The 53,747-nt window shown below is 71.7% G+C and carries 58 protein-coding genes and 4 tRNA genes (2 of these 62 running past the window's edge); 24 read left to right on the top strand and 38 right to left on the bottom strand.

The window, feature by feature from the left end:
• The 3 genes in view from ACQPWU_RS37055 to rbsK are tightly spaced (each overlapping or abutting the next) and all read left to right on the top strand, a layout consistent with a single transcriptional unit that may run on beyond the window.
• Positions 1-238 carry the end of an ADP-ribosylglycohydrolase family protein gene (locus ACQPWU_RS37055; RefSeq protein ID WP_433430065.1) on the top strand. 902 nt of this gene lie to the left of the window's left edge, so the window shows 238 of its 1,140 coding nt (coding positions 903-1,140); its start codon lies off the left edge, out of view; its stop codon occupies positions 236-238.
• Positions 235-1,623 (top strand): ADP-ribosylglycohydrolase family protein, encoded by a 1,389-nt coding sequence (locus ACQPWU_RS37050; protein WP_433430063.1) that lies wholly within the window; start codon positions 235-237, stop codon positions 1,621-1,623. Before ACQPWU_RS37055 ends, ACQPWU_RS37050 begins: the two co-directional genes overlap by 4 nt.
• Positions 1,620-2,504 (top strand): ribokinase, encoded by an 885-nt coding sequence (rbsK, locus tag ACQPWU_RS37045; RefSeq protein WP_433430061.1) that lies wholly within the window; start codon positions 1,620-1,622, stop codon positions 2,502-2,504. The genes ACQPWU_RS37050 and rbsK overlap by 4 nt, the downstream gene beginning before the upstream one ends.
• Before the next feature lie 2 nt (positions 2,505-2,506).
• Here rbsK and ACQPWU_RS37040 read toward each other — a convergent pair whose 3' ends face one another.
• Together ACQPWU_RS37040 and ACQPWU_RS37035 are read right to left on the bottom strand one after the other, a co-directional pair.
• A complete protein-coding gene (locus ACQPWU_RS37040; protein WP_433430060.1) occupies positions 2,507-3,067 on the bottom strand; it encodes a dihydrofolate reductase family protein in 561 nt (186 codons plus the stop codon).
• A gap of 55 nt (positions 3,068-3,122) precedes the next feature.
• Positions 3,123-3,647, bottom strand: coding sequence for an NUDIX hydrolase (locus tag ACQPWU_RS37035; protein ID WP_433430059.1), 525 nt, complete (start codon positions 3,645-3,647; stop codon positions 3,123-3,125).
• A gap of 43 nt (positions 3,648-3,690) precedes the next feature.
• Here ACQPWU_RS37035 and ACQPWU_RS37030 point away from each other — a divergent pair, with 43 nt between their 5' ends.
• Positions 3,691-3,900 carry a hypothetical protein gene (locus ACQPWU_RS37030; protein WP_433430058.1) on the top strand — a complete coding sequence of 70 codons (210 nt, stop codon included), beginning with the start codon at positions 3,691-3,693 and terminating at the stop codon, positions 3,898-3,900.
• A 21-nt stretch (positions 3,901-3,921) separates the two neighbouring features.
• Here the strand turns inward: ACQPWU_RS37030 and ACQPWU_RS37025 are convergent, their stop codons facing one another.
• Positions 3,922-4,617, bottom strand: coding sequence for a FadR/GntR family transcriptional regulator (locus ACQPWU_RS37025; RefSeq protein WP_433430057.1), 696 nt, complete (start codon positions 4,615-4,617; stop codon positions 3,922-3,924).
• Between the two features lie 209 nt (positions 4,618-4,826).
• Between ACQPWU_RS37025 and leuA the strand changes: the two genes are divergently transcribed.
• Positions 4,827-6,503, top strand: coding sequence for a 2-isopropylmalate synthase (gene leuA, locus ACQPWU_RS37020; protein ID WP_433445381.1), 1,677 nt, complete (start codon positions 4,827-4,829; stop codon positions 6,501-6,503).
• Positions 6,504-6,525: 22 nt separating this feature from the next.
• Complete coding sequence (locus ACQPWU_RS37015) at positions 6,526-7,029, top strand: nucleotidyltransferase domain-containing protein (RefSeq protein WP_433430056.1); 504 nt, start codon at positions 6,526-6,528, stop codon at positions 7,027-7,029.
• On the opposite strand, the gene pyrF is transcribed toward ACQPWU_RS37015, so the two are convergent.
• On the bottom strand, positions 7,020-7,844 hold the full coding sequence (pyrF, locus tag ACQPWU_RS37010; protein ID WP_433430054.1) for an orotidine-5'-phosphate decarboxylase: 825 nt from the start codon (positions 7,842-7,844) through the stop codon (positions 7,020-7,022). The two genes, ACQPWU_RS37015 and pyrF, sit on opposite strands and share 10 nt — an antisense overlap.
• 103 nt (positions 7,845-7,947) lie before the next feature.
• Between pyrF and ACQPWU_RS37005 the strand changes: the two genes are divergently transcribed.
• Positions 7,948-8,421, top strand: coding sequence for a DUF6968 family protein (locus ACQPWU_RS37005; RefSeq protein WP_433430053.1), 474 nt, complete (start codon positions 7,948-7,950; stop codon positions 8,419-8,421).
• A 42-nt stretch (positions 8,422-8,463) separates the two neighbouring features.
• Entirely contained in the window at positions 8,464-9,258 is a 795-nt protein-coding gene (locus ACQPWU_RS37000) for a Cof-type HAD-IIB family hydrolase (RefSeq protein ID WP_433430052.1), read from the top strand.
• Between the two features lie 17 nt (positions 9,259-9,275).
• Here the strand turns inward: ACQPWU_RS37000 and ACQPWU_RS36995 are convergent, their stop codons facing one another.
• Positions 9,276-9,617 carry a winged helix-turn-helix transcriptional regulator gene (locus ACQPWU_RS36995; protein WP_433430050.1) on the bottom strand — a complete coding sequence of 114 codons (342 nt, stop codon included), beginning with the start codon at positions 9,615-9,617 and terminating at the stop codon, positions 9,276-9,278.
• 80 nt (positions 9,618-9,697) lie between these two features.
• Here ACQPWU_RS36995 and ACQPWU_RS36990 point away from each other — a divergent pair, with 80 nt between their 5' ends.
• Both ACQPWU_RS36990 and ACQPWU_RS36985 read left to right on the top strand, forming a co-directional pair.
• Positions 9,698-10,336 carry an NADPH-dependent F420 reductase gene (locus tag ACQPWU_RS36990; protein ID WP_433430049.1) on the top strand — a complete coding sequence of 213 codons (639 nt, stop codon included), beginning with the start codon at positions 9,698-9,700 and terminating at the stop codon, positions 10,334-10,336.
• A 110-nt stretch (positions 10,337-10,446) separates the two neighbouring features.
• The gene (locus ACQPWU_RS36985; protein WP_433430047.1) at positions 10,447-10,818 is read left to right on the top strand and encodes a hypothetical protein; all 372 of its coding nucleotides are present in this window, start codon (positions 10,447-10,449) and stop codon (positions 10,816-10,818) included.
• Positions 10,819-10,897: 79 nt separating this feature from the next.
• Here ACQPWU_RS36985 and ACQPWU_RS36980 read toward each other — a convergent pair whose 3' ends face one another.
• Entirely contained in the window at positions 10,898-11,554 is a 657-nt protein-coding gene (locus ACQPWU_RS36980; protein WP_433430046.1) for an endonuclease V, read from the bottom strand.
• Between the two features lie 82 nt (positions 11,555-11,636).
• Here ACQPWU_RS36980 and ACQPWU_RS36975 point away from each other — a divergent pair, with 82 nt between their 5' ends.
• Together ACQPWU_RS36975 and ACQPWU_RS36970 are read left to right on the top strand one after the other, a co-directional pair.
• Complete coding sequence (locus ACQPWU_RS36975) at positions 11,637-12,890, top strand: alpha/beta hydrolase (RefSeq protein ID WP_433430044.1); 1,254 nt, start codon at positions 11,637-11,639, stop codon at positions 12,888-12,890.
• Between the two features lie 43 nt (positions 12,891-12,933).
• Entirely contained in the window at positions 12,934-13,674 is a 741-nt protein-coding gene (locus tag ACQPWU_RS36970; RefSeq protein ID WP_433430043.1) for a sulfite exporter TauE/SafE family protein, read from the top strand.
• Here ACQPWU_RS36970 and ACQPWU_RS36965 read toward each other — a convergent pair.
• The 5 genes from ACQPWU_RS36965 to ACQPWU_RS36945 are packed head-to-tail and all read right to left on the bottom strand — an operon-like array spanning position 13,643 to position 16,755.
• Positions 13,643-14,377, bottom strand: a complete 735-nt coding sequence (locus tag ACQPWU_RS36965) for a type 1 glutamine amidotransferase (protein ID WP_433430041.1) — start codon at positions 14,375-14,377, stop codon at positions 13,643-13,645. The two genes, ACQPWU_RS36970 and ACQPWU_RS36965, sit on opposite strands and share 32 nt — an antisense overlap.
• Entirely contained in the window at positions 14,370-14,768 is a 399-nt protein-coding gene (locus ACQPWU_RS36960; RefSeq protein ID WP_433430040.1) for a DUF5655 domain-containing protein, read from the bottom strand. Before ACQPWU_RS36960 ends, ACQPWU_RS36965 begins: the two co-directional genes overlap by 8 nt.
• Positions 14,769-14,787: 19 nt before the next feature.
• Positions 14,788-15,615, bottom strand: a complete 828-nt coding sequence (locus ACQPWU_RS36955) for a bifunctional 5,10-methylenetetrahydrofolate dehydrogenase/5,10-methenyltetrahydrofolate cyclohydrolase (protein ID WP_433430039.1) — start codon at positions 15,613-15,615, stop codon at positions 14,788-14,790.
• Entirely contained in the window at positions 15,612-16,217 is a 606-nt protein-coding gene (locus tag ACQPWU_RS36950; protein WP_433430038.1) for a cyclodeaminase/cyclohydrolase family protein, read from the bottom strand. The genes ACQPWU_RS36955 and ACQPWU_RS36950 overlap by 4 nt, the downstream gene beginning before the upstream one ends.
• A gap of 28 nt (positions 16,218-16,245) precedes the next feature.
• Positions 16,246-16,755, bottom strand: coding sequence for a hypothetical protein (locus ACQPWU_RS36945; RefSeq protein WP_433430037.1), 510 nt, complete (start codon positions 16,753-16,755; stop codon positions 16,246-16,248).
• Positions 16,756-16,888: 133 nt separating this feature from the next.
• Between ACQPWU_RS36945 and ACQPWU_RS36940 the strand changes: the two genes are divergently transcribed.
• On the top strand, positions 16,889-17,800 hold the full coding sequence (locus ACQPWU_RS36940) for a superoxide dismutase (protein ID WP_433430036.1): 912 nt from the start codon (positions 16,889-16,891) through the stop codon (positions 17,798-17,800).
• 174 nt (positions 17,801-17,974) lie between these two features.
• On the opposite strand, the gene ACQPWU_RS36935 is transcribed toward ACQPWU_RS36940, so the two are convergent.
• The 4 genes from ACQPWU_RS36935 to ACQPWU_RS36920 all read right to left on the bottom strand — a co-directional run bounded on the left by ACQPWU_RS36935 (position 17,975) and on the right by ACQPWU_RS36920 (position 21,258).
• Entirely contained in the window at positions 17,975-18,739 is a 765-nt protein-coding gene (locus ACQPWU_RS36935; RefSeq protein WP_433430035.1) for a chitosanase, read from the bottom strand.
• An 82-nt stretch (positions 18,740-18,821) separates the two neighbouring features.
• On the bottom strand, positions 18,822-19,421 hold the full coding sequence (locus tag ACQPWU_RS36930; RefSeq protein WP_433430034.1) for an FMN reductase: 600 nt from the start codon (positions 19,419-19,421) through the stop codon (positions 18,822-18,824).
• A 23-nt stretch (positions 19,422-19,444) separates the two neighbouring features.
• Positions 19,445-20,521 carry an LLM class flavin-dependent oxidoreductase gene (locus tag ACQPWU_RS36925; RefSeq protein ID WP_360701145.1) on the bottom strand — a complete coding sequence of 359 codons (1,077 nt, stop codon included), beginning with the start codon at positions 20,519-20,521 and terminating at the stop codon, positions 19,445-19,447.
• A gap of 80 nt (positions 20,522-20,601) precedes the next feature.
• Positions 20,602-21,258: an epimerase gene (locus ACQPWU_RS36920; RefSeq protein ID WP_433430033.1), complete on the bottom strand. Its 657-nt coding sequence runs from the start codon at positions 21,256-21,258 to the stop codon at positions 20,602-20,604.
• A gap of 44 nt (positions 21,259-21,302) precedes the next feature.
• On the opposite strand from ACQPWU_RS36920, the gene pip reads away from it, so the two are divergent.
• Positions 21,303-22,265: a prolyl aminopeptidase gene (pip, locus tag ACQPWU_RS36915; RefSeq protein ID WP_433430031.1), complete on the top strand. Its 963-nt coding sequence runs from the start codon at positions 21,303-21,305 to the stop codon at positions 22,263-22,265.
• Here pip and ACQPWU_RS36910 read toward each other — a convergent pair.
• The 13 genes from ACQPWU_RS36910 to ACQPWU_RS36850 all read right to left on the bottom strand — a co-directional run bounded on the left by ACQPWU_RS36910 (position 22,253) and on the right by ACQPWU_RS36850 (position 32,464).
• On the bottom strand, positions 22,253-22,843 hold the full coding sequence (locus tag ACQPWU_RS36910) for a DUF4291 domain-containing protein (protein ID WP_433430029.1): 591 nt from the start codon (positions 22,841-22,843) through the stop codon (positions 22,253-22,255). The two genes, pip and ACQPWU_RS36910, sit on opposite strands and share 13 nt — an antisense overlap.
• Before the next feature lie 41 nt (positions 22,844-22,884).
• Positions 22,885-23,622 carry an IclR family transcriptional regulator gene (locus ACQPWU_RS36905; RefSeq protein ID WP_433430027.1) on the bottom strand — a complete coding sequence of 246 codons (738 nt, stop codon included), beginning with the start codon at positions 23,620-23,622 and terminating at the stop codon, positions 22,885-22,887.
• Positions 23,623-23,689: 67 nt separating this feature from the next.
• Positions 23,690-24,826, bottom strand: a complete 1,137-nt coding sequence (gene rodA, locus ACQPWU_RS36900) for a rod shape-determining protein RodA (RefSeq protein WP_433430026.1) — start codon at positions 24,824-24,826, stop codon at positions 23,690-23,692.
• Between the two features lie 30 nt (positions 24,827-24,856).
• Positions 24,857-26,797, bottom strand: coding sequence for a penicillin-binding protein 2 (mrdA, locus tag ACQPWU_RS36895; protein ID WP_433430025.1), 1,941 nt, complete (start codon positions 26,795-26,797; stop codon positions 24,857-24,859).
• On the bottom strand, positions 26,790-27,251 hold the full coding sequence (locus ACQPWU_RS36890) for a rod shape-determining protein MreD (protein ID WP_433430023.1): 462 nt from the start codon (positions 27,249-27,251) through the stop codon (positions 26,790-26,792). Before ACQPWU_RS36890 ends, mrdA begins: the two co-directional genes overlap by 8 nt.
• A gap of 3 nt (positions 27,252-27,254) precedes the next feature.
• The gene (mreC, locus tag ACQPWU_RS36885) at positions 27,255-27,968 is read right to left on the bottom strand and encodes a rod shape-determining protein MreC (RefSeq protein ID WP_433430021.1); all 714 of its coding nucleotides are present in this window, start codon (positions 27,966-27,968) and stop codon (positions 27,255-27,257) included.
• Positions 27,965-29,191, bottom strand: a complete 1,227-nt coding sequence (locus tag ACQPWU_RS36880) for a rod shape-determining protein (RefSeq protein ID WP_433430019.1) — start codon at positions 29,189-29,191, stop codon at positions 27,965-27,967. Before ACQPWU_RS36880 ends, mreC begins: the two co-directional genes overlap by 4 nt.
• A 151-nt stretch (positions 29,192-29,342) precedes the next feature.
• Entirely contained in the window at positions 29,343-29,774 is a 432-nt protein-coding gene (locus tag ACQPWU_RS36875) for a nuclear transport factor 2 family protein (RefSeq protein WP_433430017.1), read from the bottom strand.
• Positions 29,775-29,965: 191 nt separating this feature from the next.
• Positions 29,966-30,040, bottom strand: a tRNA-Val gene (locus ACQPWU_RS36870).
• 5 nt (positions 30,041-30,045) lie between these two features.
• Positions 30,046-30,116: transfer RNA gene (locus ACQPWU_RS36865), tRNA-Cys, on the bottom strand.
• Between the two features lie 15 nt (positions 30,117-30,131).
• A tRNA-Gly gene (locus tag ACQPWU_RS36860) sits at positions 30,132-30,203 on the bottom strand.
• A 317-nt stretch (positions 30,204-30,520) separates the two neighbouring features.
• The gene (locus ACQPWU_RS36855) at positions 30,521-31,246 is read right to left on the bottom strand and encodes an SDR family NAD(P)-dependent oxidoreductase (RefSeq protein WP_433430015.1); all 726 of its coding nucleotides are present in this window, start codon (positions 31,244-31,246) and stop codon (positions 30,521-30,523) included.
• Between the two features lie 18 nt (positions 31,247-31,264).
• Positions 31,265-32,464, bottom strand: a complete 1,200-nt coding sequence (locus ACQPWU_RS36850) for a hypothetical protein (RefSeq protein WP_433430013.1) — start codon at positions 32,462-32,464, stop codon at positions 31,265-31,267.
• A 110-nt stretch (positions 32,465-32,574) separates the two neighbouring features.
• On the opposite strand from ACQPWU_RS36850, the gene ACQPWU_RS36845 reads away from it, so the two are divergent.
• From ACQPWU_RS36845 to hutH, 3 genes are read left to right on the top strand one after another with little or no spacing between them, the layout of a single operon-like run.
• Positions 32,575-33,129, top strand: a complete 555-nt coding sequence (locus ACQPWU_RS36845; RefSeq protein ID WP_433430011.1) for a hemerythrin domain-containing protein — start codon at positions 32,575-32,577, stop codon at positions 33,127-33,129.
• Between the two features lie 44 nt (positions 33,130-33,173).
• Entirely contained in the window at positions 33,174-33,881 is a 708-nt protein-coding gene (locus tag ACQPWU_RS36840; protein ID WP_433430009.1) for an ArsR/SmtB family transcription factor, read from the top strand.
• 18 nt (positions 33,882-33,899) lie between these two features.
• On the top strand, positions 33,900-35,450 hold the full coding sequence (hutH, locus tag ACQPWU_RS36835) for a histidine ammonia-lyase (protein ID WP_433430007.1): 1,551 nt from the start codon (positions 33,900-33,902) through the stop codon (positions 35,448-35,450).
• Here the strand turns inward: hutH and ACQPWU_RS36830 are convergent.
• Positions 35,447-36,628 (bottom strand): Rid family hydrolase, encoded by a 1,182-nt coding sequence (locus ACQPWU_RS36830; RefSeq protein ID WP_433430006.1) that lies wholly within the window; start codon positions 36,626-36,628, stop codon positions 35,447-35,449. The two genes, hutH and ACQPWU_RS36830, sit on opposite strands and share 4 nt — an antisense overlap.
• 58 nt (positions 36,629-36,686) lie before the next feature.
• Between ACQPWU_RS36830 and ACQPWU_RS36825 the strand changes: the two genes are divergently transcribed.
• The 4 genes from ACQPWU_RS36825 (at position 36,687) to ACQPWU_RS36810 (ending at position 41,402) form a co-directional block, all read left to right on the top strand.
• On the top strand, positions 36,687-37,604 hold the full coding sequence (locus tag ACQPWU_RS36825) for a LysR family transcriptional regulator (protein WP_433430004.1): 918 nt from the start codon (positions 36,687-36,689) through the stop codon (positions 37,602-37,604).
• A complete protein-coding gene (locus ACQPWU_RS36820) occupies positions 37,571-38,584 on the top strand; it encodes a chorismate-binding protein (RefSeq protein ID WP_433430002.1) in 1,014 nt (337 codons plus the stop codon). The genes ACQPWU_RS36825 and ACQPWU_RS36820 overlap by 34 nt, the downstream gene beginning before the upstream one ends.
• Positions 38,581-39,411 carry an aminotransferase class IV gene (locus tag ACQPWU_RS36815; protein ID WP_433430000.1) on the top strand — a complete coding sequence of 277 codons (831 nt, stop codon included), beginning with the start codon at positions 38,581-38,583 and terminating at the stop codon, positions 39,409-39,411. The genes ACQPWU_RS36820 and ACQPWU_RS36815 overlap by 4 nt, the downstream gene beginning before the upstream one ends.
• 83 nt (positions 39,412-39,494) lie before the next feature.
• Positions 39,495-41,402 (top strand): serine/threonine protein kinase, encoded by a 1,908-nt coding sequence (locus ACQPWU_RS36810; protein WP_433429998.1) that lies wholly within the window; start codon positions 39,495-39,497, stop codon positions 41,400-41,402.
• A 159-nt stretch (positions 41,403-41,561) separates the two neighbouring features.
• Here ACQPWU_RS36810 and ACQPWU_RS36805 read toward each other — a convergent pair whose 3' ends face one another.
• Positions 41,562-42,785, bottom strand: a complete 1,224-nt coding sequence (locus ACQPWU_RS36805) for an LVIVD repeat-containing protein (RefSeq protein WP_433429996.1) — start codon at positions 42,783-42,785, stop codon at positions 41,562-41,564.
• Between the two features lie 233 nt (positions 42,786-43,018).
• Here ACQPWU_RS36805 and ACQPWU_RS36800 point away from each other — a divergent pair, with 233 nt between their 5' ends.
• Complete coding sequence (locus tag ACQPWU_RS36800; protein ID WP_433429994.1) at positions 43,019-43,630, top strand: DUF305 domain-containing protein; 612 nt, start codon at positions 43,019-43,021, stop codon at positions 43,628-43,630.
• A 4-nt stretch (positions 43,631-43,634) separates the two neighbouring features.
• Here the strand turns inward: ACQPWU_RS36800 and ACQPWU_RS36795 are convergent, their stop codons facing one another.
• Positions 43,635-44,051 carry an SsgA family sporulation/cell division regulator gene (locus tag ACQPWU_RS36795; protein WP_185077163.1) on the bottom strand — a complete coding sequence of 139 codons (417 nt, stop codon included), beginning with the start codon at positions 44,049-44,051 and terminating at the stop codon, positions 43,635-43,637.
• Between the two features lie 483 nt (positions 44,052-44,534).
• On the opposite strand from ACQPWU_RS36795, the gene ACQPWU_RS36790 reads away from it, so the two are divergent.
• Positions 44,535-44,606: transfer RNA gene (locus ACQPWU_RS36790), tRNA-Val, on the top strand.
• Positions 44,607-44,663: 57 nt separating this feature from the next.
• Here the strand turns inward: ACQPWU_RS36790 and ACQPWU_RS36785 are convergent.
• The 5 genes from ACQPWU_RS36785 to ACQPWU_RS36765 form a co-directional block, all read right to left on the bottom strand.
• The gene (locus ACQPWU_RS36785; protein WP_433429992.1) at positions 44,664-44,867 is read right to left on the bottom strand and encodes a tyrosine-type recombinase/integrase; all 204 of its coding nucleotides are present in this window, start codon (positions 44,865-44,867) and stop codon (positions 44,664-44,666) included.
• A gap of 481 nt (positions 44,868-45,348) precedes the next feature.
• Positions 45,349-46,092: an SDR family NAD(P)-dependent oxidoreductase gene (locus tag ACQPWU_RS36780; protein WP_433429990.1), complete on the bottom strand. Its 744-nt coding sequence runs from the start codon at positions 46,090-46,092 to the stop codon at positions 45,349-45,351.
• Positions 46,093-46,172: 80 nt separating this feature from the next.
• Positions 46,173-49,379: an ATP-binding protein gene (locus ACQPWU_RS36775; RefSeq protein ID WP_433429989.1), complete on the bottom strand. Its 3,207-nt coding sequence runs from the start codon at positions 49,377-49,379 to the stop codon at positions 46,173-46,175.
• On the bottom strand, positions 49,376-50,653 hold the full coding sequence (locus ACQPWU_RS36770) for an oxygenase MpaB family protein (RefSeq protein ID WP_433429987.1): 1,278 nt from the start codon (positions 50,651-50,653) through the stop codon (positions 49,376-49,378). The genes ACQPWU_RS36775 and ACQPWU_RS36770 overlap by 4 nt, the downstream gene beginning before the upstream one ends.
• Before the next feature lie 23 nt (positions 50,654-50,676).
• Positions 50,677-51,378: a Crp/Fnr family transcriptional regulator gene (locus ACQPWU_RS36765; protein WP_433429986.1), complete on the bottom strand. Its 702-nt coding sequence runs from the start codon at positions 51,376-51,378 to the stop codon at positions 50,677-50,679.
• Positions 51,379-51,560: 182 nt separating this feature from the next.
• On the opposite strand from ACQPWU_RS36765, the gene ACQPWU_RS36760 reads away from it, so the two are divergent.
• On the top strand, positions 51,561-52,133 hold the full coding sequence (locus tag ACQPWU_RS36760) for an RNA polymerase sigma factor (RefSeq protein ID WP_433429984.1): 573 nt from the start codon (positions 51,561-51,563) through the stop codon (positions 52,131-52,133).
• 1 nt (position 52,134) lies between these two features.
• On the opposite strand, the gene ACQPWU_RS36755 is transcribed toward ACQPWU_RS36760, so the two are convergent.
• Positions 52,135-53,385, bottom strand: a complete 1,251-nt coding sequence (locus tag ACQPWU_RS36755; protein ID WP_433429983.1) for a hypothetical protein — start codon at positions 53,383-53,385, stop codon at positions 52,135-52,137.
• A 185-nt stretch (positions 53,386-53,570) separates the two neighbouring features.
• Positions 53,571-53,747, bottom strand: the 3' end of a protein-coding gene (locus ACQPWU_RS36750; protein ID WP_433429981.1) for a hypothetical protein. Its footprint extends 243 nt past the window's final position; 177 of the gene's 420 nt are visible here — the last part of the coding sequence; the start codon falls outside the window, past its right edge; its stop codon occupies positions 53,571-53,573.

Below are 53,747 nucleotides of genomic sequence, written 5' to 3'. Positions count from 1 at the left end.
CGTCAACTACGGGCGCGACGCCGACTCGATCGCCTCCATGGGCGGGGCCATCGCGGGGGCGCTCGGGGGCCTGGCGGCGGTCCCGTCGGAGTGGGTCGGGCAGGTGGGGGCGGCCAGCCGTACGGACCTGGTGGCTCCGGGGCTCGCCATCGCCGAGGTGGCGCGCCGGGTGCACGCCGACGACCTGAAGCGGCGCCGTGGCCACGAGGCCGCCTTCGCCGCCCTGGACCGCGGATGATCCGCCTCACCTGGGTCCAGCCGGAGGACCTGATCGGGCACGAGCTCCGACAGGCCGCCGAGGACGGCCGGGCCTCCGGTCCCGACGGCGAGCGGGTGCGGGCGATCGCGGCCCGGTGGCGTGCGGCCGGCGGCCACGACGCGCCCCCGCGCGCCGGTGCCTCGGAGCCGGGGGCCGCGCGGCTGCGGGGGCCGGCGGAGGGGCTGCTGGACGAGCTGGCCGCGATCCCGTCGCCGCTGGACGAGCCCTCTGACCTGGCCGCCATCATCGCGGCCTGCCCCGCCTGGCCGGGCGTCGGGCGCGCGGCGACCGTCGATGGCGCGCCGACAGCGAGGAGCCGGGCAGGGGGCGTGGATCCGGCGCGGGTGCTCGGGGCGTGGCTCGGGCGGGCGGCCGGGTGTGTGCTGGGCAAGCCCGTGGAGAAGATCCCGCGCGAAGGCATCAGGGAGATCGCCGAGGCCACCGGCAACTGGCCCATCCGCGGCTGGTTCACCGCCAAGGGCCTGCCGGACGACGTGGCCCGCCGCTGGCCGTGGAACCGCCGCAGCGCCGTCAACTCGCTCGCCGAGAACATCGACGGCGTCCCCGAGGACGACGACCTCAACTACCCGCTGCTGGCCCTGTCCGTCCTCGAGCGCCACGGCCGCGACTTCACCACCGAGGACGTCGCCGAGCTCTGGCTGGACGAGCTGCCCGCGGGCCGTACGTTCACCGCCGAGCGCGTGGCGTACCGCAACCTCCTGGACGGCGTCGAGCCCCCGCGCACGGCCACCCACCGCAACCCGTTCAGGGAGTGGATCGGCGCCCTGATCAGGGCAGACGTGTACGGCTGGGCCAACCCGGGCGACCCGGCCACGGCCGCGGAGCACGCCTGGCGCGACGCCCGGCTCACGCACACCGCGAACGGGCTCTACGGGGCGATGTTCGTGGCCGCGATGTGCGCCGCCTCGATGGTCGCCACGGACGTGGCGGAGGTCGTACGGGCGGGCCTCGCCGTGGTGCCGGAGCGCTCGCGCCTGCACGAGGCGGTGCGTCTGGCCGCGGCCGACGCCGCACGCGAGGACGACTTCGAGCGTGTCATCGACCTCCTGCACGAACGCCATGGCACCCTGCACTGGGTGCACACCATCAACAACGCCGCACTCATCGCCGCCACGCTCATCCACGGCCGGGGCGACTTCACCGCCACCATCGCCGGAGCGGTCGCCGGTGGCTGGGACACCGACTCCGCCGGGGCCACCGCCGGGTCCATCGCGGGCGCGCTCAACGCGGGCGTGCCGGACCGGTGGCGCATGCGAAACAGCCTGGCCAGCAGCTTGACCGGGTTCGACGGAGTGGGGCTGGACACGCTGGCCGACCGCACACGGGAGATGATGAGGGCATGATCTCGGTTTTCGGCAGCGCCAACATGGACCTCGTCGCGTACGTCTCCGAAGCGCCCAAACGGGGCGAAACGGTGACCGGGCACCGGTTCAGGACCGTGCCCGGCGGCAAGGGCGCCAACCAGGCCATCGCCGCCGCCCGCGCGGGCGCGCAGGTGGCGTTCCTCGGTGCGGTGGGCGACGACGGGTTCGGGGCGGAGATGCGCGCCACGCTGGTGGAGGCCGGGGTCGACGTACGCGGCCTGCGTCAGGTGCCCGGGCCCAGCGGCATCGCCCACATCGTGGTCGACGACGCGGGCGGCAACTCGATCATCGTCGTCCCCGGCGCGAACGGCACGGTCATCGGCCCCTCAGGCGAGGACCTGGCCGCCATCGCGCGTTCGGAGGCGCTGCTGCTCCAGCTCGAGCTGCCCATGGAGGCCGTCGTCGGGGCCGCCCAGGCCGCCCAGGTCTCCGGCGTGCCGGTCTTCCTCACCCCCGCCCCCGCGCGGCCGCTGCCGGACGAGCTGCTCGACGCCGTCACGACGATCGTCCCGAACGAGCACGAGGCCGCCGCCATCACCGGCACCGCCGACCCGGACGCCGCCCTCGACGCACTCCTGGAGCGGGTCGAGGAGGCGGTGATCACGCTCGGCTCCGAGGGCGCGCTGTACGGGTCGAGGTCGGGGGAGCGGCTGCGGGTGCCGGCCGTGAAAGTGGAGGCGGTGGACACGACGGCGGCGGGCGACACGTTCGTGGGCGCGCTGGCCGTGGCAAGGTCGGAGGGGCAGGGCATGGCGTACGCCCTGGCCTTCGCGTCCACGGCGGCGGCGCTGTCGGTGCAGCGAGAGGGAGCCAGCACCTCGATGCCGGCCCGGCACGAGATCGAGAACGCCCTGCCGTAACGTCAGTCCCGCTCGTACCTCAGCAGCGCCACCCCGGCGTCGAACGTCTGCGTCTCCACCAGCCGCAGGCCGACCCGCTCCTTCTGCGGCAGGAACAGCGGCCGGCCGCCGCCGAGGACGACCGGGTGGATCATGACGTGGTACTCGTCGATCAACCCCAGCTCGGTGAGCGCACCGGCCAACCGCGACCCGCCGTTCAGCAGGAGGTCCTTGCCGGGCTGCCGCTTCAGCTCGGCGACCTCCTCGGCGAGGTTCCCGGAGACGATCCTGGTGTTCCAGCCGGCCTCCTCCAGCGTCGTGGAGAAAACGATCTTCGGGGTGCTCCGCCAGATGGGCGCGAACTTGAGGTCGTGCGGGTGGTCCGAGATCGACTCGGCCTGCGGCCAGAAGCCGGACATCATCTCCCACACGACGCGCCCGTACAGGAAGGTGCCGACGCGGGCGTTGATCTCGTCCCCGTACGCCGACAGCTCCGGGCCCATCGCCGGCCAGTCGAACTCCCCGTTCGGCCCCTCGATGTGGCCGTCGACCGAGGTGTGGACCCAGTAGATGAGCTTGCTCATTTTGTGCTCCTTCTTCGTCGCTCTCGTGACCGGGTCGGAGCCGCCCGCGTGTTCTCTACATCCCTTCTGAAGATTCTTTCTCGTGCGTCCAGCGGAGCCTGACCGGGGCGGCGGGCCGTGCCCCGGCCAGGAGATCGGGCAGCAGCCCGGCCAGGCCGGGCGGGAACACCCGCTCCTCGGTGGCGGCCAGCTCGCCGGCGCTCCACCAGCGGTTGCCGTGCCGGAAGTCCTCCGTCTCGTAGTCCTCCAGGGCGGTGGGCGCGACGGTCGCGGACGCCACACGGGCGAAGAAGTACGTGTGCAGGGAGTGGAAGTGCCGGCCCAGGTTGGACCAGTCGCCCTCGTTCACCGCCACGGGGTCGCCGAGGTCCGCGGGGTCCAGCACGTGGCCGGTCTCCTCCAGGGCCTCGCGAACCGCCGCCTCCACCGGGGTCTCTCCCGCCTCGAGCCCGCCGCCGGGCAGGTGCCAGGCGGGCTCCTTGGGCCACGGGTCCGGCGGGGTGAAGCGGAACAGCAGGACGCGGTCGTCGGGGGCGGCCAGGATGACGCGGGCTGTGGGGCGCTGGGTTCGGATGATCATCCCTGAACGGTAACAAGACGGTTTTCTGGGGCAGGTGGTGACTATGACCGAGAATTCCGAGGAACTGCCCGAAGCGGTGCGGGGCATCAACGGCGAGAGCGACCTCGTCGCGGAACGGTCCTGCGCCAGCACTCCGAAGTACCGCCGTCCCGTTCCCGCCAATCCGCCGGAGGAGTGGGAGGAGCCCGAGCCGGAGGAGGAACTGGACGAGGACGAGGACGTCATCCGCCCGGACGCGGGCCCCACGGGCTAGCCGTACTGACCTGGGGCGCCGTCAGCGGTGGTCGCCGTGCAGGTGGGCGAGCGTCTGCTCCAGCTCCGCCTGCAGGATGCCGCTGGCCGCGTCCCCGTCTCCCCGGCGGATGGCCGCCACCAGCGCCGCGTGCGTGTCGTGCCCGGGACTGCGATCGTGCGAGCGCAACCCGAGCACCTCCACCAGATCGATCAGCCCTCCGCGCAACGCTGGCGCGAACTCCGCGAACAGGTCGGTCAGCACCGGATTGCCGGCCGCGGCAACGACCGCCATGTGCAGGGAGATGTCCGCGTCCACGAACGCGGCGTCGTCCCCCGACGCCGCCTGGGCCCGTCCCTCCAGCGCCGATTCCAGCGCCGCGACGTCCTCGTCCGTACGCCGCCGCGCGGCCAGCCGGGCGGCCTGCGTCTCGACCATCATGCGCACCTCGTAGACGTCCGCGATGGCGGCCCGCCGCAGCCTGGCCGGCCAGTCCTCGGCGGGCTCCGTGGCGATCACGAACACCCCGGACCCCTGGCGGGCCTGCACCAGCCCCGCCCCCGCGAGGGCGCGCAGCGCCTCGCGCACGGTCGAGCGCCCCACCCCGAGGGCCTTGGCCAGCGCGTTCTCCCCGGGCAGGCGCGTCCCCACCGGCCACTCGCCCTGCGTGATCTGCTCGCGCAGGTGCTGGGTGGCCTGCTCGACGAGCGGACTGGGGCGGAGGGAGCCGAGCGGCATCGGAAGCACCTCTCAGGTTGTCTGAGGACCTGTGTTGTGGTTAGTGTAGCGGCCATGACGTTGCACGGTCTCCTTCTCGGCCGCCGTGACGGGGCCTGACCGGACCGGCACCCCGCCGCGGTGGTGAGAGTGCCCGCCGGTCCTTCCCACCGACGACGGAGAAGGAAAGATCAGCCGTGTACGACTGGAACCTGCAACGCCCCAGCGGCATGCCGTACCACCGCTACAAGCCTGCCCACGAGCGCGTCGAGGTGCCGCTCACCGAGCGCGCCTGGCCGGCCGGGCGCATCACGAGAGCCCCGCTCTGGGTGCCCGTGGACCTGCGCGACGGCAACCAGGCGCTGGCCGAGCCGATGGACCCAGCACGCAAGCGCCGGATGTTCGAGCTGCTCACCGGCATGGGATTCAAGGAGATCGAGGTCGGTTACCCGTCCTCCAGCCAGTTGGACTTCGACTTCGTCCGCGAACTCGCCGCGCCGGGCGCCGTGCCGGAGGACGTGACCGTGGTCGTGTTCACGGCCGCCAGGCGGGACCTGATCGAGCGCACGTTCGCCTCGATCGAGGGCCTGCCCCGCGCGGTCGTGCACCTCTACACCGCCACCGCCCCCACCTGGCGTGACGTGGTGCTCGGCCACGACAGGCGTGAGCTGCGCGCCCTGATCATGGACGCCGCCGGGCACGTCGCCAGGCTCGCGGACGGCCGTGACGTGCGCTTGCAGTTCTCGCCGGAGGTGTTCAACCTCACCGAACCCGACTACGCGCTGGAGGTCTGCAACGACCTGACCGCCCTGTGGGACGCCTCGCCGGACCGCCCCGTGATCCACAACCTGCCGGCGACCGTCGAGGTGGCCACCCCGAACGTGTACGCCGACCAGATCGAGTACATGCACCGCCACCTGGACCGCAGGGACGCGGTGATCCTCTCCGTGCATCCGCACAACGACCGCGGCACCGGCGTGGCCTGTGCCGAGCTGGCCCTGCTGGCGGGCGCGCAGCGGGTGGAGGGCTGCCTGTTCGGCAACGGCGAGCGCACCGGCAACGTGGACCTGGTCACCCTCGCGCTCAACCTCTACTCCCAGGGCGTCGACCCCATGGTGGACATCTCGGATATCGATGAGGTGCGCCGGATCGTCGAGCACTGCAACCGCCTGCCGGTGCCCGACCGCCACCCGTACGTGGGCGACCTCGTCTACACCGCCTTCTCCGGCACCCACCAGGACGCCATCGGCAAGGGCCTGGCCCACCACGCCAAGCGGGCCGCGGAGCTGGGCGTCCCGCCGGAGCAGGCGCCGTGGGACGTGCCGTACCTGCCCATCGACCCCGCCGACGTGGGCCGCGACTACCAGGCGGTCATCCGCGTCAACAGCCAGTCGGGCAAGGGCGGCATCGCCTACCTCCTCCGCACCCGCTACGGCCTGGAGCTCCCCCGCCGGCTGCAGATCGACTTCTCGTCGGTCGTCCAGCGGGCCACCGACGGCAGCGGGGAGGAGATCACGGCCGAGCAGCTCTGGGAGCTCTTCCACGCCACCTACCTGGCCGCGGGCGAGGCCGGCGCGCTGGCCGGATGGAGCACGAGGCAGACGGGGCCGGGGGCGCACGAGTTCTCCGGCACGCTGCGCTCGGGGCGCCGGCTGCACGGCACCGGCAACGGCCCGCTGTCCGCGCTGACCGCCGCGCTCGCCGCCGACGGGATCGACGTCGACATCCTCCACTACGCCGAGCACGCCCTGGACCCCGGCCGCGGCAGCCGCGCCATCGCGTACGTGGAGGCCCGCGTCGACGGCGCCACCCGCTGGGGCGCGGCCCAGGACACCTCCGTCCTGACCGCCTCGGTCCACGCGGTGCTCGCCGCCGTCAACCGCGTCCTGGCGGATGTGCCAGGCTGATCATCGGATCTGAGGAGGCCGGATGTTCGAGGCGGGCGACGTGCTGCGGGTGCTGGAGACGCTGCGGGAGGCGGGCTGCGAGGTCTGGGTCGCCGGCGGCTGGGGGATCGACGCGCTCGTGGGCCGCGTCACCAGAGAGCACCACGACCTCGACCTGCTCCATCGCGTCGAGCAGGAGCCCGCCGTGATCGCCGCGCTCGAGTCGGAGGGGTACGCCGAGCGCGACGGCGCCGTGCCGGGCCGGCCGGCCCGCTTCGTCATGGCCGGCCCCCATGGCCGCGAGCTGGACCTGCACCCCCTGCGGTTCGCCCCCGACGGCTCGGCGCTGCAGCGCCTCGACGACCGGGACGGCGCCTTCTCCTACCCGGCCGCCGCCTTCGTCACCGGCGTGATCGAGGGCGTGCGGGTCCCCTGCCTGTCGGCCGCCCAGCAGGTGCACTTCCACCAGGGGTATGAGCCCCGGGCGCGCGACCTGCACGACATGGCGCGGCTACGGGAGGCGTTCGGGATCGCGACTCACTTCTGAGTGGCGATCCTGGCGTCCAGGTGGGCCGCGCACTCGTCACGGAAGTAGAGCGTGCGCGAGCGCAGCCGCTTGGGGTCGGCCAGCACGGCGCGGGAGACCGAGGGCACGACGGCGTGGCGTACGGACCCGAACAGCCGCGCCACGTCGGCGGGGGAGGCGCCCTGGGCGCCCAGCCCCGGCGCGAGGATGGGCCCGTTGAGGTCGAGCAGCGAGTGCTCCAGCTCGGGCAGTGTGGCCCCCATGACCACCCCCACGGGCCCGAACGGCGTGTGCCCGGCGTTCGCCGCGGCCGCGCCGGTGAGCACCTGGCCGGCCACGAGCCGCTGCAGCGGGGCCGCCTCCGGGTTGGAGGTGCGGGCCAGCACGAAGACGCCCGCGTCGTTGGCCACGGCCGAGGTGATCGCCCCCTCCAGCGACCCGAACCCGAGGTACGGGCTCAGCGTCACGGCGTCGACGGCCAGCGGGCTGCCCCGGTCGAGGTAGGCCTCGGCGTAGGCGGCCATCGTGCTGTCGATGTCGCCCCGCTTGACGTCGAGCAGCACCAGCGTGCCGGCCTCGCGCAGGTCGGCGATGGTGCGTTCCAGCACGGCGATGCCGCGGCTGCCCCAGCGCTCGAAGAAGGCCGACTGCGGCTTGACCACGGCCGCCACGTCGCTCACGGCGTCGGCCACCGTGCGGCTGAAGCGCTCGAGACCGGCGGGCGAGTCGTCGAGCCCCCAGGCGTGGAGCAGGGCCGGGCTCGGATCTATGCCCACACAGAGCGGTCCGCACTCGTCGAGCCTGGCGCGCAGGCGTGTTCCGAACGACTCGTTCATCCTCCGCAGCCTAGCTCCCGGCGGCCAGGGCCAGGAATGTTTACTGCGGTGATGATATGAACAGGTGTCTTCCAGGAGTGGCCTTGGGGGTAGATCAGCTTACATGTACGAGATCGCCCAACGGGTGCTGGTGCTGCGTACCGATCCGCCGCGCGATGTCACCGTCACCGTCGGCGTGCCTTATGAGGAGCCGACGGGAGACTGGTCGTGCCCGTACCGGATCGACGGGCTTGACGGGTGGGAGCACGAGCGGAAGGTCACCGGGTTCGACTCGCTCGAGGCGATCGAGCTGGCCCTGGTCATGGTGCGGGCCGCGCTGGCCGGCTCGCACGAGGCGAAGGAGGGGCTGCTGCACTGGGAGGACGTGCCGGAGCAGCGCCCGCAGACGGTGTACATGAGCTGGGACAAGATCCGTGATGTGGCCTATATCGCGATGAAGCACGAAATAGCGCCTGATGAGGTGGCAAATCAGGTCGCGGCGGAAGACGTCGTGCTGGACTTCGGCGACTCCGGGCAGCTCCTGGGCCTGGAGCTGCCGAACGCGTCGACACGGCTCCCGTCCGAGATGCGGATCTGACAGGGCTCTCCTCGGGCCGGGATAATCGGCACCGTGAGCACCATGACTCTCCCTCGTATCGTGGCCACCGACCTCGACGGCACCCTTCTCAACTCATCCGGCGCCATCACACCCCGCACCAGGGAGGCACTCCAGCGCGCCCGCGCGGCCGGAGCCGAGATCGTCTTCGTCACCGCCAGGGCGCCGCGCGGCATCCGCGAGATCGCCGGCCAGGCGGGCGTCTCGGGCACCGCGATCTGCAGCAACGGCGCGGTCGTGTACGACCTGGCCACCGACGAGATCACCGCCAGCCACCTCCTGGACCGGGCGGCGGCCAGGCGCGTCGCGGAGACCCTGTCCGAGGCCCTGCCCGGCGTCGGCCTGGCCGTCGAGACGGGCAGAAACCTGCTCACCGAGGCCGCCTACACCCGGCGCATCGAGCACGACCTGGCGTACTACCGCGAGGTGAGCTCCGTCTTCGACGGCGACGAGCCCATCGTCAAGCTGCTCGCCCTGTCGCCCGGCCACACGGCGGACGAGATGTTCACGGCCGTGATCGCGGCGATCGAGGGCCAGGCCGAGGTCACGCACTCAGGCGTGGACGGGCTCCTCGAGATCAGCGCTCCCGGCGTGACCAAGGCCGGCACGCTCGACGTGCTCTGCCGGGAGCGGGGGGTCGAGCCCGGCGAGGTGGTGGCGTTCGGCGACATGCCGAACGACCTGGCCGTGCTCGCCTACGCCGGCGCCGGGTACGCCATGGCCAACGCGCACCACCTGGTGCTGGCGGCGACCGAGCGCCGGACGCTGTCCAACGACGAGGACGGGGTGGCCGCCGTGCTCGAGGACCTCTACGGCTGACCCTTGGGCGCCCGCCGTCATTCAGGCTTCCAACGGCCCTGAGCGGCCATGACCTCGTCGGCGTGGTCGAACGCCCAGGCCCCGAACGCCTCGATCGGGCCGAGGAGGGTGCGGCCGAGGCCGGTCAGCTCGTACTCGACGCGGGGAGGGGTCTCGGCGTAGACGTGGCGCGAGACCAGGCCGTTGAACTCCAGGCGGCGCAGCGTCTCGGTGAGGACCTTGGTGCTGATGCCGCCGATCTCCTCGCGCAGCCGTCCCGGGCGACGCGGGCCGTGGCGCAGCGCCCAGATGACGACCGCGTTCCAGGTGTTGGCCAGCAGGTCGAAGGCCAGCCTTGCCTGGCAGTCGGCGATGAACAAGGGAGCCTCCATTAGGCACCGAATGGTGCGTGACGTCCTCTCTACAGTCCTTTTACCAGTTCACCTGAGAGAGGACGGACATGCGTATCGGAATTCTGGGAGCGGGCGGGATGGCGGACGCCCTGGGCACGCAGTGGGCTCGGGCGGGCCATGAGCTGATGGTCAGCGGACGGGATCTCTCGGCGGGCGAGGCCCGGGCCGCGAACATGACCGCGCAGGCGGACGGGGCGGTCGTGCGCGCCGGGAGCTGGGCGGAGGCGGCGGAGTTCGGGGAGGTCGCGATGGTGGCCGTCAGGCAGGCGGGGCTCGTCGGCGTGCTCCGCGCCGTCGGTACGGCGCTGCGCGGCAAGCCCGTCATCGACGTCGCCAACGCCGAAGGCCCCTACGACCCCACGCGCCCGATCGCCCCGATGATTGGCGATCTCACGGGAGGTCATGTGGTGAAGGCGTTCAACCTGTGCCACGTGGACGTCTGGCGGATGACGCCTCCCGTCTTCGACGGCCGCCCGCTGGCCGTGCCGCTGTGCGGTGACGACCCGGCGGCCCTGGCAGCCGTGCGCACGCTGGTCGCCGACCTCGGCTGCACGCCCGTGGACGGCGGCGGGCTCGAGCGGGCCATGCTGCTGGAGGCGACGGCCGCGTTCATGATCGGGCTCTGGTTCGGCGGCGCCGACGCCCAGGCCGTCCTTCCGCCGCTGTCCCACTCGGGCGTCTCGTAGCGGGACGTACGACTGGCGGCGTATCGGGGATGACGACGACCGGCGGATGCCCCGGGCCGCCTCCCGGCAAGATCCTGGAGACCTTCACACAAGGTCAAAGGAGAAGTCCAGTGGTAAGCCAGGTCGCCAAGGGGAGCGGGTATGTGACCGCGTTCAAGGCCGTCGTCGTGCTCAACACGCTGTCCGTGCTGGTCCAGGCCGTGACGGCCGGGCAGCTGATGAGCGGGGGAGGGGCGGCCGCGCACGGCACAGGGGCGCTCGCCGTGCACGTTCTGGGGCTGGCGCAGCTCGTCACCGCCGTCCTGCTGTGGCGCCCGGGCCGCGGCGCGGGCTGGCCGGCGCTGGTCAGCCTGGCGGTGCTGCTGCTCGGCTTCGCCCAGTCCGCCTTGGGCGGCTCGGGCGTGCTGGCGGTGCACGTCCCGCTCGCCATGGCCCTCTTCGGCCTCAGCGTCTGGCTCCTCGTCTGGGCCTGGCGCCGCTGACCCCGCCGCTCAGCCGCCCGGACCTCCGATCCCCGCCGATGGCGACGCTCGGGCGCGTCGAGGTTCGGCCCGGGCGGGGTCAGGTGGGGTGGCGGGCCAGGTGGTCGGCGTGGCGGATCGGGTCCGGGAGACGGTAGCGGGGGGCGAGGCTGAGGACCTGGTCCGTGGCCGTGTCCAGAGAGATGCGATGGCCCTGCGAGACGTACACCGGCTTGACGCCCCGCTGCGTGCGCAGCGCGCGGCCCACGACGGCGCCCTCGTGGACGATCGGCGACCACTCGCCCCGCTCCGGCCCGGGCATGTCATGCGTGCCCACGAAGGGTGTCTTGCCCACGCCGAGCGCCGGGAGGCCGGTCAGGACACCCAGGTGGCAGGCCAGGCCGAAGCCGCGCGGATGCGCCAGCCCGTACCCGTCGCAGACCAGCAGGTCGGGCGTGACGGTGAGCCGTTCGAGCGCCTCCACCAGGGCGGGCAGCTCGCGGAAGGCGAACAGGCCGGGCACGTAAGGGAACGCCACCTCGCCCTCGACCACCACCTCCTCCACCGTTGCCATCGTGCCGGCGGCGAGCACGACCACGGCGGCCGTCAGCGAGTCGCCCCGGTAATGCACGTCCAGGCCCGCCACCAGGGAGAAGACAGTGGGTCCCGTGAGCTCGACGCGCCCGCGGAGCCGGTCCTGGATGGACTCCGCCTCGGCGACGGTGGCCGGCCACGGGTGAAGCTGCTCAACCTGCACCCGGCTAAAGGTATGCCCCTTTCGTTCGGCACGCAGTTCGTCATCTCCAGCCCCGTGACGTCGCGTCTGTAGGCTCGGGATCATGAGTGAAGTGCTGGTGGTCGTCGGTCCCGGCGTGGTGGCCGACGCCGGGCTGCTCGCCGAGATCGCCACGCGCGAGTTCACCGCCCTCGGCGTCTCCGGCACGCTCGTCTACGCTCGCGACGCCGCCCACATCCTGTCCCTGGTGAACGGTGCAGCCTCCGCTGTCGTGCTGCCTGGACCTTCGGACGAGGTGCGCGCGCTGATCGGGCGGCCGCTCGGGGCGGTGGTCTGGGTGGACGTCGAGCGCGCCGACGGGGTGGTGGCGGGCCCCGGTGCCGCGCACCTCCACGGGCGTGGCGTCAGCGGGCCGGCCTGGGGAATCCGCCACGCCGTGCACCGGGTACGGCACCCGTCCCGGCGCATCGCGTACGGGCCGCTTCCGGACCAGTGGGGCGAGCTGTATCTGCCGGGCGGGGAGGAGGACGAGCGGGCGCCGGTCGCGGTGCTCATCCACGGTGGGTACTGGCGGTCGATCTGGGCGGCCGACCTCATGGAGCCGCTCTGCGTCGACCTGGCCGGGCGCGGGCTCGCGGTGTGGAACCTCGAATACCGGCGCCCCGACCTGCACGGCTGGCACGCGACCACGGCGGACGTGGCGGCAGGGCTGGCCGCCCTCACGACCTCAGGCGTCGACCGGGATGCCCCGGAGTCCGGGCCCGCCGGCCGTGACGTCGTGCCCGGGCTCTCCGACGTCGCGGCCTCCCTGGACCTTGCCAAGGTCGTCGTGGTGGGGCACTCGGCGGGCGCCCAGCTCGCCCTGCGCGCCGCGGCGGACCGTGCGCGGGCGGCGGGGCAGGGCGACACTCCGTCAGCGGGGGCGCGGATCGAGCTGGCGGTCTCGCTGGCAGGCGTGCTCGACCTCGTCCAGGGCGACAGGCGCTGGCTCAGCGCCGGCGCCGTGGCCTCCGCGCTCGGGAGGCACGCGCCCGCGGCCCTCGACCGGCCCGCCGCACTCGACCACGAGGCGGGGCCGGATGACCTCGGCGCCGGCACCGGTGACGAGGCCGCGCGTCTGTACGCGGAGGCATCACCCCTCCTCCGGCTCCCGCTCGGCGTACGCCAGCTCATCGTCCAGGGCGCCGACGACGACCTGGACCTGGTCGACTTCGGCCGCCGCTACGCACGGGCCGCCGAGGAGTCCGGCGACGACGTGACCTACGTCGAAATGCCCGGCGACCACTTCGACGTCATCCGCCCCGCCACCCCGATCTGGCAGGCCACGGCCCGCGCCATCGTGAGCGCGCTGAGATAGCCCTGACCGGATGGACAAAACGGACAACCCATAGCATATCGAGGTGATCGTCGGAGAAATGCTCGGCCTGCTCGGAGCCGGTGTCGCGGCCGGGGTGGTGAGCACGGTCGTCAGCCTCGCCTCGATCGTCTCCTATCCGGCGCTCCTGGCCTTCGGCCTGCCCCCGCTGACCGCGAACGTCACCAACACCGTGGCCCTCGTCTTCACCGGCATCGGCGCAGCCGCCGGTTCGCGGCCCGAACTGGCAGGGGAGGGCGGCCGGGTGCTGAAGCTCGGTCCAGTGGCCGCGATCGGCGGGGCGACGGGCGCGTTGCTGCTGCTGGTGACCCCGTCAAGGACGTTCGAGCTGATCGCGCCGTGGCTGATCGCGATGGCCTCGCTGCTGCTGGTCAGGCCGCCGTCGGGGCGGGTGCACGGCGAGCACGGCCTGCTGGGGCGGGTGGCGCTGTTCGCCGTGACGATCTACACCGGGTATTTCGGCGCGGCCGGAGGGCTGATGGTGTTCGCCGTGCTGGCCTTCATGCTGGACCATTCGGCGGCCAAGCTGAACGCGATGAAGAACGTGATGTCCGGGCTGGCGAACGCGGTGGCGGCGCTAGGGTTCGCACTGTTCGGGCCGGTGAACTGGGGCGCGGCGGTGCCGCTGGCGGCCGGGTTTCTGGTCGGGGGGTGGATCGGGCCGACGATCGCCCGCAGGCTGCCGGGCAACAGCCTGCGCTATGTGGCGGCGGCCTGCGGGCTGGCGGTGGCGATCAAACTGGGCTGGGACGCGTACTCGCGCTGACCCCCAGACCCCCGTCGTGCGCTCCGGCGGCGAGCGCGGCGAAGCGGGCCGTGACCCGGCGCCAGACCGGCGTGGACACCGGCTCGTCGGCCACCGCCCTCGCGTAGACCACCTCGGGGTCGAACCCGTCCGGCGACCACTCCCGGATGCGCGCGGGCAGCACCTCGGGGTGGAACTGCACGCCCCAGGCCCGCTCGCCCACCCGGAACGCCTGGTACGGGCACGCGCTCGTCTCCGCCAGCCAGACGGCCTCGCCGGGCAGCCGGGTGATCGCGTCCTTGTGGTGCTCGACCGCGGGCACCACCCCGGGCAACCCGTGGAACAGCGGGTCGTCGGAGGCCTCGGGCCGGATCGTGAGCGGCAGGCTGCCGTTCTCCGGCGCCCCGGCGTCGCCGGTCACCTCGCCGCCGGCGACCTCCGCGAGCAACTGGCCGCCCAGGCAGATGCCGAACACCGGCACGCCGTCCTCCAGCGCCTGCCCCACCAGCCGCCTGGCGTCGGCCAGCCACGGCGCCTTGTCGTCGTCACCGGGCAGGTAGCCGCCGCCGAGCATGATCATGGCGGCGTGGTCGAGTCGGCCGGGCAGGGGAGCGCCCTCGTGGGCGAGCACGACGTCCAGCTCCAGCCCGGCCTCCTCCAGCCAGCCACCCAGCCGGCCGGGGCCGCCGCTCCTGCTGTTCTGAACGATCAGTACGTCACCCATCGAAACCCTCCGCCATCCAGTCCAAGATCTGCTCATCCACGTCCTCCACGCGGGTGAGCTTGAAGAGGTGCGCCGTCCGCCCGCCGCCGATCGGCAGCGCCCGGGAGATCAGCGGATGCTCGACCTGCCTGGGCAGCTCCAGCCACAGGTTGAGGCTGCGTGCCTTCGGGCGTATCTCGGCGAACTTGCTCTCGCTCTTGAGGAACACCCCGACCCGCACCGCGTCCTCGTGGAGCGGCCCGAGCCGGCCGACGAGGCGGTCGTAGATCTCGCGGTAGACGGGCGGGTGCGGTGCGAACGTCTCGTCCACCGTGCAGCCGGGCACGCACACGTGCGACTGCCGGGCCCGCGCGAACTCCCGATCGCACTGCGGGCACGTCCACCGGGTCACGACAGCCCCGTTAACGTGGTCATGGCAGGTTCGCCGCCCTCGCCGTGTGGCGGAGCAGCAGCGCGGTCGTCACCGGACCGACGCCGCCGGGCACCGGCGTGAGCGCCCCCGCCACCTCCGCCACCGCGTCGAAGTCGACGTCGCCGATCAGCCCGCCGTCGTCCGTGGGATTGGTGCCGACGTCGATCACCACCGCGCCCGGCGCGACGTGCCCGGCGCCGATCAGCCCCGGCCGGCCCACCGCCGCGACCAGCACCTCGGCGGTGGAGGTGACGGCGGCCAGGTCGCGGGTGCGCGAGTGGCAGACGGTGACGGTGGCGTGCCGGTCGAGCAGCAGGTGCGCCAGCGGTTTGCCCACCACGGTCGAGCGCCCGACCACCACCGCCCGCCTGCCCTCCAGCTCCACCTCGTAGTGGTCGAGCAGCGCCATCACGGCCGCCGCGGTGGCGGGCGCGAACGCGGGCAGCCCGGCGGCGAGCCGGCCGAGCGAGAGCGGGTTGGCGCCGTCGACGTCCTTACGCGGATCGATGGACGCGGCCAGCCGCTGCGCGGAGGCGCCGGCGGGCAGCGGGGTCTGCAGCATGACGCCGTGGACGTTGGCGTCGGCGCTGAGCTTGGCCAGCGTCTCGCCGATCCGCTCCGGCGCGGCCTCGGGGCCGAGGTCGACCAGGTCGCAGGCGATGCCCACGCCGGCCGCCGCCTTGGCGATGGACCGGACGTACCACAGGCTCGCCTCGTCGTCCGTGGCCACGACCACGGCCAGCCGCGGCTGCGGGCCCGCCGCCGCCTCGGCCTCCGTCTGGGCCCTGATGGCGGCTGCCAGCTCTTTCCCGGCCAGCGTCTTCACGACTTGATCTCCTCGCGTACCTCGGCGGTCACCCAGTCTGCCCTGGCGATGGCCGCGTCCACGCCGGAGACACGGTGGTTCAGCTTCTCGCGTACCTGCTGATCCTTGATGCCGGACAGGTTGACCTCGACGTTCACCCTGGCCGTGGTGAGCGCGGCGCGCGCGGCCTCCGCGGCGGCGGCCACGTCGGTGACGACGTTGCGGTTGCAGATGGGCAGCAGGATCTCGCACAGCTCGATCACCCGCGTGGCGGACTCGACCACCCTGGCGGGCGGCTCGGCCGCGCCGGCCAGCGCCCTGGCGATGGCGGCGCTGCGCTCCTCGCCCTTGGGCAGCCGGTACGCGTCGGTGACCGCGGTGAACGCCGCCGCGTCCTCCTCGGCCAGCCGCAGCGTCCTGGCCCGCAGGGTGTCGGCCTCGCCGATCACGGTGACGACGGTCTCGGCGTGGGAGGCGTACCTCTCGCCGGTCGTGTAGCGGGCGACCATGCCGAGCAGCGCCGCGGCCTGCGCCGCGTGCAGGGCCGCCGTCGCGCCGCCGCCCGGCGCGGGCACCCTGTCGGCCAGCTCGGCCAGGAAGTCGACGATCTTTGTGTCGCGCATGGCGGCATTCTGCCAGGCCACGCACTCCTCATTCGCGGTACATCGGCCGCGTGGCGTCCTCCGGTCCGCTCTGCGGGAGGTACGGCGAGGGCGCCGAGCCGTACGCGGATGAGTACTCGGCGGGCCCCGCCGAGGAGCGCCACCGCGACGGGAACATCGAGACGACCAGCAGCGCCACTCCCAGGAACAGCAGCACCCCCGAGTACGCCACCGTCTGGAACCCCGCCTCCAGGGTGGCCGGCAGCCACTGGCCGGGCAGCACCCGCACGCCCTGCAGCTCGACCGTGGGCAGGATGCCGAGGGCGGTGAACGCCAGACCGCCCAGCAGGGAGGCGATGGGTGACAGCCGCGAACCGGCCAGGAACGCCAGCACGAGTCCCGACGCGGCGACCACGGCCAGCCCGAGCCAGGAGATCTGGAACGTCGCCCTGGATCTGACCAGGATCTCGCCGACGCCGTACCACAGCCCGGCGGCGACCAGCGGAGGAAGGAGCAGCCCTGCGAGCACTCCCAGAGCGTGACGGGCACCGTTTGACATGACTCAACCCCGTTTGTTCGCTTGTGTCCCAAGCTACCGCGCGATCGCCCCGGCGTGGGGTGATGCTGAGAACTCCCTGTGAAGCCCGCCTCCGGCCTTTGCCGGGGCCGCGGCCCCGGGCATCGTGGGGCGCATGAGATCCGCGATCCTGAAGACCGCACTCAGCGCCCTCTTCGCAGTCCTGCTCGTCAGCGCTCCGGCGCAGGCCGGTGGGAAGCCGGACACGTTCGCCTTGCCGAACGGGTTCCAGCCGGAGGGCATCGCGATCGGGCCGGGGCCGTACGCCTACTTCGGCTCCCGCGCGACCGGAAACATCTACCGGGCCGACCTGCGCACCGGCAAGGGGTCCGTCATCAGCCAGGGCCCGGGCACGCCATCGCTCGGGCTGAAGAGCGACGGGCGCGGGCGGCTGTTCGTGGCCGGGGGCAGCGGGGGCGACGCCCGGGTGATCGACCTGCGCACCGGCGAGGTGCTCAAGTCGTACACGCTGGCCACCGGCCCGTCGTTCGTCAACGACGTCATCCTCACGGGGCACGCCGCGTACTTCACCGACTCCACCAACCCGGTGCTCTACAAGCTCGAGCTCGGGCGCGGCGGCTCGCTGCCCGGCGAGGCCGTCAAGATCCCGCTCTCGGGCGCCATCCAGTACACGACCGGCAACAACGCCAACGGCATCGCCCCCAGCCCCGACCGGAAGTCGCTGCTGATCGTCCAGTCGAACACCGGCAAGCTGTTCGAGGTGGACCCGTCCTCCGGGGTCACCACCGAGGTGGATCTGGGCGGCGAGTCGCTGGTCAACGGCGACGGCCTGCTGCTGTCCGGCCGCACCCTGTACGCCGTGCAGAACCGCCTGAACACGGTCGCCGTCGTCAGCCTGGCGCGGGATGGCGCGTCAGGAAAAGTCGTGAAACGGCTGACCGATCCGCGGTTCGACATCCCGACGACGGTGGCCGCCGACGGTGACCGCCTCTATCTGCCCAACGCCCGCTTCACGACGACTCCGGCCCCTGACACGCCGTACACGGTAGTCGCCATCAAGCCCTGACCCCGGACCGCACCCTCACTCGGCGAAAGGGCGGCGGATGCCGGGGCCGCGCGTGCCGCACCCGTGCCAGACGGGCACCGTGCGGCCGTGCCGACCACCAGCCGTGCCGCCGTGACAGGCGGCGCGGCTGGTGGTGGGCAATTAACGGGCGCGTTCACCTGAGCGTGGCCGGCATCACTTCTTGATCGTGTAGCTGTCGCCGTAGACCTTCCAGGTCAGCGGCGGGTTCAGGTCGAGGTTGCCGTTCTTCAGGAACACACGCTGCATCGTGTCCACCCGCGTCGTGTCCTCGTGCGCCTCCTCCGCCTTCATCGCCGCCTTCCGCGCGTCGAGGAACGCGTTCAGGTACGTCACCTCGTTCCCGCCCTGCGCGGGCGGCTTGGCCTTGGCCAGGGCGGACTTCCTGATGCCGCCGAAGCTCAGCTTGTCGCTGCCGGGCCCGTGCATGACCATGGCGTCGTAGTAGACGAACTGGCCGAGCGCCCGCAGCCCGTCCTGTTTGGCCTGCTTCACGGCCGGGTTGAAGTAGACGCGGTCGCGCTCGTCGTTCTGGGCCTGCTGGAAGACGGGGTCCTTGGCGGCCGTCTTCCAGTCCTTGGTGAAGTCGGGGTCGAGGCCCTTGTGGGAGTCGGTGCCGTTCACCTTGCGCAGCGCCGGGAGGTATTTGGCCAGGACGTTGCCGGGCTCGCGCTCGGCGTAGAGCTCGACCAGCTCCAGCATGTCGCCCGTGCCGGAGCAGAAGCCGATGATCCCTGCCGTGTAGCCCCGGTCGTCCTCGATGTCCTCGATGTAGCCGTACTGGGCCTTCCAATCGAGCGAGGAGTTCTCCGCGCTGGACACCAGCTGCATGGCGATGTCCTTCTTGTGCGGATCGGTGAGGTCGACCGGCCCCGTTCCAGTGATGGTGAGGGAGAGGGTCAGGAGTGTGGCGGTCAGCACATGCGCTCCTGTCGGAGAGGGGGGTTGTTAGGAAAGCTTCCTAACGAACCATACTCCGGGAGCGTGTCATGTGTGGCGAAAACTAACTCATGGGACGCAGTGCCGCCAGCTGCTCCTCGAACGGGACGACCTGCTCGGCCTCGGCCCTGGGCCTGCGGTGCCGCAGGAGGTCGGCAAGCTCCTCCGCGGCACGGGCGATGTGCGGGCCGAGCCCGTCGGTGAAGGGGTCGCTCGCGCCACCCCAGTCCTCCGAGGCCGCGTAGACGGCGGTGGGGACGACGACGGCGCGCAGGTAGGCGAAGAGCGGGCGCAGCGCGTGTTCCAGCGCCAGCGAGTGGCGGGCGGTGCCGCCGGTGGCGGCGATGAGCACGGGCCTGCCCGCCAGCGCGGCGTTGTCGATCACGTCGAAGAACGACTTGAACAGGCCGCTGTACGAGCCGCTGAAGATCGGCGTGACCGCGATGAGCCCGTCGGCCTCCGTCACCGCCTCGATCGCCTCGCGAAGCCTGCCGTTCGGGAAGCCGGTCACGAAGTTGTTCGCGATGTCCACGGCGAGGTCGCGCAGTTCGATCACGCGTACCTCGGCCTCCACCTGCCGCGTGACGGCCTCGGCCAGGCGGTCGGCGAGGAGGCGGGTGGAGGAGGGCTGGGTCAGACCCGCCGTGACGACGACGAGCTTCATCTGGTCGGTCTCCTTTCCGGTGGTCAGGCGGTGACGGCGGGGATGCGGGACGCGTGGGTGGGCGCGTCGGGCACCTCGGCGGGGCGGTCCTTGGCGAACTCCTTGCGCAGCACCGGCACGACCTCCTCGCCGAGGATGTCGAGCTGCTCCAGCACGGTCTTCAGCGGCAGGCCCGCGTGGTCCATCAGGAACAGCTGCCGCTGGTAGTCGCCGAAGTACTCCCTGAACTCGAGGGTCCTGTCGATGACCTGCTGCGGGCTGCCCACGGTGAGCGGGGTCTCCGCCATGAACTCCTCCAGCGACGGCCCGTGGCCGTACACGGGGGCCTCGTTGAAGTACGGGCGGAACTCGCGCACCGCGTCCTGCGAGTTCTTGCGCATGAACACCTGGCCGCCCAGGCCCACGACGGCCTGCTCAGCCGTGCCGTGGCCGTAGTGGGCGTACCGCTGCCGGTAGAGGTGGATCAGGCGCATGAAGTGCTCCTTCGGCCAGAAGATGTTGTTGGCGAAGAAGCCGTCGCCGTAGTAGGCGGCCTGCTCGGCGATCTCGGGGCTGCGGATCGAGCCGTGCCACACGAACGGCGGCACCCCGTCCAGCGGGCGCGGCGTCGAGGTGAAGCCCTGCAGCGGCGTACGGAAGCGGCCCTCCCAGTCGACGACGTCCTCGCGCCAGAGCTTGTGCAGGAGCGCGTAGTTCTCGAGGGCGAGCGGGATGCCGTTCCTGATGTCCTGCCCGAACCAGGGGTAGACGGGCCCGGTGTTGCCCCGGCCCAGCATGAGGTCCACCCGCCCGTCCGCCAGGTGCTGCAGCATGGCGAAGTCCTCGGCGATCTTGACCGGGTCGTTGGTCGTGATCAACGTGGTGGCGGTGGACAGGACCAGGCGCTCGGTCTTGGCCGCGATGTAGCCGAGCATGGTGGTCGGCGAGGACGGCACGAAGGGCGGGTTGTGGTGCTCGCCCGTCGCGAACACGTCGAGCCCGACCTCCTCGGCCTTGAGCGCGATCGCCACCATCGCCTTGATCCGCTCGTGCTCGGTCGGCGTCCTGCCCGTGGTGGGGTCCGTGGTGACGTCGCCCACGCTGAAGAGTCCGAACTGCACTTTAGTCACCATCCATGACTGTTGAATCTTTGACGGCTACGGTAGCGCTCAGCGCTTCTGAGATATTCCACCATGGGTGCTCAGGAGGCGAGAGCGTTGATGCCGGAGGGGCCCAGGATCCGCTCGGGCGCACCGCGCTCGGCGACCGCGATCATGGCCCGCCCGATCTGCTCCGTCGTGGTGACCGCGGACGGGAACAGCAGGCGCAGCATCGGATAGAGGGGCCGCGTCACCACGTACGCCACCCGGTAGAGCCGGGTGCGCGACGTCACGCCGTGCATCGGCTGGATATAGCCGGGGCGGAACATGTACGCCTCCAGCGGCAGCGCGAGCAGGGCGTTCTCGGTCGCGCCCTTCACCCTGGCCCACATGGACCGGCCCTGGGCGTCGGTCCCGGCGCCCGACACGTACACGAACGTCGAGCCCGGGCTGAGCCGCGCCAGCGTGCGCCCTGCCGAGAGCGTGAAGTCGTACGTGACCCGCCGGTAGTCCTTCTCGCTCATGCCCGCCGACGAGACCCCGAGGCAGAAGAAGCAGGCGTCGTAGCCGCCCAGCTCTCCCTCGATCGCGCTCAGATCCAGCAGATCGTCGTGCCGGATCTCGCGCAGCTTGTCGTGCACCAGCCCCGTCGGGGCGCGCCCGACCGTGAGCACGGCGGTCACCCGGTCATCGAGCAGGCACTGCCTGAGCACCCCGCGCCCGACCATCCCGGTCGCCCCGAAGAGGATCACTCTCATCGCATGCCATCCGTTCGAGCGTCGGCGTTCCGTACTAGGGTCCCATGAGTGTGATGGACTGGTATCCGCCGGCAGAGCCGTACGACTCCGGGATGCTCGGTGTCGGCGACGGCAACGAGATCTACTGGGAGACCTGCGGCAACCCCGCGGGCAAGCCCGCGTTGTTCCTGCACGGCGGCCCCGGCGGGGGCCTGATCCCGGACAGCCGGCGATTCTTCGATCCATCCGCCTACCGGATCGTGCTGTTCGACCAGCGCAACTGCGGCCGCAGCCGCCCCTTCGCCGGCGACCCGGAGGTGTCGCTGGAGCACAACACGACCCCGCATCTGGTCGCCGACATCGAACGGCTGCGCGAGCACCTGGCGATCGACCGCTGGCTCGTCTTCGGCGGCAGCTGGGGCACCACACTCGGCCTGGCCTACGCCCAAGCCCACCCCGGCCGGGTCACCGAGCTCGTGCTGCGCGGCGTGTGGCTCGTCCGCCCGTCGGATGAGGCCTGGGCCTTCACCCCGGCGGGCGCGGCCCACCTCTTCCCCGCCGAGTGGGCGGCGTTCCGAGCCCCGATCCCGGCCGGCGAGCAGGACGACCTCGTCGCCGCCTACGGCCGGCGCATCACCGACCCCGACCCCGCGGTCCACGTTCCCGCGGCCCGCGCCTGGATGGGCTGGGAGCTCTCCGCCAACACCCTGCTGCCGGTGCCGCCGCCCGACCTCGACGACGCCATGGTGGTGGCCTTCGCCCGCATCACCCACCACTACATCGGCAACGGCGGCTTCCTCCCCGGCGATGGCCTCCTCGCCGGAATCGACCGCATACGGCACATCCCCGCGGTCATCGTGAACGGCCGCTACGACATCAAGACGCCGCCGAGCCAGGCGTGGGACCTGCACCGGGCCTGGCCCGAGGCGGAGCTCCACATCGTGGAGGACGCCGGCCACGGCGGCTCCGAGCCCGGCACCCGCCGCCTGCTCACCCAGGCCACCGACCGCTTCCGCTACTCCCGCTGACCGGAGTCCGCCCCGATCGTCTCCATGATCTCGTCAGGCAGGGGATAGGGCCGCTCCACCGGCAGCAGGCCGGACACGTCCGCCCGGCGCGACACCGCCGCGCGCACCTCGCGCACCCGGTCCGTGATGTCGGTGATCCCGAGCGTCCACTCCTCCACGTAGTGCCGCACCGCCTCCCCGGACAGCCCGATCTGGATCGACCGGTACGGCAGCGCCTCGTGCCGCACGCCGCGCTCAGGATCCCACTGGATCCGCACCGGGCTGCGGCGTACCCGTTCGGCCCACTCCGGGCGCCTGTCGTCATGGCTGAGGCACGAGTGCGCCAGCGCCCAGGCGAACCCCTCTTGGGACAGCGAGATCGCCAGCACCCGTCCCTGCCCGGGCTTGGTCGCGTACCCGCACCGGTACATCATCCACAGGAACGACGGCTTGATCCAGGTCATCCGCTCCCGCTTGAACGGCGCCACGAAGCGCTGCGCCGCCACGGCGGGCTCGGCGACGGCGGGGTCGTAGGCCTGGTAGACGGTGATCGACTCCTCGGTGTAGGCGGCACGGATCTGCCGGTAGGGCACGTTCATGCCGCCCAGAGTGGCGAAGATCCGTACTCGAAGGCAACGGATTATGGCCGCGCCAGGTCCCGGACCGCGAGCGCCAGGTGGGCGCTGGCGGCCGGGGGGATGGCCAGGCCGCGGGCCGAGATGCCGATCGCCCACTGCGTGCCGGGCACGGCCGCGCCCGCGCACGCCACCTCCTCCCTGAACTGCCCGTGCTCCTCCACCACCTGCCCCGGCCGCAGTCCGGCCAGCTCCTCCTCCACGTCCTCCACGCTCGCCGGGGTCGCGGAGGTGAAGCGGCGCAGGCCGTACCCGGTCAGGACGCCGTGCCGGGCCCGGTACGGGAGGGCGAGCAGCAGCGCCTTGCCGAGCGCGGTGGCGTGCGGCGCCGTCTCCAGGCCCGACTGCAGGTCTTCCAGCCACGGGGAGCGCGGCCCCTCCGCGAGGTCCACCACCATCAGCCGCCCGTGGGAGAGCTGGGCCAGGTAGGCGGTGTGGCCGGATGAGTCGGCCAGGTGCCGCAGCACCTCGGAGGCGCGCGGCGGCCGCTCGAACGACTCCAGCATCTCGTGGAACCGCTCGGCCAGCTGGGAGCCGGGTAAGTAGTCGCCTTCCGGCCGCCGGTGCAGGTAACCCTCGTAACAGAGGGTCCGGACCAGGTGGTAGGAGGTCGACAAGTTGAGGCCGCAGCGGCGGGCGATGACCTTGACCGACAGCGGCCGGTCGGCCCGCGAGACCTCTTCGAGCACGCGGAGCGCGCGGGAGACGCTGCGGATGAGATCGCTGGGTTCTTCGCCGGTCATCCATCAAGCATCTTCGGTATCTGAAAATTGCACGACCCCACGTGGCACACCCGTCCGGAGATACCTGCTACGGCTCCATGGCCCTGGTCCGGTGAACGGCCTGTAGCAGCCCGACGGCCACCAGCCCGGCGACGGTGGCCGAGCCGCCGTAGGAGACGAACGGCAGCGGCACGCCCACGATCGGCACGAGGCCCACGGTCATGCCCACGTTCACGAACGTCTGGAACGCGATCCACGACACGAGCCCACCGGCCAGCACGCTCCCGTACGGGGAGTCGCTGCGCCGCGCGATGGCCAGCCCGCGCCACAGCAGCGCGCCCACGGCCAGCACGATGAGCGCGGCGCCGGCGAATCCGAGCTCCTCGCCCGCGACGGTGAAGATGAAGTCGGTGTGCTGCTCGGGCACGAAGTGCCCGGCCGTCTGCTCGCCGTTGAACAGGCCCTTGCCGTAGAGGCCGCCGGATCCGATGGCGATGCGGGCCTGGGCGGCGTTGTACCCCACGCCGCCCGGGTCGGACGCGGGATTGGCCAGCACGAGCAGCCGCTGGATCTGGTACGGCCGCACCAGTCCCAGTTTCCAGGCCGCCACGCCCGCGCCCACGGCCCCGGCGAAGAGCACGAGCAGCCAGCGTTTGGGCGCCCCCGACACCAGCAGCGACCCCGTCACCATGGCCGCGAAGACCAGCATCGTCCCCAGGTCCGGCTGCAGCGCGATCAGCCCGATCGGCACCGCGGCCAGCGCCAGCGCCAGCACCACCCCGCCGAACCCGGGCCGCCGCTGCCCGTCGCGCAGCTCGCCGAGCGGCACCGCGAACGCCAGCGCGAGCGCCACCTTGGCGAACTCCGACGGCTGGAACTGCACCCCCGGCGCCAGAACGATCCACGAGTGCGCCCCGTTCACCCGCACGCCCAAGGGAGTGAGCACGCCCGCGAGCGACACCAGGGCCAGCACGTAGACCACGGGCACGTACGCCCGCAGTACCCGCAGGTCGACGCGCGAGACCAGCCACATGAGCACCAGCCCGATCCCGACGCTGACCGCCTGCCGCACGAGCAGCGAGTAGTCGCCCCCCATCCGGGTCGCCGACCACACCAGCAGGAGCCCCACCACGGACAGGGCCAGCGCGAGCAGGGTCAGGATCCAGTCGGGCGCGGCCAGCGCCGGCGCCCACACCAACCGCTGCCTGCCACTCAGAAGGATCATCGCCGCTCCTGTGTTGAACGGTCACGCGAGCTACCGCTCTCGGGCCTGAACGTTCGCCGCCTGTGTTGAATGGTCGCGCTCACTTGGCCCTCGCTGGTCACGCGAGCTACCGCTCTCGGGCCTGAACGTTCGCCGCTCCGTCAGCCCGAGGATGCCCTCCCAGATGTCGCGGGCCGCGGGCGCCGCGCCCTCCGCGCCCCTGCCGCCCTCCGACAGCACGACGACCACGGTGTAGGCGGGATCGGGGGCGAACGAGGCGAACCAGGAGGTGTCCCGCCGCCCGAACGACTCCGCCGTGCCGGTCTTCCCCGCCACCGCGATCTGGTCGAACGGGAACTTCTCGAAGGCGCCCTGCGCGGTCCCCGACCGCGGCACCTGGCCCAGCGCCTGCCGGATGAACCGCAGCGTCTCGGCGGAGGCCGGCAGCCTCCCCGCCACCGGCGGCTCGATCGTGCGCACCGTGGTGCCGTCGGGCCGCACGATCCGCAGGCCCACGCGCGGGCTGTAGAGAGTGCCGCCGTTGGCGATGGCCGCGTACGCCCTGGCGAGCTGCAGCGGCGTCACCAGCACGCCGCCCTGCCCGATGGCGAAGTTGGCCGCGTCGCCGCCCCGCCACACGCCGCCGCCCCGGCAGTTCTCCCCGGCGATGGCCGTCAGGTACGCGGCCCGCCCCTGGTCGGCCATCTCCGGATAGCCTTTGACCGCCCGGTGGCAGCTCTCCTTACGCGTGGCCTGCCAGTACGCCTTCTTCGACGCCGCGTCCGGCACGGCGCCCGCCGCCTCGCCCGGCAGGTCGACGCCCGTCGGCCCGCCGAACCCGAACCCGCGGGCGGTCTTCTGCATGACGTCCGACTCGCGCTGCCAGAGCTCGTCGGCGAGCCGGTAGAAGATCGTGTCGCACGACTGCACCAGCGCCCCGTGCATGGTCATCAGGCCGAGGTCCGCGCCGGCGAAGTTCCTGAACAGCCGATTGCCCACGGTGTAGCCGCTCGGGCAGTCGTACGTGGCGCCGAGCCCGTACCCGGCGGACGCGGCGGCGGCCACCGAGGTGACCTTCCAGGTGGATCCGGGCGCCCACTCGCCCTGCACGGCCTGCGACAGCAGCGGCAGCGCCTTGTACTCGCGGGCCGTCACGCCGTCCGTCCACACGCTCGGGTCGTACGCGGGCCGCCCGGCCAGCGCGACCACCCGCCCGGTGTGCGACTCCATCACCACGGCCGCGCCCGACGAGCCGCCGCTGCTCGACAGGGCCTTGCTGAGCGCCTGCTCGGCGACGGTCTGGATGCGGGAGTCGATGCCGGTCACGAGCGTGTCGCCGGGGACGGGCGGGTCCAGCCGGATGGTCCTGGTGACCCGCCCCGTGTTGTCCACGGCCACCTCGCGCCGTCCCGCCTTGCCGGCCAGCTCCTTGTCGTACACGGCTTCGAGCCCGTCGCGGCCCTTCGCGCCCTGCACGTACCCGAGCGTGTGCGCCGCGGCCGCGCCGAACGGGTAGGCCCGGACGGGCCTCAGCTCCGTGCGGACGCCGGGGAAGTCCTGCTGCTGCTCGCTGATCTGCAGCGCCGTGACGCCCTCGGCGACCGGGATCGGCTCGTACGGCGAGCCCTGCCAGCAGGGCTGTGCCACCCTGGGCCCGCACAGCCGCACCTTCTCCGCGATCTGCCGGTACGGCTGCCGCAGCACCTGCCCCAGCCGGGTCAGCACCGCCTCCCCGCCGTCCGGCTGGTGGGCCAGCTCGACCGCGTCCACCGTGACCACCGGCCTGGTCTTGTTCGTCACCAGGGGACGCCCGGCCACGTCGAGGATCTGCCCCCGGGTCGGCGGCAGCGCCACGGTCCTGATCCGCACCTCGGCCGCCGCCTGCGCGTACTGAGCGCCGCTGACCACCTGCAGCTGCCAGAGCCGCCCCACCAGCGTGAGCATCATCGCCGCGACGACCAGCCGCAGCACGAACAGCCTGGCCCTAGACACGGTACGGCTCGATCCGGCGGGGCCGCCGCCGCAGGAGCAGGACACCCACCAGCGCTCCGAGCAGCACCGTCCAGCCCAGCGTGCGTGGCAGCTCGGGGACGACCGCCGTCCAGGGGTCGTCCCCGAGCGCCACGGCGGCCGCGGCCTGCAGCAGGACGCCCATGGCGGCGCCCGCCGCGGCCACCGGAAGTGGCCTTCCCTCGCGCCGGAGGCCCACCAGCAGGCCTGCCACCGACAGCACCAGCGCCGTCCGGCCCACCGTGCCGTCGGCGGGCGGCGTCACGTCGGCGGCCAGCCCGGCCACCAGCCCCGCCGCGCAGCCCCACACCGGCCCCCTGGCCAGCGCCAGCCACACCACGGCCAGCGTCACCAGGTCGGGTCCGCCCCACGGCGACCGGTTGACCAGCAGCACCTGCAGGAGCGGGGCGGCGAACACCATCACCACGAGCCCCACGGCTCACCTCCTGGAATCCGGCACGACCACCGAGACGAGGTCGAGCGCGGACAGGCGGGCGGCGGGACGTACCAAGGCCGTGCGGATGGCCGCGCCCGGCACGCTCTCGATCGCGGAGACCGTGCCGATGGGCACCCCGGCCACGTAAGGCCGCCCGCCCGCCGAGCCGAGCGTCACGACCTGGTCGCCGGCCTTCAGCGGCGCGTTCGGGTCGAACAGGCTCAGCCGCAGCCCTCCTTCGCCCCCCGTGACCAGGCCCAGCTCGCCCGAGCCCGCCATGCGAGCGCCCACCGACGATCCCGCGCCGGTGATCAGGGAGACCGAGGCCGTCGAGGGGCCCGCCCAGGTGACCTTGCCGACCAGGCCGTCGGCGTTCAGCACCGTCACGTCCCGCGTGACGCCCGCGCCGGTCCCGGCGTCGACGGTGACCTGCTGCCCCTGGCCGAACCCGACCACGTGCGCGGCCACGCCCCGCAGCTTCAGCGGTGGCCGGGCGCCCGCCAGCAGGTCGGCCCGCAGCTTCGCGTTCTCGCGCTCCAGCGCCCGCACCCGCTGCTCGCCGCCGATCGACCGGGTGACCGCGCCGATCGCGTTCTCGAGCGTGCCGTACACGGTCGATCCCGCCGCCCGCACCGGGGCCAGCGGCGTCAGCGTACGGTCGATCACGACGAGCAGGACACCGATGGCGAGCACGAGCAGGACGAACGTCCGCTTCACCGACGGGACCAATCGGGCAGCAGGACGTCGCGCATCGCCTGGAAGCGCTCGACGCAGCGGCCCGCGCCCAGCGCCACCGAGTAGAGCGGCTTGTCCACGACCCGGATCGGCATGCCGGTGGCCTCGCCCATCCGGTCGGCCAGGCCGCGTAACAGGGCGCCGCCGCCGGTCAGGACGATGCCGTTGTCCAGCAGGTCGCCCGCCAGCTCGGCCGGGCACTGGTCGAGCGTCGCCTGCACGGCGTCGATGATGGCCTGCACCTGGTCCTCGATCGCCTCGCTGACCTGCTCGGAGGTGATGACGGCCGTCTTCGGCAGCCCGCTGACCAGGTCGCGGCCGCGTACCGGCGCCGTGGCCTCCGGGTCGGGCGGGCGCGGCGCGGCCGGCGGGGCCGCGCCGTCCTGCTTGGGCCTGGACCTGAACGGGTTCCAGCGGTGCGGTGCGGGCTGCGGCAGCGGCTCCTCCTCGTCCACGACCACCGTCGCGCTCTCGCCGGCGGCGATGGCGACATCGACCCGGTGCCTGCCTCTGGGCGCGGAGTCGGAGTCGCGTACGGGAGCGGGCCGCACCATGCCGAGCTCGATCTTCAGGCGTTCGGCCGTGCGGTCGCCGAGCAGCAGCGCGTGCTCCTTCTTGGCGTACGTGATGACCGCTTCGTCCAGTTCGTCGCCGCCGACCCGCAGCGACTTGGCGACCACGACGCCGCTCATCGACACGATGGCGACCTCCGTCGTGCCGCCGCCGATGTCGACCACCATGTTGCCGGTGGCCTCGCCGACCTTCAGCCCGGCGCCGATCGCCGCGGCCATCGGCTCCTCGATGATGTGCACCCGGCGCGCGCCTGCCTCGTAGGCGGCCTCCTTGACCGCCCGCTGCTCGATGGAGGTGGTGCCGCTCGGCACCGCCACGACGATGCGCGGTTTGGCCAGGAACCTGCTCGGGTGCGCCTTCTGAATGAACATGCGCAGCATCCGCTCCGCCGCGTCGAGATCCGCGATCACGCCGTCCTTGAGCGGCCTGATCGTGGCGATGTGCGGGGGAGTGCGCCCCATCATGCGCTTGGCCGCCTTGCCCACGGCCACGACGGTGTTCCTGTGCAGGTTGATCGCGATGACGGAGGGCTCGTTCAGGACGATGCCCTTCCTGCGGACGTAGACGAGAGTGTTGGCGGTTCCGAGATCGACCGCTATGTCATGACCGAGAAGACCCAATGCGAATGCCATGTGCCGCACAGCCTTTCGACCGGGAAGAGGCAGGGGGACTTCTGCCCGCACTCGCGCTGCCCTGAGCGATTTGACCACAAACGTATTAACTCTGTATCTGCCGTCGTTTTCGCAGCTCATAGCCGTCGCCGGCCGGTGGGAGGGAGCCGGGTCAGCGGGCGGTGCGCCAGGATTGCTCCTCGACCAGCTCCACACTGCGCCAGCCGCCAGGCGTGCGCCGCATGCGGTGGTGGTACCAGCCGCCGCCGTGCAGGAACCCCTCGGTGTCGGCGGTGACCATGTCCCTGGTGGGGGCGAGGGTGTCGGTGAAGGGCGCGCTCACGCGTGCCTCGCCGTCCTCGAAGCCGATCCGCGGGGCCCCGATGAGGTGCAGGCGCCCGGGCCAGTGCGGCAGCACCTCCGCGAGCCAGGCCTTGACCTCGTCCCGCGTGCCCTTGATGCCGCCCGCGGAGCGGTAGTCGATCACGGCGTCGGGAGTGAACACCTCGTCGAGCAGCTCCCACTGGCCGGAGTCGATGGCGTGGGTGTAGCGGGCCAGCAGGTCGGTGATGTAGAGCCGGTCGGCGATCTCCTGTATGTCCATGGGGTTGATCGTCGCGCTATGAGCGCTCGATGACCAGAGCGCCCGACGATCGCGGCAGCAGCCCGGCCAGCCGCCGGCGTAAATGCCCGCGCGGGCCGGGTGCCGCGTCGCGGGGACGGGGAGGTGGCCGGTGGGTGAGCGCGGCGTCCGAAACACGAAACCCCGGCCGCAGGGGCCGGGGCACGCGAGAATGGTGGACGATACTGGGATTGAACCAGTGACCTCTTCCGTGTCAGGGAAGCGCTCTCCCGCTGAGCTAATCGTCCTTGTGAGGTGGCGACGGGATTTGAACCCGTGTGGACGGCTTTGCAGGCCGCTGCCTCGCCTCTCGGCCACGCCACCGAGCCGGAAGCTCCGAGCGGAAGACGGGATTCGAACCCGCGACCCTCACCTTGGCAAGGTGATGCTCTACCACTGAGCCACTTCCGCGTCCGCCCGGCTCGCACCGGGCGACGAGAGAACTCTAGCGAATCTCGGCCCAGTCCCCAAACTGAATACGCCCCGCGCCGCTCACGCGTTCATGGCCTCCACTCCGTGGAGGCGGGTTCGGTCGCTGGGGAGCCGTCGCCTTCCCTCGTCGCTCTGGTCGCTACGCTCCCGCCGCTCCTCAGTCCAGGCGACGGCGCTACTGCGTCCATGGCCTCCACTCCGTGGAGGCGGGTTCGGTCGCTGGGGAGCCGTCGCCTTCCCTCGTCGCTCTGGTCGCTACGCTCCCGCCGCTCCTCAGTCCAGGCGACGGCGCTCCCTCACGTGTGGCCGCCGTTGACCTTGATGTGCTGCCCCGTGACGAACGCGCCGCCGTCCGAGGCGAGGAACGAGACCGTGGCCGCCACGTCGTCGGGCGTGCCCATCCTGCCCAGGGGCACCTCCGCGAGGTAGCCGCTCTCGTCCAGGCCCGCGTGCCGCTCCACCGGGATCCAGCCGGGGGCGACGATGTTGGCCGTGATGCCGTGCGGGCCCAGCTCGCGGGCCCAGGCCCGGGTCATGGCGTGCTGGGCGCCCTTCGCCGCGATGTAGGCGGACATGCCGGGCAGGTTGCGGTCGACGATGTCGGAGCCGATCTGGATGACGCGGCCGTCGCGCCGCTCCCGCATGCCCGGCAGCGCCGCCTGCACCAGCAGCGTCGGGCTCTTGACGAAGAACGTGAGCTGGTCGAGGTGCGACTGCCAGGTGATCTCCTCCAGCGGGATGGACGGCTGCGGGCCGGTCGCGTTGATCACCAGGACCCGCACCGGGCCGAGGCTGCCGGTGACGCGGGCCACCAGGTCCGTCACCTCGGACTCGTCCGTGACGTCGGCGGGAAACGCCTCCGCGGCGCCGCCCGCGTCCTTGATCGCGGCCACGACCTTCTCCGCTCCGGAGGCGTCCGAGCGATAGTTGACCGCGACGGCCAGGCCGTCGGCGGCCAGCCTGCGCGCGATGACGGCTCCCAGGCCGCGCGACGCGCCGGTGACGAGGGCGACTGCTGTCATGAGCCCTCACTCTAGGCGCTAGCGGTGGAGCGTGATCGCCGCGGGGTGCGGCCCCTCCGTCTCCAGGCGGTACTCCTGGCCGGAAACGGCGCGGTTGTCGTCGATGACCTGCTCCGACGGCGCCTTGTCGCCGCCCATGATCACGTCCTGCGCCTTACGGAAGCGCTCGTGCGCTTCCCGCGCGTACCCGGCGCCCACGGTCGTGTAGTCCATCTGGGTGGCGATCAGCTCACGCAGGTACGTCTTGTTCGGCTCGAACGTCACCGGCGGCGGGCACGCCTGAGCCAGCACCTGGTCGGGATCGCGCCCGTCGAACCGCTTGAACAGCTCGGCCGCCAGCCGCAGGTGCTCCAGCTCCATGCTGAGGTGCAGCTCCCAGATGGTCCGCACCCTGGGATGCGGCTCGGTCAGCGCGAACGAGTAGTACATGTAGCACTCGTTGTACTCGTGGTTGAGCAGTATCTCCCACCAGCTGTCGCCCGGATCGGCCAGCGACTCGTAGTGGGTCACGTGCCCCTCCTCGACGAGCGCGATCTCCTGGTACAGCCGGCGCGCGATCGGCTCCATCTGCATGGGGCCGACGTTCATGTAGAAGTTCATGGTCTGCTGCTCGGCCGCCCTGATCGTCAGCGCGTGCAGCCGCGACAGCGGCTCCGTCGACCTCTTCTGGTACGGCTCGCGCACGTTGTCCATCGGGTCCCGATGGTGCAGGTACGTGGGCCGCCCGGGCATCACCTCGGTCAGCCGGTCCACGATCTTCTCGGCCTTGCGGTGCTCGATCATCTCGTACAGGTTGGCGTACCGATAGAGGTGATCGAAGTGCTCCAGCACCCCGAACTCGAAGGCCTGCTTCAGGTACCCGTCCGGCTCCATCCGCGCCACCCACGCCGTCAGATCCACCGCCGCCTGCTCGTAGGCGAGCGTGGTCTCCAGCACCGACGACACCCCGGGCAGCAGCCAGTTGACCACCTTCTGCTGCTGCGCCTCGATGTAACGCACCCGCGCCAGCTGCTGCCTGATCTCCGTGTCGGGGCAGTGGCGGGCGAGCTGATGGCTGAAGAAGATCGCCTCCGTCTCGATCCCGTTCATGGCGATGATCCGGCACCGCGTGTACGGATCGGCGTGGTCGGGATCGATGGGCTCGACGTTCAGCTCGCGCCAGTCACGCAGCTGATCGTCCAGCGGGATACCCCGCTCCTGCAGTGGATCGAAGGCCATGTGGCTGCGCTACCCGGCGCATGATCCGGCAACCTCCGCGTTCGGTGCTCGAACGGCCCGCGTTCGGTAAGGAGGCGCGTGTCCGGGGGAGGGCCGGGTAGGGCGCGGACGTGGGTGAACAAGATGTCATCGATTTGCTGGTGACCCAGCACGGCCAGATCAGGGACCTGTTCGACGAGGTCGAGCAGGCGCCTCCGGACAAGGTGGAGGAGGCGTTCGACCGGCTGACGCGGATGTTGTCCGTGCATGAGACGGCCGAGGAGGAGATCGTCCACCCGTACGCGCGCAGGAAGCTGGACAACGGCCAGGGCGTGGTGGGCGATCGCCTGACCGAGGAGAACCGGGCCAAGCGGCTCCTCCTCGAGTTGCACAAGGGCGGCGTGGACCATCCGGAGTTCTGGGAGCGCCTCGGGGAGCTGCGTACCGCCGTGACCATGCACGCCCGCAGCGAGGAGCGGTACGAGTTCGCGAAACTCCGGGCGAACACCTCCACCGTCGAGCGCCGGGCCATGGCGGCGGCGGTGCGGGCCGCCGAGAGCCTCGCGCCGCTGCGCCCGCACCCCGGCACGGAGAGCGCCACCAAGAACATGCTCATGGGCACGCCGATCGCGTTGATGGAACGGGCGCGAGAGATGATCCGCAAGGGGCTCGGCAAGCACACCTGACACTTCGACGCAGAGCGAAATGTCAAGGTATTAGCGTCATATGCATGGAGTACATCGCTCGTGACGCCGACATAGCGCCCGTCGCCGCGCTCATCGCGGACCCGACCAGGGCGGCCATGCTGACCGCCCTGCTCGACGGGCGGGCGCTGGCGGCGGGAGAGCTGGCCAGGATGGCCGGGGTGAGCGCCGCCACCGCGAGCGCCCATCTGGCCAGGCTGCTCGACGGCAGGCTGGTGGACGTCGTGCGCCAGGGCCGCCACCGCTACTACCGCCTGGCCGGCCACGACGTGGCCGAGGTTCTGGAGGTGCTGGCCAGGGTCAGCGCCCGCCCGCCCGTGCGGTCGCTGCGCCAGTCCAGGCAGGCCAGGCTGCTGGAGGAGGCCCGCACCTGCTACGACCACCTCGCGGGACGGGCCGGCGTGAGCCTGCTCGACCGGCTCAGGGAGGGCGGCTACTACGCGGCGTACGACCTGACCGGCGCGGGTGAGCGGCTGCTGACCGGCCTCGGCGTGGACGTGGCGGGCGCACGGCGGTCGAGGAGGAGGTTCGCGCCCGAGTGCCTGGACTGGACCGAGCGCAGGTCGCATCTCGGCGGGGCGCTGGGGGCGGCGATCACGGAGGTGCTGTTCGAGCGGGGCTGGTATCGGCGCGGGAAGGTGCCACGGGCGGTGGCCCTCACCGAGGAGGGCAGGGAGGGGCTGTCCGCGGTGTTCTCACGTAAGGAGCTAACATCGGGTACGCCGGTTACCTAGCAGCGAGAGAGACGCACCATGCGCGACAACGAAGTCGTGAACGTCGGGCCCGAACCCCTGTCCTTCGACGATGTCATCAAGGTGGCCCGTCACGGAGCCCCCGTACGGCTCACCGACGACGCCCTGGCCGCCATCTCGGCGGCCCGCCAGCGGGTGGACGAGCTGGCCGAGAGCCCGGTCCCCGCGTACGGCATCTCGACGGGCTTCGGCGCCCTGGCCACGCGGCACATCGACCCGGCGCTGCGCGCCCAGCTCCAGCGCTCCCTGGTGCGCTCCCACGCGGCGGGCAACGGCCCGGAGGTCGAGACCGAGGTCGTGCGCGCGCTCATGCTGCTGCGCCTGCACACGCTGGCCACCGGCCACACCGGCATCAGGCCGACCACGGCCAAGACCCTGGCCGCGCTGATCAGCGCGGGGATCACGCCGATCGTGCACGAGTACGGCAGCCTCGGCTGCTCCGGTGACCTGGCCCCGCTGGCGCACGTCGCGCTGACGCTGATGGGCGAGGGCGTCGTACGCGACAAATCAGGAGACATCCTGCCGGCCGGCGAGGCCCTCAAGCAGGCCCGGATCGACCCGGTCGAGCTGGCCGCCAAGGAGGGCCTGGCGCTCATCAACGGCACGGACGGCATGCTCGGCATGCTCATCCTGGCCATCGAGGACCTCACCAGGCTCGTCAGGACCGCCGACGTGAGCGCCGCGATGAGCGTGGAGGCGCTGCTCGGCACCGACCGGGTGTTCATGCCGGAGCTGCAGGCGCTGCGTCCGCACCCCGGCCAGGCGCTGTCCGCCGCCAACATGACCAAGGTCCTGCGCGAGTCCGGCATCATGGCCAGCCACCGCGACCCGGAGGCCTGCACCCGCGTCCAGGACGCCTACTCGCTCCGCTGCGCCCCCCAGGTCGCCGGGGCCGTCCGCGACACGATCGCGCACGCCGCCACCGTGGCCGGATGGGAGCTGGCCAGCGCCGTGGACAACCCCGCCGTGCTGGCCGACGGCCGCGTCGAGTCCAACGGCAACTTCCACGGCGCGCCCATCGCGTACGTGCTGGACTTCCTGGCCGTCGTGGCCGCCGACCTGGCCTCGATGTCCGAACGGCGCACCGACCGGTTCCTGGACGTGGCCCGCAACCACGGGCTGCCCGCCTTCCTGGCCGACGACCCCGGCGTGGACTCGGGCCACATGATCGCCCAGTACACGCAGGCGGCCATCGTCTCCGAGCTGAAGCGCCTGGCCGTGCCCGCCAGCGTGGACTCCATTCCCAGCTCGGCCATGCAGGAGGACCACGTGTCCATGGGCTGGTCGGCGGCGCGCAAGCTGCGCAGGTCGGTGGACGGGCTCACCCGCGTGCTGGCCATCGAGGTGCTCACCGCCGCCCGCGCGATCGACCTGCGCGCCCCGCTGGAGCCCGCGCCCGCCACGGCGGCCGTGGTCAGGGCGCTGCGCGAGACCGTGCCCGCGCCGGGCCCCGACCGGTTCCTGGCGCCGGAGATCGACTCCGCCGTGCGCCTGGTGGCCGACGGCGCCGTCGTGGCGGCGGCCGAGTCGGTCACCGGGCCCCTGGCCTAACTGGGGAGCGCCACGATCACGTCCACCTCCAGCAGCAGCCCCGGCATGAACAGCTTCGACACCTCCACGGTCGTGCTGGCCGGGGGCGTGCCGGTGATGTACTTCCTGCGCACCTGCCCGTACTCGACGCGTTTGTCCATGTCCGTCAGGTAGGTGCGCATGAACGCGATGTCGTCGAACGTCGCCCCCTGATCGGCGAGGATGCGCGAGATGACCTGGAAGACGTGCTCGGCCTGGGCCGTCATGGACCCTTCGCCGACGAGGTTCCCCTGCTCGTCGAAGGCGGCCTGGCCGGAGACGTAGAGCATGTCGCCGACGCGCACGGCGTGCGAGTAGAAGCCGTTCGTGGCCGGGATCGTCGAGAGGTTCAGCGGCACCGCGCGGTGGGCCGGGCCTCCTCCGGCGTGCTCGGCGATGGCCGTCAGGTCGCGCTCGCCCAGCCCGGCCGCCCGCGCCTCCTGCAGCCTGGCCCGGGCCGCCGTGGCCATGGACGAGCCTTCCCACGCGCCCAGCTCCAGGTCCTTGGCCGCGTGGGCCAGGGAGTAGCGGGTCTCGGCCGACGGCACGCGCAGCCGCTCCGCCAGCGTGCCCAGCGGGGTGCCCGACAGCACGTCGATCAGCGCGCCACGGTCCACGCCGTGCGCCTCGCCGTACGCGAACGTCTCCGCCAGCAGCACCTGGGCGGGCACGAGCGCGCTCATGACGGCGATCTTCATGGCCGCGCCCGCCCCCAGCGGACCGAGCTCCCGTACGGTCCCGAACACCGACAAAACCTCGCGGCATCCCGCCGCGTCGCCTCCGGCCAATCCCCCGGCCAGCCCCCCGGCCAGCACGGTCAGCGTGCCGTCGGTCGCGGGCCCCACGCTGCCCAGCACCGGGGCGTCCACCAGTCCCACCTCGGCCGGCAGCAGCGCGCGCAGCTCGCGTACCGCCTCTGGGCCGATCGTGGACATCTCCACCACCGTGGCGCCGGGCCGCAGACCAGGCAGCGCCGCCGACAGCACCTCCCGCACCGCGGCCGGGTCGCTGAGCATGGTGATGACCAGTTCGGCTCCGTCCACCGCCTCCGCCGCGGACACGCCGCTCCCGCGCCGCCACGTCGTCACCTTGTGCCCGGCCTGCTCCAGCCGCCGGGCCATGGGGACGCCCATGCGTCCCTGTCCAAGAAAAGCGATCACGCGTTCAGTGAACTGGAATCACGAGGCATTCCACAAACGACTAGATTGCATACCAGCCATGCCTAACGTGAATGCCTTTGACGCCGGCACGCTGCGGCTGTTCCACGAGGTCGCCGAGAGCGGCTCGATCACCGCCGCCGCCGAGCTACTCGGATACACCCAGTCGGCGGTCTCCCGCCGCGTCGCCGCGCTGGAGCGCGCCGCCGGAGGGCCGCTCTTCGAGCGCCTGGCCAGAGGGGTGCGCCTGACGCCCGCCGGCGCCGCCCTGCACCGCCACGCCGTCGCCGTCCTCGACCGGCTGGAACGCGCGGGCGAGGAGCTGGCCGCCATCCATGGCGGCGGGGGCGGGACGCTGCGCGTGGGCGCGTTCGCCACCGCCAACGTGGGTCTCGTCCCAGAGACTTTCAAGCGATTCGCCGAGCGCCGTCCGGGCGTCGAACTGCGCCTGGTCGAGGGCCTCACCTCGCGGCTGATGGAGCGGCTGCGCTCCGGGGCGCTGGACGTGGCCGTGATCAGCGACTACCCCTCCGGGCTGTCCGCCTACGGAACGCGTACCGTCCTGCTGCACGAGGACCGGCTGCTCGTCGCGCTGCCCGCCGGGCACCGGCTGGCCGGCGACGACGACGTGGACCTGCGCGACCTGGCCGAGGAGAGGTGGATCGAGGCGGCGCCGCGCGGGCAGCCCACGTTGCTGCAGGCCGCGTGCGCGGCCGTCGGATTCACGCCACGCAGCGGGCTGCGGGTCGTCGAATGGTCGGGCAAGTTCGGGTTCGTCGCCGCCGGGCTGGGGGTGACGCTCGTCCCGGAGCTGGCCGCCCGGGCCGTACCACCCCATCTGGTGCTGCGTCCGCTGCGCGGGATGGCGCCGGCACGCAAGGTGTACGCGGCCCTGCCCGAGACGCCACTGCCCGCGGCGCTGGAGCTCGTCGAAATGCTGGGAGAATGGAAGGCGTGTACGACGGCTTCGCCTATTTAGGCGGTCTGCACGCGACCGGGTTGCGTGACGTGACCTCCGACCTGGCCGCGCTCGACGGCGAGGGCTGGTGGGCCGTGGTCGTCGACTACGAGGGCAAGGTGACGTGCGCCCGGTTCGACCGGGTGCGCGAGTCGCCCCTGCCCGCGCCCGCCGCTCCCTGGCACGGGCCGCGGCCCGATCAGTGGCGCAGCTCACTCGACCGGGCCGCCTACGAGCGCGGCGTGCGTGCCATCCGCGGCTACATCGAGCAGGGCGAGGTCTACCAGGCAAACCTTTGCCGGATTTTGACCGCCCCCGTCCCGCTCGACGCCGACCCGCTCGCCCTGGCCGCCCGGCTGGCCGCGGGCAACCCCGCGCCGTACGCGGCCGCCATCCAGGTGCCCGGGCTCAGCGTGGTGTCCGCCTCGCCCGAGCTCTACCTCTCGCGCGACGGCGACGTCGTCGAGTCCAGGCCCATCAAGGGCACGGGCGCGACCGCCGGCGACCTCCTCGACAAGGACTACGCCGAGAACGTCATGATCGTCGACCTCGTCCGCAACGACCTCGGCCGCGTCGCGGCCGTCGGCTCGGTCGAGGTGCCGTCGCTCTGCGCGGTCGAGGAGCACCCCGGTCTCGTCCACCTCGTCTCCACCGTCCGGGCCAGATTGGCGCCGGAGGCGGGCTGGCCCGAGCTCTTTGCCGCGACTTTCCCGCCCGGATCTGTCACGGGCGCGCCCAAGTCGTCGGCTTTGCGGATCATCAATGAGCTCGAACCAGCACCCCGCGGGCCGTACTGTGGGGCCGTGGGCTGGGTCGACGCCGACCGCCGCCGGGCGGCGCTGGCCGTGGGCATCAGGACATTCTGGATCTCGGCAAGTGAGATCCGGTTCGGCACGGGAGCGGGCATCACCTGGGGCAGCGACCCCGGGCGCGAATGGCTCGAGACCGAGCTCAAGGCAGCCAGGCTCATCGCACTGGCATCCACAGGAGGAACCGTATGAACATCCCTGTCTGGGTCAACGGCGAGCTGATCGACCCCGCGCAGGCCAGCGTGTCGGTCTTCGATCATGGGCTCATGGTCGGCGACGGTGTCTTCGAGACCATCAAGATCGTGAACGGCCGGTCGTTCGCGCTCACCCGTCACCTCGACCGGCTCACGCTCTCCGCCCAGCGCATGGACCTGCCGGAGCCCGACGTCGATGCCATCGCCGACGGCATCGCCAAGCTCCTGACGGTCGCGCCCGCCTGGGCGCTCGGCCGCATCCGCGTCACCTACACCAGCGGCCCGGGCCCGCTCGGCTCCGACCGCGGCGACCAGGGCACCACGTCCGTCGTCATCGTGGACGAGCAGAAGCCGTTCCCGGCCACCGCCAACGTCGCCGTCGTCCCCTGGCCGCGCAACGAGCGCGGCGCCCTGTCCGGGGTCAAGAGCACCTCGTACGGCGACAACGCCAAGGCCCTGCTGTACGCGAAGAAGCGCGGGGGCGGCGAGGCCATCTTCGGCAACCTGGCGGGCAACCTCTGCGAGGGCACCGGCTCCAACATCTTCATCGTCCGCGACGGCCGCCTGCTCACCCCGACGCTGGAGTCGGGCTGCCTGGCCGGGGTCACCAGGGCGCTGGTGCTCGAATGGTGCGGCGCCGAGGAGGCGGACGTGCCGCTGTCGGCGGTGTACGAGGCGGAGGAGGCGTTCCTGACCTCCACGACCCGCGACGTCCAGCCGATCAAGCTGGTCGACGACACGGAGTTGCCGGTCGCTCCCGGCCCGATCACCACGAAGGCCATGCGCGTCTTCGCCGAGCGCTCCGCCGCCGATCTGAACCCCTGAGTTAAGGTACTCTCTTGCCCCACAGTTGACCTTGTGAGGCAAGCGTGGCAGTCGGTCCGCTCCATCCTGGTGATCCCCAGGCGATGGGGGAGTTCCGCATCGTGGGCCGCCTCGGGCAGGGCGGGCAGGGCGTCGTCTACCTGGCCGAGTCGCCTGACGGCGGGCAGGCCGCCGTCAAGGTGATGACCGGCGGGATCGACAGGACCTTCGCGCGGGAGCTGGCCGCCGCGCGGATGGTCGATGAGTTCTGCACCGCCCGCGTTCTCGTCGCCGACCTCGACCACGATCCGCCGTATGTGGCCAGCGAGTACATCGACGGCCCCGCCCTGTCGGCGGCGGGGCCGGTGCGCGGCGCCGCGCTGATCCGGCTGGCCATCGGCACCGTCACCGCCCTGGCCGCAATTCACCGGGCCGGGGTGGTGCACAGGGACTTCAAGCCGGCCAACGTACTGCTGGGTCCGGACGGGCCCCGGGTGATCGACTTCGGCATCGCCCGGCTGGTGGACGCCACGGTGACGAAGGGCTCGGCGTCGGGGACGCCGCCGTACATGGCGCCGGAGCAGCTCTCGGAGACCTCGGTGGGGCCCGCGTCGGACATGTTCTCGTGGGGCTCGACGATGACGTTCGCGGCGACGGGACGGCCGCCCTTCGGCCGGGACACGTTTCCGGCGGTGGCGTACCGGATCCTGCACGGCGAGCCGGGCCTGGGCGACCTCGCGGAGCCGCTGCGCGGGATCGTGCGACGCTGCCTCGCCAAGGACCCCGCCCAGCGGCCCACAGCCCGGGCGGTGCTCCTGGAGCTCCTCGGCGAGGACCCCGGTCCCATGCCTCCCGCCACGTCCGGCCCCGCCACCTCCGGCCCCTCAGCCTCCGCCTCCGGGCCTGCGGGTTCCGAGTCTGGTGCCCCCGGCCTCGCCACCTCCGGGCCCGACGCATCCTGGCCCGCCGCTGGGTCCGCCGGCGTGCCGGCTCCAGACCGCGACACCCCACCCGGCTCCCTCATCGCGCCGTCCCCTGCTGGCGAGTCCGCCCCTGGGCCCTTCGCCACGCCGCCCCCTGCCGGCACTTCCGCATCCGAGCCCGCCGCCCGCGAGCCGGACGCCGCCGGCCGTGGTGCGGCGGGGCATGGGCGGGTGGGACGGCGGGCCGTGCTGGCTGGACTGGGCGCGGTTACGGTCGCGGCGGCCACGACGGGCGGCGTGGTGTGGTGGCGCGAGGCGCGGCTCCAGTCGTCAGGCCGCGGCGCGACCGTGACGGGGTTACCGGCCACCGGATCGAGCAACGGGACGACCTCCACCCCGCCGTCGGGATCGCCGAGCGCCTCCACGACGGCGGAGGAGCCGATCAGCCCGCCGCGTCCCCACGGGCAGGAACTCGCGATCGCCATGGAAAGCGCGATCTCGGTGTGGCCGATGGCGGACATGACGTTCCAGGGCGGGCTGACCCAGAGCGACTTCTTTGCCGAGGTACATGGACGGATCCGGTTCCAGCCCGACGAGGGAGAGAGCGCGGGAAGCTGCGACTTCGCCATGAAGGTCGCCGCCCCGGAGGTCGGCACGATCGACGTCGTCGTCATGGCGCCCGCGGGCCCCGACGACCTGTACGTCAACCGCAAGCGCCTGGCCGCGGACGCCGAATACGACGGCCGCGGTTACATCGACATGATCGTCATCATGTCGGGCCTCGGCGTCATCCTCGATCTCGTCGCGCACACATCACAAGTCAGCGGAGCCGGACGCCGGTACTCCGGCGGCCTGGACACGGGCTCGGCGCCGTCGCCCATCAAGGAGCAGCTCGCAGGGCCCGCCAACTGGAAGCTGGGCCGGCTCAAGGGGACCCGGATCAGCTGGAACATCCAGCTCGACACCGCGAACAGGCCCAAGACCTTCGTGCTCTCCTGGCGTGCCTCGGCCGGTGGTTCGGAACTCTCCTCCACCTACACGTCGACGTACAAGAAGTGGAGGCGGGGGGAGATCAAAGCCCCGGGTTAGGGCATTGGGGTGCCCGCGCGCCACACGATGCCACGCGCTGCTGCGGCCCTCATCGTCAATGCGCGCCCTGCAGCGTCGCCGTCCCGGGACACCGGCCACCGGCCTCCGAATCGAGTACTGCCGACGCAGGGCCGTTCCTCCATCCACCCGGCACCGCCGTCAGTACGACTTCTGGGTCTGCACGTTGAAGTCGTCCATCTTGACCTGTTTGGCCGGGTCGGTGAGCGGGTCGTTGATCTCTAGGACGTCCAAGCCCATGCGGATGTCGCTCGAGTAGATGTACCCGTTGTAGTAGTACGCCGACCAGGAGCCCGCGATGTCGCCGCCGGGGAACGGGCCGCGTTCGAAGTAGCCGATCTCCTTCGGCTGGGCGGAGTCGGTGAAGTCCCAGATCGACACCCCGCCCTGATACCACGACTGCACCATGATGTCCTTGCCCGGCACCGGGATCAGTGAGCCGTTGTGGGCCACGCAGTTCTCGTTCGGCTGCTGCTCCCTGGGGATCTTGAAGTAGCCGCGCCGCTCCAGCTTGCCGTTCACCAGGTCGTACACGGCGTCCGCGCCCTTCGTGGCCGGCGTGTTGCGGTCGCACGTGGCCTGGCCGCCGCCGCCCAGCTCGTCGCTGAAGACGACCTTCGTGGCGTCGTTGTTGAACGTCGCCGAGTGCCAGATCTGGAAGTTCTCCGTGTCGGTGATCTGCTGGAGCACCTTCGGCTTGACGGGGTCGGAGATGTCGAGCAGCACGCCGTCGCCGAAGCAGGCGGCCGCGGCGAGCTTCTTCTCCGGGTACGCGGTGATGTCGTGGCAGCCGGAGGCGAGGTCGGAGTGCTGGCGCTCAGGGAAGATATCCGGCTTCGCCACGATTTTTGCGGACCTAGGCGACTTTGTCAGGATCTCTACGATCTGGATGAGCTCGTGGGGCGGTGGGCAGGTCTTCGACTCGGGCTCGGGGCCGGGCGAGGAGACGTACACGTACAGCGTGTCCCCATCCGGGACCATCGTGTGCGTGTGCGAGCCGCAGTCGGTCCTGACCGCGCTGACGTACTTGGGGCTCTTCTTGTCGCTGATGTCGAAGATCCGCAGGCCCTCCCACTCGCGGGGGCTGTCGCCGGAGTCGCATTCCTCGCCGGCGCGCGGCTCGTCGATCGACAGGACGAGCAGGTCGCCGTACACGCTGACGTCGTTCTGCTGCGCCGGGCAGGCCACCTGGCTCACGATCCGGGGCTTGGCCGGGTCGCTGATGTCGTAGATCGCGAACCCGCCGAAATTGCCCACGTACGCGTAGTCGCCCTGGAACGCCAGGTCCGTGTTGATGTCGTCCGCGCCGTTCAGCGGGGGGGTCATCGGCATGTTGGCGACGAGCTTGACGTTGTCGCTCGTCATCACGTCACCGGTGTGTGGGGCGGAAGAAGCGTTGGTCTCCCGCGTCGATGTGGCGGGCGTCGGCGCCCCGGCCGCCTCCTGGCCTGCCGCGCACGCGGAGGCCAACAGCAGCACCGTACACAACAACGCTCCGCGTAACGTGGCAGAGATCAACGCGCGTCCCCTTTGTCTGGTAGCTCACTATGGAAGCTATGCCAGGAGCTTCGCGGCCGCGTACGGTCTTGATCACAGTTATGGCCACACTTGCCCTTGCCGCCTGCTCCGAGCAACCCGCCGGGCCGTCGCCGGTGGGGACGGAGGCGCCCGTCATCGTGCCGGGGAGCCCGGGGGCGCCGGGCCGTACGGCGACGCCGGGGGAGCGGGTCGGGCAGACGCCGGCGGCGACGGTGGCCTCGGACGTGCGCTTCGCCGAGGCCATGATCCCGCATCACCGCCAGGCCCTGGAGATGACCTCGCTGGTGAACGACCGCACGACCACGGCTTCGATCCGCTCGTTCGCCCGCCAGATCACCGCCGCCCAGACCCCGGAGATCAAGGCCATGACGGGGTGGCTGGCCGAGCTCGGCCGCTCCGCCCCTGCCGCCCACGAGCACGCGCGGGCGGCGGCGTACGGCATGGCGACGGAGGAGGAGCTGAACGCGCTGCGCGCGGCCAAGGGGACGGTCTTCGACCGCATGTTCCTGCAGTTGATGACCAGGCACCACGAGGGCGCGGTGAAGATGGCGGGGGAGGAACTGGCGAGCGGCCGGGACCGGCGCATGCGGCTGATGGCGAAAGACGTGTACTCGGGTCAGAGCATCGAGATCGCCCGCATGCGAAAAGTCCTGGAGACGCTGCCCGCCTAGACCGCTAGGACGGCCAGAGCATGTTGGTCAGCTCGGCGTCCAGGTCCATGTAGTCGGTTTCCCGTCCCGCCGGGACCTTCTCGTACGTGCGGTGGAGGAACTCGGTGAGCGGCGCCAGCGGCACTTCGAAGAGCGCCTGCCCGAACGGGGACGTGAGACTGATATGGAGCGTTCGCTCGCCGTCGGCACGCGCGGGCCACACCTGCACGTCGCCGTCGCCGACACGCCTGACGATCCCCACGGTCAGCAACTCGCGGGCAAAGATCCACTCGACCGGTTCGTCGTTCCCTACGTGGAAGGCCATGCGGATGGCATACGGATCGTCGGCTGTGTAACTCAGTCCGGCGAGCAGGGGGACGGTAGTTCGGTCGGGGACCACAAGCCGAAGGCCAAGCTCGGCGGAGACGGTGGTGCTGTGCATCGTCAGCCAAACCTTTTCGTCGTAGGTCCCCTCTACGGGGCTTTCACTGCTCTGACGGACTTCGTCCTGAGCTATGACGCGGAACGAAGAAACCTGTAGGAAAGATTCCGCTCCAAGGGCCTTCTGTAACGCACATCACAGCTGGACATTTAGGCATCTACCAGGCTAAACGGCATCAATCGGGTCGTATTTACAAGGGTTTTGCGTCTTGTGGAGCCTGCCCCGGCGCGCCGACCATGAACGTTTCTCGCCAAAAGATCGCGACCGATGCCAACCGGAACACGACGATGGTATGCCACCGACGCGCCGTGCCGATGGGCAACCGCCGCGTTTCACCCGAATCCCTCCCCATCGCCTTCGCCGCCGCCCCCGGAGCCCCGCCCGAACCCGCCCTCCAGCCGCCACCCGGCCGCTTCGCTTCGCCAGCAGGTGCCAGAGTGCGGTATGGTTTTCCCCGTCGGCACCGCGAGGAGCCGGCAGGGCGGGCGATTAGCTCAGCGGGAGAGCGCTTCGTTCACACCGAAGAGGTCACTGGTTCGATCCCAGTATCGCCCACCGAGGTCAAGGGCCACATCCCAACACGGGGAGTGGCCCTTTTGATCTTCCAAGTGACTAACTGAGTGACTGTCCTGCTCCGTTGTCGTTACCTGAGAAGATCCGATCCATGACGGTCGCGCCATCCTGGATGACGGGCTTGAACCGATGACGGTAGACCTTCTCGGCGACCGCCGACCCTCCGGCGTGCCCGATCAGCCGGGCGATGTTCTCGACCGGCACACCGTCTGCTGACAGCAGCGAGACGAAGCTGTGCCACATCTCCCGGGGCGTCCGATCAGCGCCGACCAGACCGGCTCGGGTGATCTCCGCCGGACGTTGCCCGCGCTCACCTTGGTGCCGTTCCGGGTGGCGAACACCAGACGGGTCTGGCTGTCCTGGCTGGACACGGTCCCGCGAGCGCTCAGGTGGTCCCAGAGCGCGGCTGGAGCGTGAACACTGCGCCGGGGGGAGGTGGAGCGTACGGTGCGACTTAGGGGTCTTGGTGTCCCCGCTACCGCGGACCGACCGCCAGACGTACACGGCGACGCCCAGCGCCACGGTCTCGCTTGTTCGGCGGTACAGCCACACCGCGTGCAGCGGGGTCGCCCAAGACGGGCGTCCCCGTGTCCCTTCGCCGGGTTCGGCCGTCGTGTTCGCGTCGCACCAGGACCGGTGCTGTTCAGGTGACCCCGATCCGTCCCGGACAGCTGAGCGACCGGGGTGGCGGGCGCGTAGCCCCGTGACGAAGCCGCCGCAGCGGTCAGCGGAGGTAGGAGGCGCCGTTGAGGTCGAGTACGGCGCCGCTGGCCCATTCGGCGGCCGGGGAGGCCAGGTAGACGACGGCCGCCGCGATCTCATCAGGCCGCGCCACTCGCCCGAACGGGCTCTGTGCCCGGATCTCGTCCCCGCGAGGGGCCTTGAGGTGCTCGTTCGTCATGTCCGTCTCCACGAACCCGGGCGCCACCCCGGCCACCGCGATCCCGCGCGGGGCAAGGGCGATGGCCAGCGACTGGCCCAGCGCGTTCAGCCCGGCCTTGCTCGCCCCGTACGCCGGGCTGTTCGGCTCGCCGCGGAAGGCGCCGCGCGAGGAGACGTTGATCACGCGGCCGCCGGCGGGCATGTGCTGGACGGCGCACCAGGTCGCGTTGGCCGGGCCGATCAGGTTGGTGTCGAGCGTGCGCTGCCAGGCCGTTCGCCACTCGTCGTAGGACGTCTCGGTGAGGGGGTGGTGGAGGAAGACGCCGGCGTTGTTCACCAGGACGTCGATCCCGCCCAGCTCCTGCGCGGCCGCGTCCACCATCCGCCGCACCGCCTCGGGATCGGCCAGGTCGGCCTGCACGATGACGTGGCCCTGACCGGGCAGCTCCTCGATAAGGCTCTGAGCCTCCTTCGCCGAGTCCCGGTGGTGGATCGCCACCCGATCGCCCTGCGCGGCGAACGCCGCCGCGATCGCCCGCCCTATGCCCCTCGACGCACCTGTGACAAGAACTCCACGCCCGCTCATTCGCCGTACGCTAGCAGGGCAGCCTTTGACCGCGACGCGCAGAGGCACCCTTCGGATTCGCGCACCGAGGCGGCGGATGATCAGTGCAGCCGCCGCTCCAGCAGCAGTGCCCCGCGGCCGGCCAGGAGCGAGGCGCACCATTTGTGCAGGTCCGCCGGCTTGGGCCCGCTCATCGATTCCTCCTCCAGCAGGTCGGCCCAGTCCAGTAGCGACTCCGCCAGCATGAGCGGCACGCCGCGCCGCTCGTGCACCTCGGCCGCGGCCTCGAAGTGCTCCGCGGCGCGCTGCGGCGAGCCCATCGCCACACACAGGTGCGCCAGGTAGTGGTGACCGCAGTGGTGGGCCACCGTGCTGTGGCCGAACGTCTCACCGTCCGAGGCCAGCGAGTCGTACAGCTGCCCCGCCAGCTCCACCCGCCCCAGGCGGGAGGCGGCCACGGCGAGGTTGTCGAGGGCGGACCGGTGGGCCATGTTGCGGGGCGGCGTCGCGCCCCCGAAGGCGAGGATGCGCTCCAGCAGGGGAGCGGCCTGCTCGTCGTCCATCTCGCACAGGTAGCGCAGCACCGCGTGCACCGGGTCCACGCGCGGCGCCTGGGCGGCGCGGCGGAGCCGGTCGCGCAGCTCCCACAGCCGGCCCTGGAGCCGCCGGATCTCGGCGATCTGCTCCGAGAAGATCGCCACGGCCTCCAGGCGGCGGCCGATCTCCGAGCCCAGCCGCAGGGCCGACACCGCCTCCGACTCGGCCTGGGCCAGGTCGCCCTGCATCAGCGTCAGGCCGGCCTTGGAGTAGCCGATCAGCCAGTTGAGGTGTGGCTGGGCCAGCCGGCGCGCCAGCTCGTCGGCCTTGTCGAGCAGCGTCGCGGCCCTGGCCACGTCGCCGCCGTCGAGCACGGGGGGAGTGCGCTGCACGTACGCGTGGAAGAGCGCCAGGTCGTCCCCCGTGCGGCGGGCTGCCTCCAGCATCTCGTCGCCGTCGCGGTGGCGCTGGTGCAGCGGGTCGGCGGGGATGATCGTGAGGCTGCGCAGTCCGAGCACGCCGGCGAGCGTACGCGGATCGCCCGACTTGCGGGCAAGGGCCACCGCCTCGTCGCTCAGCGCGAAGCGCCGCTCGCCGTCGGGCGCCCAGATGAGCTCCGAGGCGAGCTTGGCCGCCAGGAGCGCCCTGGTGCTCAGGTCGGTGGAGTCGACCAGCTTGCGCGCCTCGGTGAGCAACGCGATGCGCTGCTGGTCGGGCGCCGCCGAGATGGTGGAGAAGCCGCGGTCGCCGCCGAGCGCCGCCATGACGATCAGGTCGTTGCGCTCGCACTGCCTGGCCAGGTCGGCCGCCTGCGCCAGGGTCTGCCTGGCGTCCGGGTCGCCGGCCAGCCACATCGCCCTGCCGCACTCCATCAGCAGCTCCGCGCGCCGCTCCAGCGTGGTGGCGGGGAAGGCCGGCAGCAGGTCGAGCACCCGCTGGTACCAGGTGACCGCCTCGCGGTGGGCCAGCCCGGCCAGCGCGTGCTGGGCCGCGCGCACGCCCGCCTCGGCCGCGGCGCTGACGCGGGCCGGGTCGCGGCCGTGCCCGGCGGCGGCCAGGAGGTGGGTGGCCACGACGTACGGCCGGGTCTCCATGGCGTGCGGATCCGTCTGGCACAGCGCGTCGGCCACCCGCCCGTGCAGCAGCCCGGCCCGCGGCGCCGAGAGCTTGGAGTAGAGGGCGTTCCTGGTCAGCTCGTGGGAGAACTGGCAGGACCCGCCGTCCGACATGGTCACCAGGCCTGCGCCCATGGCCTCCTCCACCGCGGCCACGAACCTGGCCTCGTCGAGGCCGAGCCCGAGCCGCAGCTCCGCCGAGTCCATGCGCTCGCCGACGGCCAGCAGGTTTACCAGGTCTCTGGCGTCCGGGTGGAGCTGCGCCAGCCGGGCCATGACCATCCGGGTCACCGAGTCGGGAACGGCCAGCGCGTCGAGGTCCTTGCCCGCGGCCAGCTCTCTGACCACCTCGCTGATGAGGAACGCGTTGCCGCCGGTGATCCGGTGCAGCAGCTCGGAGTCGCCCCCGCCGCGCACCTCCGCCAGCGCGTGGGAGACCTCGTCCAGCCCGAAGGAGGGGACCTCGATCAGGTGGCCGTCGGCGGTCAGCTTGTGCAGCTCCGGCATGGCGGACTCGACCGGTAGGGGCCGCGAGGTGGCCAGGACCAGCAGCGGCAGGGCCTCGGCGTCCCACATGAGGGCGTTCAGCATCTGCAGCGACTCCAGCGTCGCCCACTGCAGGTCGTCGATCACCAGCAGCACCGGCCGCACGGTGGCCAGGCGCTCGATCAGCGTGCGGGCCGCGGCCATCAGGTGGTAGCGCTCGGACACGGGCTCGGTGGCGGGCGGCACCTCCAGCGACAGCGGGGGAGCGGCCAGCGAGGGCGCGAGGCGGACGAGCTGGCCGCACTGCTGGTCGACCCCGGCCCGCAGCAGCAGCGCGGGCGAGGTGCGGGCCAGCCGCTCGACCGCGCCGGCGATCGGTTCGTACGCCTGCCGCGCCGGATCCGTGCACCGCCCCGCCAGCACCGTGAACTGCCGCTTGAGCGCCCGCCTGGCCACCTCCGAAGCCAGCCGGGTCTTGCCGACCCCCGAGTCGCCCTGGAGGATCACCAGCCCGCTGCCGAACTCGGCCGCCGCCAGCTCCCCGTCGAGCGCCCGCAGCTGCTCGTCCCTGCCGACGAACGGCAGCACATGGCCGTCGTCCAGCCACGGGGCCAGCCCGCCGGCCTGGTGGTGGTCCGCGCTCTGCCAATGCAGCTCGTAGGTGTGCATCGGCTCGCGCAGCCCCTTGCCGGGCAGCCGCCCCAGATCCTTGAACTCGTGCCGGCTCCGCCCCTGCGCCAGCCGCCGTACGAGATCGGTGCAGAGCACCTGGCCGCCCTCGGCGATGGCGACCAGGCGGGCCGCCTCGACGGTCGGCAGCCCGCTGACGTCGTCGTGGCCCCAGGCCACGTCGCCCGCGGCGAGCGCGGCCCTGATGGAGATCTTCTCCATGGCCCGCTCGTTCTCGTCGGCCACCGCCTGCTCCACCGCGATGACGGCGTCGAGCCCGGCCGTGGCCGAGTCGAAGACGGCCATCAGCCCATCGCCCAGGCTCTTGGTGAAGGTGGCGCCGTTGGCGGTCACCACGGAGCGGAGCAGCTGGTAGAGGCGGCGGAAGACGACGTTGGCGCGTTCCTCGCCGAGCCTGATCCGCATGGCGGTGGAGCTGACCACGTCGGTGAAGAGGATCGTCGCCGTGGTCAGCGCGCCTGGCGCGTGGGGAGCGGTCACCTGTGCGGCCCTCCCCGGACAGGGGCTCGCAGGGTCTTGCGTACGGTGCGGCGGATCGCGCGCGTCTTCACCGCCGGGCGGGACTGCCGGATGCGCCACGCGGCGGCCAGCTCCTCGGGGATCCGGAACGCCGCCTGCCCGTCGGAGTGGCGGTCGATCAGGGCGACCACGATCTGCCGCCCGGCCCGGCGCACCAGCCAGCGAACCACGCCGTCGACCGGCCCGGCCAGCTTCGAGTGCCGGTTCGCCGCACGCGCCACCGTGAACAGCCCCGTGAACCACCAGGCGGGCTTGGGCACGCCCAGGAGCTCCGGCACCCGGTCGGCGCCGTACTCGGCATCGCGGAAGACCCAGTGCACCAGGCTGCGCGGCAGCTTGCGCCACCCCAGGTGCATGAACCCCTCCATCTCCTCCAGCAGCCTGGCCATCAGCCGGCGGCCCTCGTCGCTGGACTCGTACAGGCGGCCCAGGCGCTCGCTGACCGGCTCCACGTCGTCGAGCGTGAGCGGCCGGTCGCGGCAGGCCTCCACGCCCATGAGATGGCCGAACACACTCCACGTGTAGAGGTGGGCCGCGCGCTGCTCCTCGGAGAGCGTCACGCCCATGCTCTCCAGAGCCTCCCACGTCACCACGGAGAAGTCGAAGATGGTGGCCAGCAGGAGCTCCTGGTTGACCGGCGGGCCGAAGCGCGCGGTGTCCCAGTGGTCAGCGAAGCGCTCGTTCACCAGCGCGCGCACGAACGAGTGCAGGATCCGCAGCCCGATCGCCGTGGTGTGGCCGGGACGGCCGGGCTCCAGGCTGTTGACGGCCTTCAGCCCCATCACGTCGACCAGCATCTGCCCGGTCTCGGCCACCCGGCGGGTGAGGCCGTGCGTGGCCAGTCTCGAGACGCCGGCCAGCACCTTGGCGCTGGACACCTCCACGTACGCCATCGGCAGGCACTTGCAGAACAGCGCGGCCGACTGGTAGAGCCCGTAGTCGGCGAACACGGCCTGCCCTTTGGCCAGCAGCTCGCGGTCGTCGCCCCATTCGGGCAGGTCCGCGGCGAAGTCGATGGCCGCGAAGATCTCGGAGGCGGGCGGCTCGCCCGAGGGCGCCCTGGCCTCCCGCTTGGCCGCCGCCAGCTCCTGGACCACCGCCTTCACCAGCTCGAGCGGCCCTGTCCCGGCGGGCTGGTCGTCCAGATAGCCGGCCACCACCTTGTCGATGTCCGAGTCGGCCTGCTGCCTCAGCTGCCGGAATCTCTCCTCCGGCCAGCGCTCTTGATCGTTCATCTACCCCGTACTCCAGATCTCGGTCAGAGGCCACCCCGTTTCCGCAGGGCGGCGACATCCAGCAGCGTGATCGTGCGGCCTTTGACGGCGATGAGGTTCCTCGAGACGAGGGACTGCAGCGCCCGGTTGACCGCCGGCCGCGACGCGCCGATCAGCGCGGCGAGGTCGGACTGCGTCAGCCCGGGCAGATCCACCACACCGTCGGACTGGCCGTGCTTGTCGGCCAGCTGCAGCAGCAGCTTGGCCAGCCGCCCGCCCAGGTCGAGGAAGGCCAGGTCGGCCGCCTGGTCGGTGAGCCTGCGCACCATGTGGCCGAGCATGCGCAGGAACTCGTCGGCCAGCCCCGGATGCTCCCGCATGAGCTCCAGCAGCCGCGCCCTGGGCAGCGCGAACAACCACGCGGGGCGCACGGTCACGATCGACGCCGAGCGCGGCGAGCCGTCCAGCAGCGCCATCTCGCCGAAGGTGTCGCCGCGGCCGAGCATGTTGAGCACGATCTCGTCGCCGTGCTCGGTCGTGAACACCACCTTCACCAGGCCGTCCAGCAGCACGTAGAGGGACTCTCCCGGGTCGCCCTGGTGGATGATGATCTGCCCGGGCCGGTATCGCCTGGACAGCCCGGCCCGCGCCGTGCTCTCGATGCCGCTTTCTCCGAGTACGCGGAACAGCGGGATCTCCGCCAGCACGGAGGCGACCGGCTGGACATCGCGTGAAAACCCGCTCATGCAAGAACTTTAGGCCGCATCCCGCCCACGGGCAGCCGGCGACAAGCGATCTCCCAGGTGTGATGCGGAACACATCGGGACTGTCACGCGCGAGACAGCCCCAGGCGATCACTCGGCGCACCGTTGGTGTGCCGGCCGGTAATGGCGACCCCCCGAGTACCCGGCCCGGCAGGGAGATCGACATGCACGTGGACACCATCGAGCGCTCCGACACGGCAGCCCTGGTCTCGGCCGCGCAGGACGGCGACGCCGAGGCGTGGGAGCGGCTGGTCGAAGAGTTCAGCCCCATGCTCAAGGCACGCATCCGCCGGTTCAGGCTCAGCCACGAGGACGCCCAGGACGTGCTCCAGACGACCTGGCTGCTGGCCTGGCAGAACCTCAGGAGCGTGGAGGACGGACAGCGCATGGCGGGCTGGCTGGCCACGATCGCCTTCCGGGAGTGCCTCAAGCTCAGCAAGCGGACGAAGGAGATCTGCACCCCCGACCTCGACACGCTGGGCAGCACGGATGACGTGGACAGGGAGCTGGCCAGGATCTGGCTGGCCGGCACGCTGGCGGAGCTGGTCGAGGAGCTGCCGGCGGCGCAACGGGTCCTGTTCAGGGCGCTCACGGAAACCTCCGAGCCGCACTATGTGGACGTGGCACGCAGGCTGGGCAGGCCGGTCGGGAGCATCGGGCCCACCCGAGCCCGCTGTTTCGCGAAGCTACGCGGCCTCCTTCAGGCCCGCGAGATCACCCGCGACTTCCTGGACTGACTCACTTCGCGGACGGGTCAAGCTGGATCGCCTCCAGGAACGGCTCGAAGTCGAAGTGCGCCATCTCGTACGCGTCCGGGTCGGACTCGGCCGGATACCGGTAGAGCCTGCGGCCACCGCGGGCGAGCATGCCGCTGACTGCCTCGGGGACCAGCCCGCGCCGCATCTCCTCGGCGAGGCCGTCGGCGACGTCCTTGGCGAAGGGCACGTCGTAGAGTGCGCCGACGTGCTGGTAGACGCGGAAATAGCTGACGATGAAGCGCATGCGGTCGGGGTAGGACACCCAGTCGGCCACCCCGGCGGTGGACGCCTCCTGGTCCTCGGTGATGAACTCCTCGGCCAGCTTGCGTACCTTCTCGTTCTGGATCGGCGCCCAGACCTTCGCCATGTCCACACCCGCCGGCGGCGTGAGCGGCCTGCCGACCTTGACGTCGCTGAGCGGCGTCTTCACGGCGAACAGGTGGCGGGTGTAGAGCGAGGACCACTTGTCCTCCAGCCAGCGCGTCAGCCACGGCTGGTCCTCGTGCCGCGCGGCGTACAGGCGGAATCTGGGGAAGCGCCGCCGGGTCACCAGCGAGCGCAGCGACCGCCACGACACCCGCGTCAGCCACCTGACCGGCCGGTAGAGCACCAGCTCCAGCGCCTTCTGCGCGCGTGCCTGCTCGTAGGCGGACAGCGCGATGCTGGCGCCGAACATCAGCTCGGCCCGGGCCTCGGGGTCGGTGACCTGCCCGGCCTCGACCAGGAGCTGCGCGGCGTCCCTCAGGTAGCGGTCGTCGGCCTCGCCCAGCAGGTCGGTCAGGAACTCCGGCGGGGTCGGCGTCAGCCGCGACTCCGGGCTCACCCTGAGGTAGCGGTCGGGCGAATCGTTCCAGAGGTTGACGGCGAGGCTGGCCGTCTCCAGGAAGATGGCCCGGTTGGCCAGCGCCAGCCCGAGCTGGTAGCTGGGGCCGAGCAGGGTGAGCAGCACCGCCCTGAACACCCGCCTGAAGCGCTGGGGCACCCGCATCCTGCGACTGAAGTCCATGATGAACGGCGAGTCGGGGCCAAGGTCGAGGCTCTCGCCGACGGCCTTGGAGGTCCAGGTGGCGTAGCAGTACCAGTTGTTCGCGTCCTTGCCCAGGTGCCGGGCGAGGTCCCCGGCGACGCGGTGGTAGCTGAAGGCGATGACCATCGCCTCGAGCGCCGGACTCCGGTCCTGGTACGCGGCGATGCGCAGGACGTCGTCCGCGGTCATCGGAGTGTCGGACATGGGGTCTCCCGTTGGTTCGCCTCGAGGAGATAAGAGCGTCTCCAGCGGCGTCAGATACGTCCGGCGGCCCGTCTTTCCCCCGTGGCCGCCAGCCAGGAGCGTAGGGCGCGCGACTTGCGACGGGCTTGCAGGACGCCGAGCGGCCGATGGCGCCGCCCCGGGCGGGCCGCCCGGGGCGGCGCGCCTCATTCCTTGACCACGATCTTGCTGAGCACCACGAATCCGCCGAGCGCCCCCGCGGTGCCGGCGGCCGTCGTGGTGGTGAGGTTGATCACCAGGTCATAGGTGCCGGGGGCGAGCTGGCCGCGCATGGGGACGGAGGCGGTATATCGGCCCGAGCCAGGGGTGAAGGTCAGCTCCAC

Source organism: Nonomuraea sp. CA-141351 (assembly GCF_050944675.1).
GTDB lineage: Bacteria > Actinomycetota > Actinomycetes > Streptosporangiales > Streptosporangiaceae > Nonomuraea.
Note: the sequence above shows the minus strand (reverse complement) of the source record. Positions and strands in the feature narration are given on the sequence as shown.

What these genes read in the sequence shown, in the direction of transcription:
- ACQPWU_RS37040 (WP_433430060.1), bottom strand. Translation starts at nt 3,067, where the DNA reads ATGAGCAAGCTCATCTACTGGGTCCACACCTCGGTCGACGGCCACATC.
- ACQPWU_RS36990 (WP_433430049.1), top strand. Translation starts at nt 9,698, where the DNA reads ATGCGTATCGGAATTCTGGGAGCGGGCGGGATGGCGGACGCCCTGGGC.
- ACQPWU_RS36800 (WP_433429994.1), top strand. Translation starts at nt 43,019, where the DNA reads ATGGCCACACTTGCCCTTGCCGCCTGCTCCGAGCAACCCGCCGGGCCG.
- ACQPWU_RS37000 (WP_433430052.1), top strand. Translation starts at nt 8,464, where the DNA reads ATGACTCTCCCTCGTATCGTGGCCACCGACCTCGACGGCACCCTTCTC.
- hutH (WP_433430007.1), top strand. Translation starts at nt 33,900, where the DNA reads ATGCGCGACAACGAAGTCGTGAACGTCGGGCCCGAACCCCTGTCCTTC.
- ACQPWU_RS37015 (WP_433430056.1), top strand. Translation starts at nt 6,526, where the DNA reads ATGTTCGAGGCGGGCGACGTGCTGCGGGTGCTGGAGACGCTGCGGGAG.
- ACQPWU_RS36940 (WP_433430036.1), top strand. Translation starts at nt 16,889, where the DNA reads ATGAGATCCGCGATCCTGAAGACCGCACTCAGCGCCCTCTTCGCAGTC.
- leuA (WP_433445381.1), top strand. Translation starts at nt 4,827, where the DNA reads ATGCCGTACCACCGCTACAAGCCTGCCCACGAGCGCGTCGAGGTGCCG.
- ACQPWU_RS36850 (WP_433430013.1), bottom strand. Translation starts at nt 32,464, where the DNA reads ATGGCCTTCGATCCACTGCAGGAGCGGGGTATCCCGCTGGACGATCAG.
- ACQPWU_RS37005 (WP_433430053.1), top strand. Translation starts at nt 7,948, where the DNA reads ATGTACGAGATCGCCCAACGGGTGCTGGTGCTGCGTACCGATCCGCCG.
- ACQPWU_RS36805 (WP_433429996.1), bottom strand. Translation starts at nt 42,785, where the DNA reads ATGACGAGCGACAACGTCAAGCTCGTCGCCAACATGCCGATGACCCCC.
- ACQPWU_RS36760 (WP_433429984.1), top strand. Translation starts at nt 51,561, where the DNA reads ATGCACGTGGACACCATCGAGCGCTCCGACACGGCAGCCCTGGTCTCG.
- ACQPWU_RS36950 (WP_433430038.1), bottom strand. Translation starts at nt 16,217, where the DNA reads ATGCGCGACACAAAGATCGTCGACTTCCTGGCCGAGCTGGCCGACAGG.
- ACQPWU_RS37030 (WP_433430058.1), top strand. Translation starts at nt 3,691, where the DNA reads ATGACCGAGAATTCCGAGGAACTGCCCGAAGCGGTGCGGGGCATCAAC.
- ACQPWU_RS36765 (WP_433429986.1), bottom strand. Translation starts at nt 51,378, where the DNA reads ATGAGCGGGTTTTCACGCGATGTCCAGCCGGTCGCCTCCGTGCTGGCG.
- ACQPWU_RS36810 (WP_433429998.1), top strand. Translation starts at nt 39,495, where the DNA reads ATGGGGGAGTTCCGCATCGTGGGCCGCCTCGGGCAGGGCGGGCAGGGC.
- ACQPWU_RS36905 (WP_433430027.1), bottom strand. Translation starts at nt 23,622, where the DNA reads ATGACCGGCGAAGAACCCAGCGATCTCATCCGCAGCGTCTCCCGCGCG.
- ACQPWU_RS36770 (WP_433429987.1), bottom strand. Translation starts at nt 50,653, where the DNA reads ATGAACGATCAAGAGCGCTGGCCGGAGGAGAGATTCCGGCAGCTGAGG.
- ACQPWU_RS36820 (WP_433430002.1), top strand. Translation starts at nt 37,571, where the DNA reads ATGGAAGGCGTGTACGACGGCTTCGCCTATTTAGGCGGTCTGCACGCG.
- ACQPWU_RS36795 (WP_185077163.1), bottom strand. Translation starts at nt 44,051, where the DNA reads ATGCACAGCACCACCGTCTCCGCCGAGCTTGGCCTTCGGCTTGTGGTC.
- ACQPWU_RS36910 (WP_433430029.1), bottom strand. Translation starts at nt 22,843, where the DNA reads ATGAACGTGCCCTACCGGCAGATCCGTGCCGCCTACACCGAGGAGTCG.
- ACQPWU_RS36755 (WP_433429983.1), bottom strand. Translation starts at nt 53,385, where the DNA reads ATGTCCGACACTCCGATGACCGCGGACGACGTCCTGCGCATCGCCGCG.
- ACQPWU_RS36945 (WP_433430037.1), bottom strand. Translation starts at nt 16,755, where the DNA reads ATGTCAAACGGTGCCCGTCACGCTCTGGGAGTGCTCGCAGGGCTGCTC.
- ACQPWU_RS36780 (WP_433429990.1), bottom strand. Translation starts at nt 46,092, where the DNA reads ATGAGCGGGCGTGGAGTTCTTGTCACAGGTGCGTCGAGGGGCATAGGG.
- pip (WP_433430031.1), top strand. Translation starts at nt 21,303, where the DNA reads ATGAGTGTGATGGACTGGTATCCGCCGGCAGAGCCGTACGACTCCGGG.
- ACQPWU_RS36825 (WP_433430004.1), top strand. Translation starts at nt 36,687, where the DNA reads ATGCCTAACGTGAATGCCTTTGACGCCGGCACGCTGCGGCTGTTCCAC.
- ACQPWU_RS36930 (WP_433430034.1), bottom strand. Translation starts at nt 19,421, where the DNA reads ATGAAGCTCGTCGTCGTCACGGCGGGTCTGACCCAGCCCTCCTCCACC.
- ACQPWU_RS36815 (WP_433430000.1), top strand. Translation starts at nt 38,581, where the DNA reads ATGAACATCCCTGTCTGGGTCAACGGCGAGCTGATCGACCCCGCGCAG.
- rodA (WP_433430026.1), bottom strand. Translation starts at nt 24,826, where the DNA reads ATGATCCTTCTGAGTGGCAGGCAGCGGTTGGTGTGGGCGCCGGCGCTG.
- ACQPWU_RS36875 (WP_433430017.1), bottom strand. Translation starts at nt 29,774, where the DNA reads ATGGACATACAGGAGATCGCCGACCGGCTCTACATCACCGACCTGCTG.
- ACQPWU_RS36785 (WP_433429992.1), bottom strand. Translation starts at nt 44,867, where the DNA reads ATGTGGCACAGCTTCGTCTCGCTGCTGTCAGCAGACGGTGTGCCGGTC.
- ACQPWU_RS36965 (WP_433430041.1), bottom strand. Translation starts at nt 14,377, where the DNA reads ATGGGTGACGTACTGATCGTTCAGAACAGCAGGAGCGGCGGCCCCGGC.
- ACQPWU_RS36975 (WP_433430044.1), top strand. Translation starts at nt 11,637, where the DNA reads ATGAGTGAAGTGCTGGTGGTCGTCGGTCCCGGCGTGGTGGCCGACGCC.
- ACQPWU_RS37035 (WP_433430059.1), bottom strand. Translation starts at nt 3,647, where the DNA reads ATGATCATCCGAACCCAGCGCCCCACAGCCCGCGTCATCCTGGCCGCC.
- ACQPWU_RS36840 (WP_433430009.1), top strand. Translation starts at nt 33,174, where the DNA reads ATGGAGTACATCGCTCGTGACGCCGACATAGCGCCCGTCGCCGCGCTC.
- pyrF (WP_433430054.1), bottom strand. Translation starts at nt 7,844, where the DNA reads ATGAACGAGTCGTTCGGAACACGCCTGCGCGCCAGGCTCGACGAGTGC.
- rbsK (WP_433430061.1), top strand. Translation starts at nt 1,620, where the DNA reads ATGATCTCGGTTTTCGGCAGCGCCAACATGGACCTCGTCGCGTACGTC.
- ACQPWU_RS37050 (WP_433430063.1), top strand. Translation starts at nt 235, where the DNA reads ATGATCCGCCTCACCTGGGTCCAGCCGGAGGACCTGATCGGGCACGAG.
- ACQPWU_RS37025 (WP_433430057.1), bottom strand. Translation starts at nt 4,617, where the DNA reads ATGCCGCTCGGCTCCCTCCGCCCCAGTCCGCTCGTCGAGCAGGCCACC.
- ACQPWU_RS36880 (WP_433430019.1), bottom strand. Translation starts at nt 29,191, where the DNA reads ATGGCATTCGCATTGGGTCTTCTCGGTCATGACATAGCGGTCGATCTC.
- ACQPWU_RS36920 (WP_433430033.1), bottom strand. Translation starts at nt 21,258, where the DNA reads ATGAGAGTGATCCTCTTCGGGGCGACCGGGATGGTCGGGCGCGGGGTG.
- ACQPWU_RS36855 (WP_433430015.1), bottom strand. Translation starts at nt 31,246, where the DNA reads ATGACAGCAGTCGCCCTCGTCACCGGCGCGTCGCGCGGCCTGGGAGCC.